The sequence below is a fragment of the Streptomyces sp. GS7 genome, assembly GCF_009834125.1.
In the GTDB taxonomy this organism is placed as follows: domain Bacteria; phylum Actinomycetota; class Actinomycetes; order Streptomycetales; family Streptomycetaceae; genus Streptomyces.
The window spans coordinates 4181914-4237735 of sequence record NZ_CP047146.1 but is presented as its reverse complement, the minus strand read 5'-3'; the positions used below and the strand labels follow the sequence as shown (position 1 = coordinate 4237735).

Sequence of the window (55822 nt, the reverse complement as noted above, 5' to 3'; positions counted from 1 at the left end):
GGATAATCAAATTGAAGAGCCTCCCGCTCTTCAGCGCACGAAACGTGTCTGGCGGGCGGCGTCCCCCTTACGTGGACGGCCTGTTCGCCCGCCAATCAGGCGCGAGCACCGCCCAGATCTCCATGTCGTGCAGCTTGCGCCGGTACCGGAAGCTCTCCCGCAGCACGCCTTCCCTCGTCATCCCGAGCCGTCGGGCCACGGCGATGCTGGGCGCGTTCGCCGCCGAGGCCCACCACTCCACACGGTGGATGCCCCGCTCCTCGACGGCCCAGTCGATGACGACCCGCGCGGCGCGGGTCACCAGGCCCCTGCCCACCGCCGACGGTTCCAGCCAGCAGCCCGCCTCGGCGGTGCCCTGTGCGACGTCCATCGTCCGGAGGATGACCGCGCCCACCAGCTCACCGTCGCACCGGATGCCGCAGATCCGCCCGGTGTCGGCCGCGGCCTTGTCCGCGTACCCCTGGAGGTACGCCCGGCTCGACGCCGGATCGGTGACGACGTCGGGGAGCCCGACGTACTGCCCGATGAACTCCCGTCCACGGTCCATATGGGCCAGGAACTCCTCGGCCTGCCACGGCTCCAGCGGGCACAGCTGCGCGCCGTCGTCCCCCAGGGATATCGCGTACATCGTCACCTTCCACGGTCGGAACGGTCCCGTAATGCGGTGGGGTGCCCATCCCCGTTTCCCGGATGGGCACCCCGACTTCGGTTCTGCCGACGGCCGTTCGCCTAGCGGGGCGCACCGGCGGCAGGGTGATGGAGCGTCAGCGTACGTGGACCGTACGGACGTCCGTGGTGATGTCCGCGTACGGGTGACCGCCATGCGGGCCGTCGACGCCGTAGAGAACGCCGCGCACCTGGAGCACGCCGCGGTGGGTGGTCTTGATCTTCGCGTCGACCTTGGCCTCGGCGGCGCCGATCTCCACGATGGAACCGCACTTGACGGTGTGCCATGCACCGTGCGTCCCGACGCGGTCCTGGGCGCAGAACTTCCCGTAGAGCACCGCGTCGCTGTCGCCCTGCCCCTTGACGTGCACGCTCTGGCCGAGCTTCACGGTGCTCGGCGACGCGCTGATCGTCGCGCTCCCCTTGGCGAACGCCGGCGTGACCGCCAGCACGGCCGCGGCCACGCCCATGGCGCCCACCGCGGCGAACCGCGCACCCTGGCGCCCGATTCTGCGGCTTCCGACTCGTCCCGTTACGCGATGCGTCATCGCTGTCCTCCCGTTTGGTCGATGATGCGGTCTGCACGACTCCCGGACCCGAAGCGCCCCTTCGCGGGTTGCGCCGGGGCGGATCCCGGTCGTGTCACAGGAGAAGAGTGTGAAAACGCGAGGTGCGTTCCCTCCCGGGGTGCCGGACTTCGACCGGTACGGGCCCGCCGCTCGGCCCGGCGCCGACGAGGAGGACGGACTGACCGCCGTATGGGACCTCCTCCGGACGGCCCGGCAGGTGCGGCAGGACCGGAGCACCTGCGTGGCGGCCGCCGCGCCACGGCGGGGGACAACCCGACCCCCGGCCCTCCGGCTGGCAGCATGGCCCAACCGGCCCGCCCCTTCCTACGGTTGTGCCATGCCGACAGCCAAGCCGACATTCTCCGCCGTGGGCCGGCCGCTCACCCGGTGGCGCATCGCCCGCCGCACGTCCGTGGTCCTCGTCACCGCCGCGCTGCTGTCGGCGCTCTTCCCCGCACGGCCGGAGGCGGCAACGCCGGCCCTTCGGCCCGCCGGGCTCCAGCGGGACGCCGACGCGCTGCACCGCGCCGGGGTCACCGGCGTCTCCGTCCGGCTGGAAACCCCCCGCGGGGTACGCACCGCCCGCAGCGGAACCGGCGATCTCGGCACCGGGCGCCCGGTGCCCCGGAACGGCTATGTCCGGATCGGCAGCACCACCAAGACCTTCGTGGCGACCGTGCTGCTCCAACTCGCGGGCGAGGGACGGCTGTCGCTCGACGACACGGTGGACAGGTGGCTGCCGGGCGTGGTCCGCGGGCACGGCAACGACGGGCGCCGCATCACCCTGCGCCGGCTCCTCCAGCACACCAGCGGACTGCCCGACTACATCGGCGAGGTCGCACCGCACCCCACTGCCGCCGAGTACCGCCGGAACCGCTGGACGGCCCACACCTCCGCACAGCGCGTCGCGCTCGCCATGAAGCATCCGCCGGCCTTCGAGCCCGGTGCGCGCTGGCAGTACTCCAACACCAACTACGTCCTCGCCGGCATGGTGATCAAGGCGGTCACCGGTCGCTCCTGGGAGGACGAGGTCCGCGGCAGAATCCTGCGCCCGCTCCGGCTCACCCACACCCGCGCGCCCGGCGACCGGCCGTTCCTGCCGGGCCCGCACGCCTCCGACTACCAGCAGTTCGCGCCGCACGGCCCGCTGACCGACACCACGATCGCCTACCTCCCCTTCGACGGCGACGCCGACGGGTCGCTGATCAGCACGACGGCGGACACCAACACGTTCTTCCGGGCGCTGCTGCACGGCGAGTTGCTGGCGCCCGCCCAACTCGCCGACATGCAGCACACCGTCGAGGAACCGGACGGCCACGGCACTCCCCCGGGCACCCGCTACGGGCTCGGCCTCGAATGGACACCGCTGTCCTGCGGCGGCGGATACTGGGGCCACAGCGGAGACGGATACGGCTACCTGGTGTGGCCCGCCACCACACCCGACGGGCGCGCCACCGTCACCGTCTCGGTGCACAGCCGCCCCGGGGACCCGGGCACCGCCACCCGCCAGATCCGGGGCATCACCGGCCTTGTCGACCACGCCCTGTGCACCGTACGCACCGAAGGGAGGCCCTGACACCGCCCGTACGACCGCACCGGGTCGGCGACACGGCGGTCGCGCGGCCGCGGCAGACCGCGACACGGCGGCGGCACGGCGGCGACACTGAGGGGGATATACGGATATCCGTGCCGACACGTGCTGGGCTGCGAGTGGGGCTGGGTGCGCGGCTGCCCGGGTGTGCGGCGGATGTCCGGACCTCGCTGAAGGGAGCGGTTGTGACGGAGCGGACCACATGCTGTGTGGTGGGCGGCGGGCCCGCCGGAATGGTGCTCGCGCTGCTGCTGGCGCGGGCGGGTGTGGCGGTGACGGTGCTGGAGAAGCACGGGGACTTCCTGCGCGACTTCCGCGGTGACACCGTGCACCCCTCCACCCTGGCGCTGCTGGACGAGCTGGGGCTGAGCGAGCGGTTCGGCCGGCTGCCGCAGCGGCGGGTGACGACCGTTCAGCTGCCGCTCGGCACGGACGGCTCGCTGGTCACGGTCGGGGACATGTCGGTGCTGCCGGGCAGGTTCCGGTACATCGCGATGGTGCCGCAGTGGGACCTGCTCGATCTGCTGGTGGACGAGGCGCGGCGGGAGCCGTCCTTCTCCGTGCGGATGAGCACCGAGGCGACGTCGTTCCTGACCGAGCGCGGGCGGGTGGCCGGGGTGCGCTACCGCACGTCCGACGGTCGGACGGGCGAGCTGCGGGCCACTCTCACGGTGGCCTGCGACGGCCGGGGCTCGCTCGCCCGGTCGCTGCCGGAACTCGGACTGCGCAGCTTCGCCTGCCCGATGGACGCCTGGTGGTTCCGGCTGCCGCGGCGCGACGGCGACCCGCACGGGCTGGTGGGCGGCGTCGGCGACCGCCTTCTCGCCGCCATGATCGATCGCGGTGACTACTGGCAGTGCGCCGCGCTGATCCCCAAGGGAACGGACGCCGAGCGCCGCGCGGCCGGCCTGGAGCCGTTCATGGTCAACTACGCGGTCGCCGCCCCCTGGCTCGCGGACCGGGTACGCGCACTGGCCTCCTGGGACGAGGTGAAACTGCTCGACGTACGGCTCGACCGCCTGCGGCGCTGGCACCGCCCGGGGCTGCTGTGCATCGGCGACGCGGCACACGCCATGTCGCCGGTCTTCGGTATCGGCATCAATCTCGCGGTCGAGGACGCGGTGGCCGCCGCCCGGCATCTCGTCGGGCCGCTGCGCGCGGGCACGGTCGGCCTGCGCGACGTACGCGGCGTCCAGTGCCGCCGGTGGCCGACCGCGGTCCTGACGCAGGGGTTGCAGCGGTTCGCCCATGCCCGGGTCATCGAACCCGTGTTGGCGGGGGATCCGCCTTTCGGCAACCCCCGGCGGGCGAAGCGGGCGGCCGAACTGCTCACCACCTCACGGTGGTTGAACCGCCTGCCGGCCTACTTCCTCGCCTATGGCGCGGTGCGCGAACGCCCCCCGGCGGCGTCCGTCCGGTGAGTTGTCCGGCGAACCGCACGCCGAAGCGTACGGCGCGGCGCGCGGTGCGGGATCCTATGGGCCCGCTCTCCCCGTCCTCCCCGGTCTCCCGACCCGCCCGGCCGCCGCTCACCAGCGCACCGCGGTGAAGTCGACCGGCCGGGGCTTCATCTCGCGCACCCGGGCCGTCAACCGGCGCATGCGCTCGGCCATTTGGGAGGCAGGCAGGTGCTTGCGGCCGCCGTGCCCGGCGAGCAGCCACTCGAAGCGCAGCCGGTCGACGGTACGGGCCAGCGACGCGGCCAGCTCGGTGATCGAGTACCAGGTGACGCTCTCCGCCACCTCGATGTCCTCGGTCGCCCGCGACCAGTAGAAGCTGTCCCCGCTGAAGCAGTAGCGGTCATCCGCGACGTACAGCACGCTGCCCCTGGTGTGGCCGGGGAGCGGATGGGCGAGCACCCCGTCGGCGATCTCCACGGGCTCGGTGCCGCGCAGCACACGGTCGGCGTCGGGTGCCGCCGCCAGGTCGCCCTCGTGGACCCACAGCCGGGCGCCGAAGCGGTCGGCGTAGCGGCGGCCGTGCGCCGCGTGGTCCTGGTGGGTGAGGAGGACGTCGGTGACCGGCCCGAGCCGTTCGTAGCGGGTGGCCAGTTCCTCGCTCCAGCGAGGCGTGTCGACCATCATCTGGGTTCCGGAGGGCCGGCGCAGGAGGTAGGAGTTGGCCGCCGCGGTGTGCGGGGAGTTGTGCCCGCAGAGATGGACCGCGGTGGCGGAGGCGCCTGGGTCCGGGGTGCCGGTTCCGTCCGCGCCTTCGAGGGGCATGGGGAAGGGATCCCGGTCCGCGTCGAGTCGACGGGACGGGCGGCGGATCGACCGCGAATGGCAGGCGAACGCCGCCGCGTGCAGCTGCCGTTCCTCCGCCTCCCCCACCGGCTGGCGCAGGACCTCGGACCGCCCGCCGACCTCTCCGATCAGCCCCGGGGCGAGTTGTCGGGCCACATCGCAGTTGTTGCAGCGGTCGTCCACGTACCAGTCGGCGGCTGCGGGGTCGGTGCGGTGTGTGTCGTCCACGGAGTGCCCCCTCCTCATGGCGTTCTTGGCTTCCTCGGTCACGAGAACGAGATTCCCCCGGTACCGGCCGGAAGCGGAAGGGGCGTCAGATCTTGTTTCTTGCGGCGCATGCGCCTCTCACGGAGTCGGGAGACCGAGAGAAATGACGCGGCCATGCCAATAGCCGCCCTGTCGGAGCGCAGCCGCTCACCCGCCCACGGCATGGGCGCGCCCGGCTCCGGCGTCCCGGCGAGCCCCCGCTTCGGTCGTCCGGCTCAGTCCTCCGGCACCTCCGCCAGCCGGAAGGGCCCCGCGGACCCCGGAGCGAACATCACCGGCAGATTGCGGCCCAGCGGCACCACGACGACCGGCTCGTCGCGGTACTCCCTGAGGAAGGCTTCCAGCGGCTCCCAGATGAGGCCCCAGTACCCGGACTCGGTCCGCTGGTGCTCGAAGGAGAGGGTCAGCGCGGACTCCTCCACGGTGACGCTCACGGCGCTCACTTCCAGCCACTCTCCGCCGACCCAGGCTTCGAGTCTTACGTACGACATGACGCAAGGGTGCCCGCACCGCACGCCGCCCGCAATCAGCGACCGTCGTACGGCGACAACGGCTCGCCCGGGCCGCCGCCCGCCGCCTGTTCCGCGGCTGCCCCGCCGCCCCCGCTCCCCCGTCAGTGGGGGGACTGGCCTCCCCCGCCATCGGCGCCCTGGCCGACGCCACCTCGCTGCGGACGGCGCTGACGCCGCTGATCGCACCGTGCGCGGTCGCCTGGTGCATCGCGGGCACGCTTGTCGAGCCGCGAGGGGACGGCCGACACCCTGCCCGCACCGATCGCCCGTCGCCGGCATCTGCCCGGCGCGGCCTGCCGGTCGGCGAGCGGTCCACCGGGGAGCGCTCCGAGAAATCCCTGCGGGTTGTCCGGAATTCCTTGGTGTTCCGTTCCTCCGGACAGGACCTCACCACGGTGGAACCATGTGGAGATGGTCTCCCGCCTCACCGAAGCCGTGTTGCCGGGCTTTGCCTCATCGACGGTTCGGGGCGTGTGGAGCTCGGCAGTTGAGGGTGCGTGCTGCGGTTGCGCCCGCCGAGCCGGTGGTGTGCGCCATAACGGCGGCGCCGGGCCCGTGGGGAGCGAATTCCCTACGGGCCCGGCGCCGTCACGGATCAGCTGACGCGGGCGTCAGCGCGCGGGCCGTTGCGAGCCCACACGACGGTCCTCGGAGGCACGTGTGCCGCCGTCGGCGAGGTGGTTGCCGGTGGCACGGCTCGTGGGGGACGCGCATTCGGACGCGTCTTGGCTCTTGGAGTTGCGGCGCATTTCCTGCAGGCCCTTTTGGATGCCGTTGCGCAGCCACCTGCCGAGGGGACGTTCCACCAGTCGGTGAACCCCCCAGGAGAGCAGCAGCATGAAGGCGATAAGGCCGAGCAGCAGCACGGGGGCGGGGACGTGGTTGCGCAGGATGTCGATGAGGGTGAAGCCGATGTACATGTGCAGCAGGTACAGCGGATAGGTCAGCGAACCGGCGGTCACGAGCCAGCGCCACTGCACCTTGTCGAATACCCCGAGGGCGATGGCGGCCATGATGGCGAAGGCCAGTATCACGCCGAGGCGCGCCGGCCAGCCGTGCGCCATGCTCGCCTTGGCGCCGACGTTCATGATGAGCCGGCCGCGTACATAGTGCTGGGCCAGCAGGAATTCGACCGCGACGATGGCCCACAGCAGCAGGGTGGGCTTGTAGCGGTACATCAGATAGAAGGCGATGCCGGAGATGAAGTACGGCGAGTACGGGGCGATGGCCCAGACGGAGAGGAAGTTGCTGTTGGCCTTGAGGGCGACGACTCCGGCGACCGTCCACAGGCCGCAGAACAGCACACACCGGCGGTAGGTGACACCGCGGTATACGACGATCGCGAAGAGCAGGTAGAACTTCAGCTCAAGGAAGAGCGACCAGTAGACGTCGTCGATGTCGGAAACTCCCACGCCCTGCTGGAGCATGCTGAGGTTCGTCAGGACCGTTTCCAGGTTGTCCGCGCGGCGGACGTGCGGCCAGATCATGAGGACGGCCGCGGTCAGCAGAACTCCGACCCAATAGGCGGGGTAGAGGCGGGAGACCCGGGATTTCACGAAGTCGCCGAGGGAACGGCCCCAGGCGCTCATGCAGATGACGAATCCGCTGATGAGGAAGAAGACTTCCACACCCAGCCACCCGAACTCCGCGGCGTGGTACAGAGTCGGCGAGAACGCATGCGGATCATTACCCCAACCATCACGCAGGGTGATGTAGTGATAACCCAGGACCATGAGTGCCGCCACAAGGCGCAGTCCGTCAAGGACATAGAGTCTTGGTTGTCGCTGTCCCTTCTCTGGTGGGGCCAAAGATCCAGGCACAGCGAAGGGCATCCCGCGGTTCCTCACAGTTGGTAGGTGCGTCGACTAGGCCCATCCCATCTCATTCATGAAACAGGGAAGGCAAGTTTGATTGAAATGATCGCAAAGCTTTGATGCATGGCCAGTGCAAGGTGTCCCGTAAATCACCTTTCACCCGATGGGGGATAGCGCGGGTCAATTCCGGTCAATACGGATACGAGTGACCCGACTTCCGTCCCGTCGCACGCCGTCGGAACTTTACTTGCACTTCCGTCCACCGCAACCTTCCCGCACTCTCGGAATTCTATGCTGCGCCATCCGGACCACGAGCCGGCAGCGGACGGCCCAAGAGCCCTGGAGCTGCGGTGACTTCACGCGCCATACGCGAGGGATGAACGGGAGATGAGCCACGGATATACGCGGGGACGAACGAGGGATTCCACGGGACGGGTGATCCACGTCACGAGAACTCATCGCGTTTTCAAGGAGTTTGACCGAGAGCGCGGGGGTCGATGCGCCGACTTCGCAGCACCCGCGTCGGCGAACGAGACACGGAGGGGAACCGGCGTCGCACCGCGCCCACCGTCCGCCGACCCTACACGCCGTAAGGTGAGCGCCATGAGTGGCAGCAACTCCCCCCACGACCCCCCTGACGGCCACCTGCGCCACGGCGGGTTCCGCGGTGACGGCAGGCGCCGCAGCCCCGGTGAGCTGGAGAGCGAGGTCCTCGCCTCGCTGTGGGCGACCGAGCGGGCGCTGACCCCCACCGAGATCCATGCGACGATCGGCGGGCTGGCCTACAACACGGTGCACACCATCCTCAAGCGGCTCTACGACAAGGGGCTGGTCGTCCGCGATGCCGACGGGCGGCGCGGCGCGTACCGCCCCGCCAAGGACGCGGCGCAGCTGACGGCCGAGGTGATGCACCAGGCCCTGGACCGCGGCCCCGACCGCGTCGCCGCACTGCAGCACTTCGTCACCGGGCTCGGCCCGGACGAGGAGCGGGCGCTGCGGGATCTGCTCGGCGAAGGCTCGGACGCATGAGGGTCGACGTCTATGTCCCGCTGGTGCTCGCCGCGCTGCTGATGGTGGCCGGCCCGGCGGTGAGCCGGCTGCTCGCCCCCGCGTACGCGGCGCGGGCGCTGGTCGTCACCGTGGGCGTGACGGCGGTGACCTCGGCGTGGGCGCTGCTCCTGCTGGGCGGCACGCTGCTGGACGACGCCCCGCCGGTGGTGGCCGAGGCCCAGGAGCGCCGGCTGCACATCCCCGATCCGGTGCCGGCGGTCATCGCGGTGCTGGCGCTGGCGGCGATCGCGGTCGGCGCCTGGCGGGTCGCGGGCGTCGTCCGCAGGCACCGTGCCACGGGGCGGATGCTGCGGAGGCTGCGGGCGGGGCATGCCACGGACGGCGAACTGATCGTGGTGGCGTCCGCGGTGCCGCAGGCGTTCGCACTGCCCGGTACGACGGGTGCGCCCGGCCGGATCGTGGTGACGTCGGCGATGCTGGCGGGGCTGGACGCGACGGAGCGGCGGGTGCTGCTCGCACACGAGCGGGCCCATCTCCGGTACCGGCACGCACGGTTCCAGGTGGTGGCGGACCTCGCCGCGGCGGTCAATCCGCTGCTGGTGCCGCTGCGCGAGACGGTCGCGTTCCTGTTGGAGCGGTGGGCGGACGAGGAGGCGGCCGCGGAGGGCGCGGGGCGCGCGAGCACGGCGCGCGCGGTGGCCCGGGCGGCGCTGCTCGCGCACCGTGCTCCCGCGCCGTACGGGTCGTTCCACCTCTCCCAGTTGGCGGTCACCCAGCGCATCGCGGCGCTCCAGGCCGAGCCGCTGCCGCAGGCCCGGCTGCTGGCCGTAGCGGTGCTCGCCTCGGCGCTGCTCCCGGCCATCGGGGCCGCGGATGCCACCACCGATTTCCTGCACTCGCTGAGGCAAGCGCTCATGCTGTAAGGGGACGGAGCGGCGCGTTCCACCTGCCGCTCCCCAAGTTCTACATCATGTAGTAGCTTCTGGCGGGCGAGGCCGACGCGACGAGCGTGTCCCGCCCTGCCCTCAAGGAGCTGAGCCGCTGTGCCCTACCGTGACCACTCTGCGGGCGAGTGCGCTGGTGCCTGGGAGCGCGACCGGCGCCGTGCCGCCCGGCGCGTCCTGATCATCTCGGCGAGCGTGGGCGCCGGTCACGACGGCGCCGCCGACGAGCTGTCCCGGCGGCTCGAGGCGGACGGGTTCCGCGTCGACCGGGTCGACTTCCTCGATCTGCTCCCGGCCCGCCTGGGCAGGCTGCTGTCCGGCTCCTACCGCCGACTGCTGGCCTGCGCCCCGTCCGGCTACCAGCGCCTCTACGCGGCCACCGAGCACAACAAGCGCCCGGGCGGCGCGATCCGGGCACTCCTGCGCAGCGCCGAGCGGCGCACCCTGCGCGCGGTCGCCGCCGACACCTGCGCGGTGGTCTCCACCTATCCGGGCGCCAGCCAGGTGCTGGGCGCGCTGCGGCTGCGCGGCCGGTTGTCCGTGCCCGTCGTCACGTATCTCACCGACTTCTCGGTCCATGCGCTGTGGGTGGCGCGGGGCGTCGACGCCCACCTCGCCGTCCACCCGATCCCGGCCGGGCAGGCCCGGGCCCTCGGTGCCGCGGGCGTGACGGTCGGCGGACCGGTGGCCGCCCGCCGCTTCACCCCGGCCACCGAGGAGGGCAGGCGGGCAGCTCGCGCGCGCTTCGGGCTGCCCGCGGAGGTGCCGCTGGCGCTGCTGGTCGCGGGGTCGTGGGGCGTGGGCCCGGTGGAGCAGGTGGTCGGCGAGATCGCCGCGAGCGGTGCGGCGGTGCCGGTGGTGGTGTGCGGGCACAACGAGGCGCTGGCCGACCGGCTGCGCGCGGCCGGCGTTGCCCATGTGTTCGGCTGGGTGGCGGACATGCCGGGGCTGATGTCCGCCGCGGACGTCCTCGTGCAGAACGCGGGCGGGCTCAGCTCGCTGGAGGCGTTCGCCGCCGGGCTGCCGGTCGCGAGCTATCGCTGCATCCCCGGCCACGGCCAGACCAACGCGTCGGCGCTGGACGCGGCCGGACTGGCGGTGTGGATCAAGGACGCGGACCGGCTGGAGCCGGTGCTGACCGAACTGCTGGACGGCCGACTCGGGCGTCGGCAGCGGGAGCGGGGACTGGCGCTGTTCGGGTCCGCGCGCGGCCCGGTGCAGGTGATCGCCGAGGTCGCGGACCGGGCCGCCACCGGGCGCGTACGGGGGCGTGTGCCGGTACGGCGCAGGGGTCTGCGGCTCGGCCGGCGCAGTGTCGCGGCCATGGCGGCGGCGGTCGCCACCATCACCCTGGGCATCGGCGCCCCGCTCGCCGAGGCGTACCGCGACTCCCCCACCCGCTTCGCCGCACTGACCCACTTCCTGGAGGAGGACCGGATATGACGGCCGCCCGCACCCTGCTGCGCGCCGGGGCCGCGGTGCCCGTGCTCGCCGCGCTGCACGGCGCCCCGGTGATCTCCACCTTCGGACCGCTGCGGAAGCGGTTGATGCCCCGGCTGTCGGGGCAGGGCCGGCCCGGGCACGTGGCGCTGACCTTCGACGACGGCCCGGACCGGCTGTCCACCCCGCACTTCCTGCGGCTGCTGGACGTCCGGGACATCCGGGCGACCTTCTTCCTGACCGGCTCGATGGCCGTCCGCTCACCGGGACTGGTCCAGGAGATGGCCGCCGCCGGGCATGAGATCGCCGTGCACGGCTGGTCCCACCGGATGCTGCTCCTGCGGGGGCCGGGCTCCACGTACGACGATCTCGCGCGCGCCCATGACGCGGTGGCCGACATCACCGGCAGCCGGCCCCGGCTGTTCCGGCCCCCGTACGGGGTGATGACGAGCGGTACGTATCTGGCCTGCCGGCGACTCGGTCTGCGCCCGGTGCTGTGGACCGCCTGGGGCGAGGACTGGCGGGCGCGGGCGACACCGCGCAGCGTCCACGACACCGTCGTACGGGACCTCGGCAGCGGGGGCACGATCCTGCTGCACGACAGCGACGCCACCTCCGCCACCGGGTCCTGGCGCAACACCCTGGGCGCGCTCCCCCGCCTGCTGGACACCTGCCGCGAGCGCGGTCTGGAGGTCGGTCCGCTGCGGGACCACCAGGTCCGCTGCTACGCGCCGTAGTAGTTTGGGGCGTCCGGCGCGGTGTGCGGCGGCGCCGCGACATCGGCGAACCGAAGGTGGAGGGCTGCGGAGCGTGAGCGGGCAAGGGGACCCGGCGGGGAGCCGTCGCGCGCGGGGCGAGCTGGAGAGCGAGGTACTGGCGGCGCTGTGGGCGCTCGGCGAGCCGGCGGGCGCCGGGACGGTGCGCGAGCAGGTCTCCGGGGAGCCTGCCTACACCACCGTGCTGACGATCCTCTCCCGGCTCCACGACAAGGGGCTGGTGACCCGCGACCGCTCCGGGCGCGGCTACGTGTATGCGCCGGTGCGCGATGAGGCGGGCCATGCCGCGGCCGGCATGCGCGATCTGATGGAACAGGTCGACGACCGGGCGGCGGTGCTGGCCCGGTTCGTCTCCGGGCTGCGGGCCGAGGACGAGAAGCTGCTGGAGGAGCTGCTACGCGGGCAGCCGCGCTCCTAGGGCCTGTCCGACGGGTCGGGGCCTGGGGCCTGTCCGACAGGTCAGGGTCGGAAGGACCCTGGCCGTCCGGGGGCCCGCCGCCCGGGCCGCGCCCGTCACTCCGCGTGCACACCCCTCCGGCCCACCACCGCCCGCGCCGTCCGCCGATGGCTAGTAGGACGGAGTCGACGGAACGCGCGGAGGATGGGTGCGGGATGCAGATCGTGGTCGACCTCAATCGATGCCAGGGCTATGCGCAGTGCGTCTTCCTCGCGCCGGAGGTGTTCGAGCTGCACGGCGAGGAGGCGCTGATGTACATGCCGGCACCTCCTGAAGGCCAGCGGAACCGGGTCCGCCTGGCGGCGGCGGCCTGCCCGGTCCAGGCCATTCTCGTGGGCGAGCAGGCGGGCGCCGAGACGCCGGTGGACGCCGATGTCCGGTGACCTCCTGAACGGGCGGATCGTCATCGTCGGCGCCTCGCTGGCCGGGCTGCGGGCCGCCGAGACGCTGCGTGCCGAGGGCTTCGCCGGTTCGCTGACCATGGTCGGGGAGGAACCGCATCCGCCGTACGACCGGCCGCCGCTGTCCAAGCAGGTGCTGCTGGGGCGGGTGCCGGCGGCCGACGTCGGGCTGCCGCGCCGCCGGGAGGTGGACGCGACCTGGAAGCTCGGGGTGCGCGCCAGCGGGCTGGACCCGAACGAGAAGGAGGTGCTGCTGAGCAACGGCGAGCGGCTCCCCTTCGACCGGCTGCTGATCACCACCGGCACCCGGGCTCGGCCCTGGCCGCAGCCCGAAGAGGCCGCGCTGGACGGGGTGTTGACGCTGCGGACGAGCGATGACGCGGGCCGGCTGGCCGGGTTGCTGGACGCGGGGCCGCGCCGGGTGCTGGTGATCGGCGCCGGGTTCACCGGCTCGGAGATCGCGTCCGCATGCCGGGAGCGCGGTCTGGAGGTGACGGTCGCCGAGCGGGGGCCGGCGCCGCTCGTCGGGGCGCTCGGCGGGACGCTGGGCGCCTTCGCGGCGCGGTTGCAGCGGGCGCGCGGGGTCGATCTGCGCTGCGGGGTGACGGTCACCTCGCTCACCGGCGCCAACGGGCGGCTGACGGGCGCCGAACTGTCCGACGGCAGCCGGATCGACGCCGATGTCGCAGTGGTCGCGCTGGGCGCCGTCCGCAACACCGAGTGGCTGGACGGCACCGGGCTCGCCGCGGGGCCCCGAGGCGTGGCCTGTGATGCCGGGTGCCGAGCCTTCACCATGTACGGGATCGTCACCGACGACGTGTTCGTGGCCGGTGATGTGGCCCGCTTCCCGCATCCGCTCTACGAGTACCAGATGCTGTCCCTGGAGCACTGGGGGAACGCGGTCGCGCAGGCGGAGGTGGCGGCCCACAACATGGTCAGCCCCGGACCGCGGCGGCGCCCGCATCTGACGGTGCCGGCCTTCTGGTCCAGCCAGTTCGGCCTCAACATCAAGTCCGTCGGCGTCCCGACCTTCTCCGACCAAGTGGTCATCGCCCAGGGGTCGGTGGACGAGGGGCGGCTGGTCGCGGTCTACGGGTACCGCGGACGGATCACCGCGGCGGTCACCGTCAACCGCGCCAAGTGGCTGGAGCACTACCAGCATCTGATCGAGACCGCGGCGCCGTTCCCCCCGGGGCCGGGCGCCGCCGACCGGCCCGAGTCCCTGGTACCGGTTCCCTCCGACGTACCGGACCCGCGGGCGCTCTCCCACGGTCCGACCGTCGTCCTCACCGGTCATCTGCCGGACCGGCGGCTGACCCTGGCGTGGCGGGACTGACCCCGCCGCAGCCCGCTTCCGATGACCCCACGAGGAGCCCTGCGCATGTCCACGGAGACCCTGCTGGAGCGGATCAACGACTACGCGAACCGCGCCGACCCCTATCCGCTCTACGCCGAGCTCCGCGAGAACGGGGTGTCGCGGCAGAACGACGGCAGCTACCTGGTGGGCACCTACCACGAGATCGCCGCGCTGCTCCACGACCCGCGGATCAGCTCGGACCTCCGCAACCGCGCCGAACCGGACGAGGCACTGGCCCGCCCGGACGATCTGCCGCCGGCCTTCATCGGCGTGGACGACCCCGAGCACGACCGGTTGCGGCGCCTGACGATGCGTCCGTTCGGTCCGCCGCACTCCCCCGGCCGGATCGACGCGCTGCACGGCGACATCGAGGAGATCGCCCGGGAGCTGATCGACGGGTTCCGCGGCAAGGAACGCGTCGACCTCGTCGACGACTTCGCCTACCCGCTGCCGGTCACGGTCATCTGCCGGCTGCTGGGCGTGCCCCAGGAGGACATGCCCCAGCTGCGCGCATGGACGAACACCGTCATCGAGCCCCTCGACCGCTCCCCCGGCGACGCGGCCCGGCGGCGGCGCGTGGGCATGGAGGCCCGGTCGGCGATGGGCCGCTACCTGGGGGAGCTGGCCGCCCGGCGCGATGAGCACCCGTCGGACGACATGATCTCCGAGCTGGTTCACGACGACGGCCCCGAAGGGCGGCTCACCAGGCCGGAGTTGACGACGACGCTGGTGCTGCTGATGATCGCCGGCCACGAGACCACCATCAACCTGATCACCAACGGGATGCTCACCCTGCTGCGCCATCCGGACGCGCTGGAGCGGCTGCGCCGGGAACCGGAGCTGATGCCGTCGGCGGTGGAGGAACTCCTGCGGTTCGAGCCGCCCGTCCAAATGCTGCCGCAGCGCACCCCGCTGACGGACATCGAGGTCGGCGGCATCCACATCCCCAAGGGCGCACCGCTGTTGCTGGTGCTGGCCTCCGGCAACCGGGACCCGCTGCGGTTCGAGAACCCCGACCACTTCGACCCGGCCCGTGCGGACAACCAGCACTTCGGCTTCGGCAGCGGCATCCACAGCTGCTTCGGCGCACCGCTCGCCCGCATCGAGACCCAGGTTGCGCTGACCGCACTGATCGACCGCCTCGGCGATCCCCGGCTGGCCGAGGACCCTCCCCCCTACCGGCACAGCCCCGTCCTCCGCGGGCCGCAGCACCTGCCGATCATGCTGAACGCCGGGGCCGCGCAACGGGTTTGAGCCTGTCGGCGGGAGGGCCGGGCGACGGTGCTACGAGCCGCCGACGGCCGCCGCGCCCGCTTCGCCTGACGCGGCCTTGCGCGAGCTGCCTTCCCCGTCCGGCCGGGCCTCCAGGGTCAGTTCGAGTTGACGGTCGCCGATGTCGGCGACGACGGTGTCACCGGGGTTGAGCGAGCCGTCCAGCAACATGTTCGACAGGCGGTTGTCCAGCTCGTTCTGGATGGTCCGGCGCAACGGCCGGGCACCGAACTCCGGCTGGTAACCGCGGTTGGCCAGCCACTCCTTGGCCGCGTCGGTGACCCGGAGCTGGATCTGCTGGGCGTGCAGCCGGCGCCGGCTGCGCTCCAGCAGGAGGTCGACGATCTGCACCAGGTCCTTACGGGTCAGCGCGTGGAAGACGATGACCTCGTCGATGCGGTTGAGGAACTCGGGGCGGAAGTGCGCACGGAGTTCGGCCATCAGGTCGTCCCTGATCTCGTCGACCTCCCCCTTGTGGGCGAGGATGCGCTGGGAGGCGATGTTGCTCGTCATGATGACCACGGTGTTGCGGAAGTCGACGGTGCGCCCCTGGGCGTCGGTGAGCCGCCCGTCGTCCAGGACCTGGAGCAGCAGGTTGAAGACGTCCGGGTGGGCCTTCTCCACCTCGTCGAGGAGCACGACGCTGTACGGCTTGCGGCGGACGGCCTCCGTCAGCTGTCCGGCCTCCTCATAGCCGATGTAGCCCGGAGGTGAGCCGATGAGGCGAGAGACGGTGTGCCTCTCCTGGAACTCGCTCATGTCGAAGCGGACCATCCGGTCGGGGTCGCCGAAGAGCCGTTCCGCGAGCGCCTTGGCCAGTTCCGTCTTGCCGACACCGGTGGGCCCCAGGAAGAGGAAGCTCCCGCTGGGCCGGTCGGGGTCGCCCATGCCCGCCCGGCCGCGACGCACGGCCTGGGCGACGGCGGTGACCGCCTCCTCCTGGCCCACCACGCGCTCGTGCAGGGCCTCTTCGAGCTTCAGCAGCCGGTCGCGTTCGGTCTCGGTGAGCTGGGACAGCGGGATGCCGGTGCGCGCGGAGAGCACCTCGGCGATGTCCTCGGCGGTGACGGCGGCGGCCTGCTCCCGCTCCTCGGCGATGCCGGCCAGCTCTTCCTCCGCCTCCCGGATGCGCTCCTTGAGTGCGGCGGCGCGTTCGTAGTCCTCGGTGCTGACGGCCTCGTCCTTCTCCCTGCGGAGTTTGGTGAGGCGTTCCTCCACTTCGGCGGCCGCGCTCGGGCCTCGCACTCCGCGCAGGCCCACCCGGGCTCCGGCCTGGTCCATGAGGTCGATGGCCTTGTCGGGCAGGAAGCGGTCGCTGATGTAGCGGTCGGAGAGGTTCGCCGCGGCGTCCAGGGCCTCGTCGGTGAAGCGCACCTGGTGGTGCGCCTCGTAGGAGTCGCGGAGTCCGCGCAGGATCTCGATGGTCTCCTCGACGGTGGGTTCCGGCACCATGACCGGTTGGAAGCGGCGTTCGAGGGCGGCGTCCTTCTCGACGTACTTGCGGTACTCGTCGATGGTGGTCGCGCCGACGACGCTCAGGTCGCCGCGCGCGAGGGCGGGCTTGAGGATGTTGCCGGCGTCCAGGGAACCTTCGCCGCCCCCGCCCGCGCCGACGACCGTGTGCAGTTCGTCGATGAACAGAACGATCTTCTTCTCGGCCCCGGCGACCTCGTCGATGACCTTCTTCAGCCGCTCCTCGAACTCGCCCCGGTACTTGGACCCGGCGACCAACCCGGCGAGGTCCAGACCCACCACCCGGCGGTCGCACAGCGCCTTGGGCACCTCCCCGGCGACGATCCGCTGCGCCAGCCCTTCGACGATCGCGGTCTTGCCGACTCCGGGGTCGCCGATGAGTACCGGGTTGTTCTTCGTACGGCGGGAGAGCACCTCGACGGTCTGCTGGATCTCGGCCGCGCGGCCGACCACCGGGTCGAGTTTCCCGCTGCGCGCCTCGTCGGTGAGGTCCCGCCCGTATTCGTCCAGGGTCGGGGTCTCGCCATGGCCGCCCGCCGCATGCTGCCGGCCGCCGCCGTCCAGCGTCCCAGCCGGTGCGCCCTCGGCGCCCAGCGTCTGGGCCAGGCCGGAGCGGGGGTCTTCCAGTAGCGCGGCGAGGATGTGCTCGGGGCCGATGTACGAGGCGCCGGCCGCCTGGGAGCGCGCATGGGCGGCGAGCAGGGCGCGTTTGGCCGCCGGCGTGAGCGCGGGTTCCCCTTCGGCGGTGCCGACGGGCAGGCTGTTGCCCAGGTCCTCGGCGAGCGCGTCCGGATCGGCGTGCGCCTGCTCCAGGATCTGCCGGGCGGCGGGCACCTGCGTGGCGGCCCAGAGGAGGTGCACGGTGTCCAGGTCGGATCCGTCCTGAGCCGCCCGGTTCCCGGCGGCGGCCAGCAGTTCGTGCGAGGAATCGCTGAGCAGCCGGCCGATGGGGACACGCTGCACGGCCGGCGGGGAGGCCGCCGGACTCATGCCGAAGAAGCGGCTGAAGAGATCGGCGAACGGGTCGCCGGACCCGAAAGGGGAAGTCGTCACGGTGGCCACCTGTCCAGCGGGCGGCGCCACGGTGGTGAGCTGCCTGCCGTAGTCGATTTGCCCGTACCCGGCCATTGTTCGACGGCTGCGGCCGGCGGGCGACCTGGGAGGGGCACCCGGGGCGCGCCCCGGCACCGGCGCGCTCGGCTGCCGATTTCCTCCAAGAGCTGTGGCTGGACGGCCAGGTCCGGCATGGTGCGGCCACTGCCACGGACGGGGTTCCGGAGGCCATCTCGATAAATGGGGTGCCGCACCCGACCCCGTCACGTAATGTCCACTCCCGGCAAGTGCCACTTACTCGGGGAGGATGCCGATGGACGCGGAACTCGTCAGGGCCTGGGGAGTCGGCTGGGCCGTCTCGCGCCGGAAGCCGCGGCCCGACGAGCACCCTTGGGGGCTCTACATCGAGGTCGGCAGGCCCGACCAGGTGGGGCGCCATGTGGTGGTCGACGCCGACGAGCCCGCCGTGCGCCGGGCCGCCGCCTCGGTGCGCGTGCCGTACACCTGGCTGAAGGTGCCCAGGGAACCGCAGGAGGTGGCGCCCTGGCTTCCCCGGGGGTGGGTGGTGGATGCGGCGGAGTCGGGCCACCTGATGGCCGTGCGGCTGCGGACCAGCAACCCCCGGGCACCGGAGGGCTATCGGGCGCTGGTGGAGACCGCCGACGGCGTCACGTACGTGCGGGTCTTCGACGCGGCGGGCCGGTTCGCCGCCAAGGGCCAGCTGGCCGCCCTCGGGGAGGCCGGCGTCGTCGACCGCGTGGTGACCGAGGAGGCACACCGGCGGCGCGGCCTGGGCGCATTCGTGATGCGCACGCTTGCCGACCGGGCAGTGGCGGACGGTGTGACGCTCGGCGTCCTGGGCGCGACCGACGAGGGGCGCGCCCTGTACGAGACGCTCGGCTGGAAGCGGCACGCGGCGCTGGCGGCCTGCATCTACCGGCCGTGACCGGCGTCCGCCGGGCCGGCGTCCGCTGTGACCCGGCTCTCCTCTCACCGGCTTGACCCTCACATCAGTGTGAAGGTTCGAGCATGCAGTGCACGCAAGCAGCAACGCACGACGGACATGAGGTGAGAGTTGATGGACAACCAGCTCTACGACTACAGCCCGATCACGGAGCGGGCGCCGATCCACTGGCCCGGCGGCGCCCGGATCGCCTTCTACGTGGGACTCAACGTCGAGCACTACCAGGTCGACCGCCCCTCGACGAGCATCTTCCCCGGCACTGCGGACCTCGCGCCGGACCCGCTCAACTACGGCTGGCGCGACTACGGCCCGCGGGTGGGCATCTGGCGGCTCGTCGACAGCCTCGACCGGCACCGCATCCGGGCGAGCGTGATGCTCAACTCCGACGTCGGCGAACGCTATCCGCAGATCATCCGGGCGGGACGGGAGCGCGACTGGGCCTGGATCGCCCACGGGAAGAACAACTCGGTCTTCCAGGCCGGGATGACTCCCGACGAGGAGCGCGCCTATCTGTCCGAGGTGGTCGGCACGATCGAGCGGACCACCGGCCGCCGGCCGCGCGGCTGGCTGGGCCCGGCGCTCACCGAGACCTTCCGGACCCCGGAGCTGCTCGCCGAGCTGGGTCTGGACTACGTGCTGGACTGGTCGAACGACGACCAGCCGTACCGGTTGAACGTGCCGGGGATGCTGAGCGTCCCTTACTCCATCGAGGTCAACGACATCAGCCTGTTCGTCGGCAGGAGTCTCAGCGGGCCGGACTTCGTACAGATCGTCAGGGACCAGCTGGAGCAGCTGTATGACGATGCGGCGGACAGCGGCCGGGTGATGTCGCTCGTGCTGCACCCCTTCGTGATCAACCAGCCTTTCCGGCACCGGTACTTGGACCAGGCGCTGGAGCACATCGCCGGCCACCCGGGGGTGTGGCTGACGACCAGCGACGAGATCGCCGCGCACTACGCGCGGACATCCGTGGGGTAGCCGGCCTGACGAGGGCGGCCGGGGCGGGACGCCCTCATGAGCCGTCCGGGCACCCCAATGCCACGCGCCCCGGCCCCTCCACCACCTCCCTTATGTCCTATCTATTACATTTACCCCATGTATCAGTCGGAGGACAGGTCGAAGACCCCAGCGGCAGCCACCACCGCGGTACTGACCGGGCTCGGGGCCTGGCTGCCGCCCCACGAGGTGACCAACGACGAGCTCTGCTCCCATCTGGACACCTCCGACACCTGGATCCGCGAGCGCATCGGCATCGCGGTACGCCGCCGGGCCGACCCGAAGACGGCCACCGGCGACCTGGCATGTGAGGCCGGCTCCCGCGCCCTGCGGTCCGCCGGCATCTCCTCGGTCGACGCTGTCGTACTGGCCACCACGACACCGGACCACCCGTGTCCGGCCACCGCTCCGGACGTGGCCGCCCGGTTGGGGCTCGGCAACGTGGCGGCCTTCGACATCTCCGCGGGATGCTCGGGGTTCGTCTACGCCTCGACGGTGGCGGCCGGGCTGATCCGCTCCGGTACGGCCGGGCGGGTGCTCGTCGTGGGGGCCGAGACCATGTCGGCGATCATCGACCCCGAGGACCGGTCGACCGCGCCCATCTTCGGGGACGGTGCCGGCGCCGTCGTCCTGGAGGCCGGACGCCCGGGCCAGGCCGGTGCCCTGGGGGAGGTGGTGTGGGGCAGCGACGGCGAGCGCGGCGACGCCATCGTGATCCCGGTCGGCGGATCGCGGAACCGGGACAGCCGGCACTCGGCGCCGAAGGCCGACTTCTCCGTACGGATGCACGGCAACGAGGTCCTGCGGCATGCCATCCGCCGGATGGTCGCCGCCGCCACCCGGGCGGCCTCGGCCGCGGGATGGGAGCCGGCGGACGTCGACCGGTTGATCGTCCATCAGGCCAACGCCAGGATCAGCGCGGGCGTCGCCGCGGCGCTGGGCATTCCTCCGGAGCGGGTGCCGTCCAACATCGCCGAGGTGGGGAACACCGCCGCCGCCTCGATCCCCTTGCTGCTGGCGCACGCCGCGGCCAGGGGATCGCTGCAGCCCGGCCATCGGGTGCTGGTGGTCGCCTTCGGCAGCGGACTCGCCTGGGCCGCCACCACGCTCGTGTGGCCCGCGGGGGTTTGTGCCGAGCTATGACCGCCGCGCCGTCGCCCCGCGCCTCAGTCAGGGATCCGTCCGTCGTCTCCCCCACGGATCCGCCGCCGTCTCCGTAAGGGAAGTGACCATGTTCGTCCAGCTGAAGAAGATCCTCACCGGGCACGCCGCGTTGCCGGCAGAACCCATCGTTCCGGATGCGACGCTGGCGCAGGCCGGTGTCGACTCCATGGCCGTCACGGTGCTGTCCATGGTGCTCGAAGACAACATGGGCCTGGTCATCGACGAGGACGAGCTGTCCAAAGCGGCGACCGTCGCCGAACTCGCCGACCTCATCGCGCGGCGCGCGTCCGCCGTCGCCGTCCGGGACTGACCCGTGGACACCGACGAACGCCTCCTTGCGCTGACCCTGCGGGACATGGCGTACGCCTGCCGCATCGTCCCGGCCCGGCGCCCGTGCGGCACCGAACCACTGGTGCTGATCGGCGGCGCGCTCCAGGACATGTACTCCTGGCCTCGGCTGGAACGGCGGCTCACGGAGCACACCACGCTGATGCTGATGGACCTGCCCGGCACCGGCAGCGCCGGCGACCTGGCCTCGACCGCCGGCTTCGACGTGCTGGCGGACGCGGCGCTGCACGCCATCGACCAGCTCGCCGTGCCCCGGGTCAATCTGCTCGGCGCCTCCTACGGCGCCCCCATCGCCTACCGCCTGGCCCAGGCCCACCCGGATCGCGTGGCGCGCCTGATCCTCGCCGGCGCCACACCCCGCGTCGGACCGCGCCTGACTGCCGTCGTCCGCCAGGGACTTGAGCTCATCGGCGCCGACGCCGGCACCGGCACCGGCGCGCCCGCCGACGACTCCGCCCGGCAGGACTACGCCCGCAAGGTCGTCGACATGCTGGTCAACAGCGCCACCCGGCACGAGGTCGCACAGGGGCCGGCGGTCGCCCGGATGCTGGAGCGGCAGCTCATGCGGACCTCCTACAGCGCCGCCCTGCGGCACGCCGCCTGCCACGAACGCCTGCTGGACGTCGATCTCTACCCGCCGGGCGGCATCGACACCGTCCGCACGCTCGTCTTCACCGGTGAGCACGACTGCACCAGCTCGCCGGAGGAGAACCGCGCCGTCGCGGCCACCATCGCCGACGCGGCCTTCCTCCTGATCCGCGACGCGGACCATATGGCCCATCTCGAACGGGACGCCGAGTACGCCGACTTGGTCACCCGCTTCCTGCGGGATCGGCCGCTGCGGGACCTCCCGTACTGCCGGTATCCGGATGCCCCGGGTCGCCCCGATCCGCAGGGCGCGGTCAGCGGTGCCCCGCAGCATCCGACGCACCCGCACTCTCAGGCTGCGGGGCCAAAAGGCCCTCAAGTGCCTTGCGGATGACCCGATCGAACCGATCGCCGGCGTCCTGCGCCGGGCAGCCGCGGTGAGATACGCCGCCTGGGCCGTCCGGTGGGCGCCGGGCGAGCGGTGGCTCTCCGGCTCGGTTCGGACGAGCATGGCGATCAGGGCGGTCAGTACGGCGACCGCCTCCAGCTCGGCGGGGCCGGTCACCCCGTGCACCGGAGCCAGCGCGCGGAGGGCGAATGCGAGGTGGTCCAGCCCGCGCGGGCCCGTCCGCATCGGCTCCGGCGCCCCTCCAGTAGCCAGGGGTACCGGAGTTGGACCCGCCGCGTACGGGTGGCCGGCGCGACCGGGTCCGCCACCGGGCCCCGGTCGGTTCCGCGGTGAGGCCGATCTCGCCGGTCGCGGCGTCCACCATGAGGTCCACCAGGTCGTCCCGGCCCACCACCTGGCGGTAGAGCGACGCGGGTCCGGTGCCCGGTTCCCCAGCCGACTGCCGTACGGAGGCCGCTGACAGCCCGCCGGCGTCGGCCAGCCGGATCGCTGCCGCGGTGAACTGCCCGTGGCTGCCACCGGCGGCGTACATTTCGGTGGCCTCACGGCCGGTGACCCAGCGGACGATGTCGAAGTCGCGCACGCCGCAGTCGCGGAAGGTGCCGCCCAGACGGTCACCCTCTCCACCGGCGGCAGCGCGGGTCCGGGGTGGTGGACCGGAAGGTGTGGCAGCGGCCCCGTGTTCGCCGCTGAGGACGGCCTTGCGCACGGCCGAACAGCCCGCGTGGAAGCAGCGGTTGCAGCCGATCCGCACCCCGACGCCTCGGGCGGGGAATGCGTCGATCCGACCAAGGCCCGGAATTCCCACAGCCACCGCACCACAGCGTCGCGACGCTACGGGCCACCGGCGTCACCATGCTCCTCGGCACCGGCGGGTTCGTCCCGCACGCGCCGAAGCAAGGCGACCCGGACGCGCACCGCACCCGTGGCGCGGCGCTCGACGCCCTGCCCGCCTGAACAGGCGTACGGAAGCCGTCTGCACCTTCCCGGCACCACTGGGCGGGCATTCTCAGACAGGCGTGCTCTACTGCCGCAACATCGAGTCTTTCCACTACACGGAGGAGGAATTCCAGATGAAGCAGAGCCGGACATCTGCGCCTGTGCCGTCACCCTCACCGACCGCCGTCGACCAACCGGCGGTCAGCCGGCGATGGGTGCTGGCCGGCCTGGCGGCAGCCGCGCCGGTGGTGCTCGCCGGCTGCGGCGGCCACAAGGGAGGTGGCAAGAAGACGGCGACCGAGCCCTCCGGCGCACCTGCCGCCGGAATCGCCGCGTCCGACGGCACCGTCATCATGATCATCAGGCATGGCGAGAAGCCGGACTCCCAGCACCCCGGTATCGACGAGCACGGCCACAAGGACCACAAGTCCCTCACCCAGCGCGGCTGGGACCGGGCCAACGCGCTGCCCAAGCTCTTCGACCCGCCGCAAGGTCACCCCCTGCCGGCCGGCATCGTGCACCCGCGGACGATCTACGCCGCCACCGACCAGGGCCCCAACGCGGGCGCCCATCGCATGCGGCAGACGGTCACGCCGCTGGCCCACAAGATGGGCATCAAGCTGGATCTGACGTATGCCGAGTCCCAGGAAGCCGCCCTGGCCAAGGCGGCCGTGGCCGCCACCCAGCCGGTACTGATCTGCTGGGAGCACAGCCGCATCCCCGGTATCGTCAAGGCTCTCGGCGCATCCGGCTCCGGCGTCCCCGCCAAATGGCCGGACCGCTTCGACCTCGTCTGGGTCTTCACCCATACCAAGGGCGCCTGGCACTTCCGCCAGGTCAACCAGCACCTGCTGCCAGGGGACGCATAGCGGCGACGTACGACGACGCGGACTGCGCGGAGCGCCGGGTGCCCGCCGCGCACCCGGCAGCCGGACCACCGGGGAATCCCCCGTTCCTTCACCCCAGGGGTTGAGCAGGCATGCCGACCCGAGGGCCGATGCGGGCGCGCCCCGCCGGATGATGCACTGTTCTCCGGAATCGGTACTCGATCCGGACCGGGAACGGCAGGCATGAGGGGAGCCGGCATGAGGGGATTCACGGAGTACGCGTCAGCGGGATGTCAGCCGCGGGTCGCGGCGAGGAGATCGATGACCTCCGCAGTCGTCCCGCTCTCGCCGAGACGGGGGAAGATGCGCTCGATGCTGTTGCGGTGAGCCTCGGGATCCACGTCGCTCATGGCGTCGGTGGCCAGCGTGACGTGGTAGCCGTGCTCGTGAGCGGCACGGGCGGTGGATTCCACTCCGATGCTGGTGGCGACACCGCCGAGGACGATCTGGGTGATGCCACGGCGGCGCAGCTGAAGGTCGAGGTCGGTGCCGTGGAAGGCACCCCAGTTGCGCTTGGTGACGAGGATGTCCTCGGGGTGGCCGGACAGTTCGTCGACGATGGTGTCCCAGCCCGGGGGCGGGGTGGCGTTCCGCTGCCGGGTCTCCGTGCGCCCCGGAACGCGGTCCGCTCCGTCGGCCGCGGCGGTGACCCGTACGAGGACGACCGGAGCGCCGTGGGAGCGGAAGGCGTCGGCGAGTCGGGCCGCGCGGGAGACGACTTCTTCACCGCTGTGCGGGACGGCCGGGAGGCCGACGATGCCGCGTTGCAGGTCTATCAGGACGAGTGCGGTACGTGCGTCAAGAGTGGTGAGGGACATGCGATGTGTGGGTCTTTCTGAGAGGTGATGAACGTGACCTGATGGGGGATGTGCGGTGATGGGACGTGATGAGAAGTGCCCCTGGGCGGGGTGTGCCCGTGGTCGGGCATCTTCCATGGCGGGGGTGCCCTGGTGGGAATCGCCTGCCACGGAAGGGAGTTGGCGGCGCGGCCCTTAATCGGCTCTTCCTTTCCCGTCGGCCGGACCACCGGCTCCGTCCGTGCCCGCCACGCCTTCCACCTCCGCCGGGCCGCGCGTATCCACCGCTCCGTCCGTGCAGTCCGCGCTCTCGGTGCCGTCCGGCGCGGTCGCATCCGGGCGATTCAGGCGGTTCGGGCGGCGCAGTGAGCTGTCCACGGCGGTGGCTATCAGGAGCAGCACGGCGCCGCCGAGCATGAAGAGGGCGAGGTGGTGCAGGCCGGTGGTCTGGGCACGGCGGGGGAAGAAGGCGGCGTTGGCGGCGGAGGCGATCATCGCGCCGAGGTAGGTGAAGGTGCGCAGCAGGCCGGAGGCGGAGCCCATCCGTTCGGGGTCGGCCTGGTGGTAGAGGGCGCTCTGGTTGGCGAGGCCGATGAGGCCCTGAGGGATGCCCATGAGGGTGCTGACAGCGATGAGCAACCAGGCCGCGCCGGTGGGATGGACGAGCAGGAGCGTGCCGCAGGCGGCGATCTGGACGGTACTGCCGATGAGGAGTTTGGCGCGCAGTGCCTGGTGGCGTCCGGTGATGCCGCTGACGACCAATGCGCTCAAGGAGAGCGGCAGCAGGACCAGTCCGGCCTGGGACGCGTGCAGGCCGCGGGCTTGTTCGAGCCATTGGGTGAAGCCGTAGAGGAACGCATAGGAGGCGGTGTAACTGAGGACTTGACGCGCGAAGGTGGCCTGCAGCGGGGCGCTGCAGGCAAGGAGTCTCAGGTCGACAAAGGGTTCCGCGACGCGGAGTTCGCGTGCCACGAAGGCGGTTGCCGCCGCCCCGGCGAGCACCAGCAGGTAGCCGTCGGCTGCCTGAGGGCGCATCAGGAAGAGCATGAGGAAGGTGAGCAGTGCGGCGAACAGCGCCATTCCCAAGACGTCCACGCGACGGCCCAGGCGTGCGGTCCGGGCACCGTCCGCCGGATCGGGAGCGGGAGACCTCGGCAGGCGCCGGGCACCCAGGAAGAGGCAGGCCAGGGCGAGCGGGACGTTGACGGTGAAGACGGTGCGCCAGCCGCCGACGCCGATCAGCACTCCACCGAGGGTGGGGCCGATGACCGCGATGGTCTGGGTGGCGACGGCAAGCGCGGTCAGCACTCCTGCGGGGCCGTCGTGGCCCGTGCGCTTGGCCTCGCTGCGGGTGAGGTACATGGAGGCGGGATAGGCGGCCGAGGTGCCGAGACCGAGGAGGACCCGGGCGGTGATCAGCGCGTCGAGGGAGGGGGCGAGGGCGCCGAGAAGTCCGGCGATGCCCACCAGTGCCGTACCGGTGAGGTAGAGGCGGCGCGGCCCGTACGTGTCGACCAGTCGCCCCATGACGGGCTGGCCGACGGCGGTGGCCAGATAGAGCGCGGAGACCAGCCATGCCGTCTGCGACGGGGGTGCCCCGAAGGCGGTCCCGATCGGCACCAGGGCGACCGCGATCATCGAGGAGTTGACCGGGTTCAGCACCGACCCCAGGATCATCGGGCTGATCAGCTTGCGGTCGAAGTCCTGCGGCGAGCCACCGGAAGGGCGGCGCGGGGCGCGGGCGCGGCGTATGAGCCTGCCGCTCACGGCTGAGTGAGGCGTTCCAGCAGGGTCATCGCCTCGATGACCCTGCGGCGCTCGCCCTCCGTGAAGCGGTCCTGGAGGGCGCGGGCCAGCCACTCCTCGCGAGCCTGCCGGTTGTCCGCGACGCGCTCGCGGCCGGCGGCGGTCAGCGTGACCAGCTGCCGGCGGCCGTCCGCGGGGTCCGGGTGGCGCTCGATCAGCCCGTGCTGGGCGAGCGCCGCGAGGGTGGCCGCCATCGACTGGGGGCGGACCCCCTCCGCTGCGGCCAGGGCGCTGGCGGAGGAGTCCTCACTCTTGCCGAGCACGGTGAGTGCGGAGGTCTGGGAGGGGGTGAGGTCCTGGGTGTCGGCGATCTCCCTGAGTCGGCGGCGCAGGCGGCTGAACACCACGCGCAGATCACGGGCCGCACGCACGGCCGACTCGGAGATCCCCTCGGGGCTTGTTGCCATGCCTCGACGATAATTCCTTCAGTCCAGACTGTCCAGTTCAATCTACACAGTTCCACCTGTCCAGTTTGGCCTGTGCAGATTGGTCTGCGCAGGCTGAGCGGTCATGGGCTGCGCAGAATGGGCCGTGCATCGAGGCCATGCGTCGGGGCCATGCGTCAGGACCGTGTGCCGGGACGGTGTGTCGGGACTACGGAAGCCGCGCGCTCGGCCGATACCGTCCGAACCGATCGCCTCACGCAGCACCCCCCCGTACCCCATTCCCCGTCCCGCGCCCCCGTCGTGCGGGCAACCGCTCCCGTGCGCCCGTGACCGGTGACCCGTGCGGCCTGAGAAGGCGTGCCCCATGACTCCAGCGCGTGATCACCCGAGGGCCCGGTCGAGGTTGAATGCCGCGCTGATCAGTGCCAGGTGCGTGAACGCCTGGGGGAAATTGCCGATCTGTTCGCCGGTGCGGCCGATTTCCTCGGCGTAGAGGCCGAGGTGGTTGGCGTACGTGAGCATCTTTTCGAAGGCCAGGCGGGCCTCGTCGATGCGGCCGGCGCGGGACAGCGCCTCGACGTACCAGAACGAGCAGATCGAGAAGGTGCCCTCTTCGCCGCGCAGTCCGTCCGGGCTGCTCCTGGGGTCGTAGCGGTAGACCAGCGAGTCGGACACCAGCTCCTCGCCCAACACGTCCAGTGTGGAGAGCCATTTCGGATCGGTCGGGGAGATGAACTTGGCCAGCGGCATCATCAGTACGGCGGCGTCGAGGACATCGTCGCCCTCGTGCTGGACGAACGCCCTGCGCTCGACGGACCATCCGCGCTGCATGATGCGCCGGTAGATCGCATCGCGGGCTCGGGCCCAGCGGAGCGTGTCCGCGGGCAGTCCGCGGTGCCTGGCGATCCGCATGGCCCGTTCGATGGCCACCCAGCACATCAGCTGCGAGTACAGGAAGTTCTGGATTTTGCCACGGGTCTCCCAGATCCCCTCGTCGGGCTGATCCCAGTTGTCGCAGACCCAGTTGACCAGTTCGCTGACGGTGTCCCAGTGTTCGCTGGAGAGCGGTTGCCCCCATTTGTCGTAGAGGTAGAGGGAGTCGATGAGGGCACCGTAGATATCGAGCTGGAGCTGGTCGACGGCGTTGTTGCCGATCCGTACGGGGGCGGATCCCAAGTGGCCTTCCAGGTGGAGGAGTTCTTCCTCGGGGAGTTCGCGGCGGCCGTCGATGCCGTACATGATCTGGAGCGGTCCTTGGGCGCAGTCCTTGAGGCAGATCTTGTGCGAAAGGAAGTGCACGAAGGACTCCGCTTCGTCGGTGAAGCCGAGCCGGAGCAACGCGTAGATGCAGAATGCGGCGTCGCGGACCCAGGCATAGCGGTAGTCCCAGTTGCGCTCGCCGCCGATCTGTTCGGGCAGGCTGGTCGTGGGCGCGGCCACGATGGCGCCGGTCGGCGCGTACGTGAGGAGCTTGAGGGTGAGCGCGGAGCGGTGCACCATCTCCCGCCAGCGCCCTCGGTAGCGGGAGTGCGAGAGCCAGGCACGCCAGTACCGGACAGTGGCGCCGAACAGCTGCTCGGCCTCCAGCACCGCACAGGACCGCGGTTCGACACCGTTGCCGATCCGGTCCAGTGCGAAGACCGCGACCTCGCCCTCGGCCAGGGTGAACGAGGAGCGGGCGTCCGGGCCGTTGATCTCGACCGGGACGCTGGACGTCAGCGCGAGGGAGAGATCCTCGGAGTCGAACACGGTCAGGCCGCTCTCGACGCGCACCCGGTGCGGTCGCCGACCGTAGTCGAACCGGGGCGCCACCCGTACGCTGAACGGCAGCGAGCCGCGCACGCACAGCACCCGCCGGATCAGCCGGTGCCGGTCCGCCTCGCGCGAGTCGTCCACGATCGGCATGAAGTCCTGGACCTCGCCGACGCCGTGGTCCGCGAAGAACCGGGTGATCAGGATGTTGGTGTCGGGGAAGTAGAACTGCTTGGTCCGGGCCGGCACATCGGGCGAGAGCTCGAACGCGCCGCCCCGGTCGGCGTCCAGGATCGCCGCGAAGACGCTGGGCGCGTCGAAACGGGTGCAGCAGTACCAGTCGATGGTGCCGTTCGTACCGACGAGGGCGGCGGTACGCATGTCGCCGATCAGGCCGTGCTCGGCGATGGGGACGTAGCGGGGCGCGTCCGCCTTGCTGGGGCGGAGGCTCGCAGTGGGCGTCATGGGGCCTCCCCTGCGCTGGGTCCACGAGCAGGAGCAGTGGATTCAGGCTACCTCCGGGGGGTGCGGCGGGCGAGCGGCGTCAAGATCGCGTAAGGGCCGCCCGGCCCTCCCCCGCCCCGTTGCTGCACAGCGCGGCGCCCCGCCTGCCGGGCCCGTAAGGGAGCCGCAAATTCGGTACGCGACAGGGCCCGTTGCACTCCGCGACGGCCTAAGTTCAACCGCGACCAAGGCTGCCGCCGAGCGCTCGCGGCCGACGGGCCTACCCGGCGCCGGCAGACCACCAGGCACCGTGCCCAGCCCTACCCGCCCCCGGGTCCGCAGCCCGGACTCCGGACCCGGATCGCGCCACCCCCCACCGTCCTCCCAGAAAGTCCCCGCATGGCTCCCGCCCCACCCCACGCCCCCGCCTCGCCGACCGATTCGGCGGACGGCACGGTCGGCATCCCCTCCCAGGGCGCTCCGAGCCCCAGAGGCCGACGACACAGACGACGGGCGCCGGCCGGGCTCTTCGATGCGAGGGTGCTGCTCACGTCCCTCCCGGAGGCGCTGCGCAAACTGCATCCGCGGGCGCTGGCGGCCAACCCGGTGCTGTTCGTCGTGGCCTGCGGCTCGCTCCTGACCACCCTCTCCGCGCTGCTCAACCCGTCCGTCTTCACCTGGGTGATCAGCGGCTGGCTCTGGCTGACGGTGATCTTCGCCAATCTCGCCGAGGCGGTCGCCGAGGGCCGCGGCAAGGCGCAGGCCGCCTCGCTGCGCCGGGCCCGTACGGACATCACGGCGCGGCGGCTGCGCAACAACTGGCGGGTCGGCATCGACGTCGGCCACGCCGAGACCGAGACCGTGCCGGCCTTCGAGCTGCAGCCCTTCGACTTCGTGCTGGTCGAGGCCGGCGAGACGGTCCCGGCGGACGGGGAGGTGGTCGAGGGGGTCGCCGCGGTCGACGAGTCGGCGGTCACCGGGGAATCCGCGCCGGTCATCCGGGAGTCGGGCGGCGACCGTTCCGGCGTGACCGGCGGCACCACCGTGCTGTCGGACCGGATCGTCGTCCGGATCACCTCGCGTGCCGGGCACTCCTTCCTCGACCGGATGATCGCGCTGGTCGAGGGCGCGGCCCGGAAGCGGACCCCGAACGAGATCGCGCTGCACATCCTGCTCGCCTCGCTCACCATCGTCTTCATCCTGGTCGTCGTCACCCTCCAGCCGATGGCCTCCTACGCCGGTGCGGAACAGGAGACGGCGGTGCTGGTCGCCCTGCTCGTCACACTGATCCCGACCACGATCGGAGCGCTGCTCTCGGCGATCGGCATCGCCGGGATGGACCGCCTCGTCCAGCGCAATGTGGTGGCGATGTCGGGCCGCGCGGTCGAGGCCGCAGGCGACATCAACACCCTGCTCCTCGACAAGACCGGAACCATCACCCTCGGCAATCGCGAGGCGGTCGCGTTCGTACCGCTGCCCGGCCTGGACGAACTCCCGCTCGCGGACGCCGCGCAGCTGTCCTCACTGGCCGACGAGACGCCCGAGGGCCGTTCCGTCGTCGTCCTCGCCAAGAACAAGTACGGGCTGCAGGAACCGGCCGAAGGGGAGCTGGAGTTCGCCGAGTACGTCCCGTTCAGTGCGCAGACGCGGATGAGCGGTGTCGATCTGCGCTGGGCGGACGGGACACGCTGTGTCATCCGCAAGGGCGCGGCCGGGCAGGTCATCGAGTGGGTCAGCCGGCGGGGTGGCGAAGTGCCCACCGAGGCGCGGATGTTCAGCGACGCGATCAGCTCGTCCGGGGGTACCCCGCTGCTGGTGGCGGTGCACGACTTGTACGGGCCGCGGGTGCTGGGGGTGATCCACCTCAAGGACGTCGTCAAGGAGGGCATCCGCGAACGCTTCGCGGAGCTGCGCCGGATGGGCATCCGCACGGTGATGATCACCGGTGACAATCCGCTGACGGCGCGCGCCATCGCGCAGGAGGCGGGGGTCGACGACTACCTGGCCGAGGCCACCCCGGAGGACAAGCTCGCGCTGATCACCCAGGAGCAGGAGGGCGGCAAGCTGGTCGCGATGACCGGCGACGGGACGAACGACGCCCCGGCGCTCGCGCAGGCGGACGTCGGCGTGGCGATGAACACCGGCACCTCGGCCGCCAAGGAGGCCGGGAACATGGTGGACCTGGACTCCAACCCGACCAAGCTCATCGAGATCGTCGAGATCGGCAAGCAACTCCTCATCACCCGGGGCGCACTGACGACCTTCTCGATCACCAACGACGTCGCCAAGTACTTCGCGATCATCCCGGCGATGTTCGCCGGCGCCTACCCCGGGCTGGCCGACCTGAACGTGATGGGCCTGCACAGCCCGACCTCGGCGATCACCTCCGCGATCATCTTCAACGCGCTCATCATCGTGGCGCTGATCCCCCTCGCGCTGCGCGGGGTGCGCTACACGCCCTCGTCCGCCCATGACCTGCTGCGCCGCAATCTCGCCTTCTACGGGCTCGGCGGCCTGATCGCTCCGTTCATCGGCATCAAGCTCATCGATCTGGTGATCTCCGAGATCCCGGGCCTGGGCTGACCGCGGCGGGCGCCCGTGGGGACACGTCAGCCGACGTGCACCCGCGGGCGCCGGTTGCGGTCCGGTTCGGCCTCGCGCAGCACCTCGCGGGTGACCGGCGCGACCTCGCCCTGGCCGAAGAGGAAGAACCGCAGGAACTGGGCGAACGGATTGCCCTCCGTCCACTCGAAGTAGATGTGCGGTCGCCGCCCCGTGGTGTCGCGTACGTAGAGCAGCAGCGCGGCCAGCGCGTTGGAGATGGTGGAGCTCTCCAGGCACAGGACGCGGTAGCGGCCGTGCATCACTTCGCCGCGGACCCGCAACTCGCTCTCGAACTCGGACGGATCGCCGACGGTGACCTCGACGAAGACCAGGTCGTCCTCGGCCGGGATGTCGTTGTCCGCGCGGATCTGCTGGGCCTTGTCGCGGTACTCGGCCAGGCTGCGCTGCTCCGCTCCCTTGGCGATGAACCGGATCCGGCGCTGGGCGATGTCGCGGACGAACCGCGCGGCCGTGTCGTCGAGGATCACGTTGGTCACCCGCAGCTCGAAGGCGCGGGCGAGCCGGGAGAGGAACGACAGCAGGATGATGCCGGCGATGAAGCAGGCACCGATCTTGACGCCGTCGGGGCGCTCGATCACGTTGGTGACGGTGGTGTAGAGGAACACCACGGAGATCACGGCGAAGCCGATCGTCCAGCCGCGCTGCTGGGCGCGCCGCGCGGCGATGGTCACCGCGATCGCGGCGGAGCTGATCAGCACCAGGACACCGGTGGCGTACGCGCCGCCCTGGGCGTCCACGTCGGCGTCGAAGAGCCAGGTCACCAGGAACGCGACCGCGGTGAAGACCAGCACCATGGGTCGTACGGCGCGGGCCCAGTGGGGCGCCATGCCGTAGCGCGGCAGGTACTGGGGCATCAGGTTCAGCAGCCCGGCCATCGCCGAGGCGCCGGCGAACCACAGGATGGCGATGGTGGAGATGTCGTAGACGGTGCCGAAGGCGGAGCCCAGGTACTCGTGGGCCAGGTAGGCCAGTGCGCGCCCGTTGGCCGCCCCGCCGGGTTTGAACTCGGACGCGGGGATCAGCAGCGTGGTGATGAAGCTCGTGATGATGAGGAAGACGCTCATGATGACGGCGGCGGTGGTCAGCAACTTCTTCGCACCGCGGATGCGGCCCACCGGACGCTCTTCGGTGTCCCCCGCCTCCCCTTCGATGTGCGGCATGACCGCCACACCGGTCTCGAACCCGGACAGGCCCAGCGCCAGTTTGGGGAAGACGAGCAGTGACACCCCGATCATCGCCGCGACGTTGCCGTGCTGGACGGTCAGCGCCTGCGACCAGTCGGTGATGACATGCTGCGCGGAGATCAGGTGCATCAGCCCCACGACGACCACGACCGCGTTGAGCGCGAGGTAGAGCCCCACGAGCGCGACCGCGACCCCGATCGCCTCCAGGAACCCCTTGAGGAACACCGCGCCCAGCAGGGCGACCAGGATCAGCGTGATGACCATCTGCTGGCCGTGCAGCGCGTTGGTGAGGTGCGGGTTCTCCACCAGGTGGGTCGCTGCGTCGGCCGCCGACAGGGTGATGGTGATCAGGAAGTCGGTGGCGGCGAAGCCCAGCAGCGTCAGGACGAACAGCTTGCCCTTCCAGAAGGACAGCAGCCGCTCCAGCATCGCGATCGAGCCCTGGCCGTGCGGGCTCTCCTTCGCCACCCGGTGGTAGACCGGCAGCGCCCCGGCGAGTGTCACGGCCACCAGGACGAGGGTGGCGATCGGCGACAGCAGACCCGCGGCCAGGGCGGCGATGCCCGGTTGGTACCCCAGTGTCGAGAAATAGTCCACGCCGGTCAGGCACATCACCCGCCACCAGCGCTGTCCCTCATGGGCCGGTTCCGGCGCGGCGGCCTGCGGCTCCTCGTGGTGCTTGGCCATGTCGGCCAGGCCCTCCAGCATCCACGCGCGCAACCGATGTCGTGCTGAGGCCCCGGAGGAAGGTCCGGCAGGGGCAGAGGCGGCCATCTTGTGCTCCTGTCGTACGCCGAACGGATCCAGCCATCTTTGCGGCGGTCAGGTTAGCGTACGCACATCCGGAGTCCTCGACGTGACGTTCGACACCTCCCGGGGCTCGTGTCTCCAGATGGGACGGATGATGCGGCGTCCTGCTCTCCGTCAGGTCCGCCCGGCTCGCCCCGTCACGTAGTGCACATACTCCTGCGCCAGACGGAAGCCGGCCGTCCAGGCGAGGAGCCTGCTGGGTCGGTTGTCACGGGAGCAGGTCCAGGTCGGGGTGCGCCCGCGCGCGGCGATGTCCCGGCAGAGCGCGGTGACGCAGGCGAGGGCGAGACGCTGACGGCGCGCGTCGGGGACGGTGACGCAGGCGATGTCCTCGTGGGCGGTGCCCTGGAAGTAGGTGCAGGCGACGGCGAGGAGCCGTTCCGGCTGCCCGAGGTGCCCCTTGCGGAACGCCGCCCAGCCGGCTCCGGACGCGGCGAGTCCGGCTGGTCCTCCCCAACTGGCGTGGATCCACGCGGTGTCCGGATCCAGCGCGGCCAGCCCCGGGGCGTCCCCGGGCACCAGCCGGCGGACCGTCACCCCGCGCGGTGTCCGCTGCGCCGCAACGGGGACACGGTGCACGTACACCATCCGCTCCCACGGCACGACCAGCTCGAAGGCACGGCCGAGCACCGGCAGGAAGCGGGCGGGGGCCTGTACGTACCGGGCGGCGAGGCCGTCGAGGACGGCGGGCTCCAGGGCCTGCGGGTCACCGCGCAGCACGAGGTGGTCGGCGCAGGCCACGGCCAGTGCGCGGGGGCCGGTGGCACGGTCCGTCCACCACTGGCCGATCCCGGAGGTCCGCACATGCTCGGCCAGCGCCAGCGCACCGGGCGGACCGCCGGCGAACCACCCCTCCAAAGAGGGCGTGTGTTCCGGCAGCACACCGGTTCCGCCCACGAGTTCCCGCACCATGTGTCTCCTCCGCTCGTTCCGTGTCACGGTGGCGGGGCGGCTCACCGGGAGCCGCCCCGGCCGGGGCTGCTCAGCCCTGGCCGGCCTTACCACCGTGGTTGGCCCTCTTCTTGCGGCGGGCCCGCTTCTTACGGGCGCGCTTGGACATGGGTGAGCGGTCCTTTCGTTATGGGACGTCCCGTTGCCGGGACGTCGTGGCGTCGTGCTTCAGGCGCCGTAGCCGACGAGTTGGCCTGCGAGCTTGTTGAGGCGCTTGAGGGTGCGGGCGTCGGTGGCGGCGGGAGCCGGGTCGACGCACTGATCACAGTCGTAGTAGGCGCCGTTGACGACCTCCACAGCCGGGTCGCAGAGCCGTACGACATGACGCGCGCCCTCTTCCGCGGACGCGCCCGCGGTGGCGTACAGCGGCAGCAGGTCCGTCTCGCAGATGCCCGGGTGGACGGACACCGCGGTCACCCGCGGGTCGGCGGCGAAGACGGTGAGCGCCAGCTGCGACTGGGCGTAGGCCGCGAGCCGCGAGTAGCGCCGGGCCCGCTGGGGGTCGCTCCACTGGATGGAGGCGGTGCGGTGCAGCGAGGACGACACGTTGACGACCCGGCCGCCCCGCTCGCCGGCGAGCGCCGGCTCCAGGAGGCAGGTCAGCAGGTAGTGGGCGAGGAAGTTGACCTGGAAGGCGACCTCGTTCCCGTCGGCCGTGACGGTGTGGCGCTCCGGCGCGGCCATCCCGGCGTTGTTGACCAGCACGTCCAGCTCGGGATGCTCGGCGACCACGCGCCGCGCCATCGCCTCGACCTCCTCCAGACACGTGAAGTCCGCGGCGAACCCGCACAGCCGGGCGCCGTCGATGCCTTCGGTGGCGATCAGCCGGTCCGTGGCCGCCTGGGCCTCGCCGGCGGTGCGGCCGTGGACGAGGACGGTGGCACCGCGTTCGGCGAGCTGCCGTGCGGTGGCGAAGCCGATGCCGGAGGTGGCGCCGGTCACCAGGACCGTGCGGGAGGACAGGGAGGCGGAAGCAGAGTCGGTCATGTTCCATTCCGGGAAGGCGGAGGAGCGGCACGCCGGCCGGCCCCGCGGGGCGCCGGCGTGCAGACGCACGGATACGAAGAGGCGGCACCGGGACCGGTGTTCGGTCACGGCACCTTCGGCCACTCACGGGAGGGCGAGGGCGATGGAGGACGTCTCAGCGCGTGGCGGACGTCTCCGGGCAGCGCGGCGCTCGACGCGGGTCCGCCGGCCGTGACATGGCACGGCTTCGCCATGACGGCGGACGGTCGAGAAGGAGCCGGGCGGTGTTCACGTCACTCATCCAACGCGCTCGTCACCTGCCGGTTCAAGGGACGCGCGCCGCTCTTGACGGCCTTCTGATGACCTCCTGACGACGTGACGGCTCCACAAACACCGCGGGCCGGAATACCACCAATTCGATGGAAAGAGCGGGCACTTCGCCCCGGGGCCCCCGCCCCGTCCTTGAGGATCACCGCACGAGCAGGGGTCCTGGCCGATCGGGATTCGGGAGGCGGAATGGCACGGTCATGGCTGCGACGGGGGGCGGCAGCGGTCGCGGTGTGCGGTGCGGTGCTCACCTCGGTGCCGCCGGCCACGGCGGCACCGGTCAGGGGAATGCTGGACCTGCGCATCGTGGGCGGCAGGAAGGCGGATGTGAAGGACGCCCCGTGGCAGGTGTCGCTCCGCAACCACGGGAGCCATGTCTGCGGCGCCTCGATCGTCCGGCCCACCGAGGTGGTCACCGCCGCGCACTGCACCACCGGGGCGCTCCCCGCCTCCCTCACCGTCCGGGCCGGCAGCAGCAACCGCGGCTCGGGCGGCCAGGTCGTCCACGTCTCCCGTATCGCCCGGCACCCGAAGTACAACCCCGCCACGATCGACTACGACGTCGCGGTGCTGGTCCTGGACGCACCGCTGGTCCTCGGCTCCGCGGTCCGGCCGATCCCCCTCCAGGAAACGGGGGCGGAGCCCGCCTCGGGCACTCCGGCGACCGTCACCGGCTGGGGCTCGACGCGGGACGGCGGCCCCCTCCCCCAGCTGCTGCGCCGTGTCGACGTCCCCAAGCTCAGCGACTCCTCCTGCAAGAGCGCGTACGGGGCCGGCTCCATCACCCCCCGGATGACCTGCTACGGATACGAGGCGGGCCGCAGGGACGCCTGCCAGGGCGACAGCGGCGGCCCCCTCGTCGTCGGCGGCCGTCTGGTCGGCATCGCCTCCTGGGGCTCGGGCTGCGCCGCCCCCGGCCGCCCCGGCGTCTACACGAAGGTCAGCGACCCCGACATCCACCGGCACATCACCAACTCCTAGGACAGGAGCGGGCCTATGCTGGGCGCGATGTTCGCACCCCAGGGCCCCACGATCCGGGAACTCGCCGTGCAGGCGCTGTCCTCCGTCGAGCGCGGCTACGACCTGCTCGCGCCGAAGTTCGACCACACGCCGTTCCGGACGCCGGATGCGGTGCTGCAGCCTGTGGCGCGGGCGCTGCGCGAGCTGGGCCCGTTCGCCAGCGGACTCGACCTGTGCTGCGGGACGGGCGCGGGGATGGGCGTACTGCGGCAGGTGTGCGCGGAGCGGGTCACCGGTGTGGACATCAGCGCCGGGATGCTCGCGGTGGGCCGGTCCCGCTCCTGGGGGACGGAGGCCGCCACCGGGCCGCGCATCGGGTGGGTGCGGGCGGATGCGCGGTCGCTGCCGTTCGGGCCGGCCTTCGACCTGGTCGTCAGCTTCGGCGCGTTCGGGCACTTCCTGCCGGGGGAGCGCCCGGAACTGTTCGCGCAGGTGCACTCCGCGCTGCGCCCCGGTGGCCGGTTCGTTTTCCCGATCGTGGCGCCGGCCCGGCCCGGGTCGCCCCTCTACTGGATGCTGCTCGGCTTCGACGCGGCGATGCGGGTCCGCAACGCGCTGTGGCGGCCGAGTTTCGTCATGTACTACCGGGCGTTCCGGCTGGCCGACGTTCGTGCCGAGCTGGCAGGGGCCGGGTTCGGGGTGGAGCTGACGGCGCTGCCGGAGCTCGGGCGGCGGGCGGACGGCAGTCCGCGGTGCCGGCTGGTGGTGGCGACCCGGCGCGGGTGAGGGTGCGGGCGTGTCCGCCGGTCCGCCGACCGGCCCGGGAGATCCCGGAGTCCCGGTTCCCACCGGCGGCCCCGGCGGCCACGCCCCTCCTCCCCACACAAGGAAGGTCTACAGGCCCTCAAGGGCGCTGCGTCACGGGAGTTGTGCGGGTCAGCCGATGCCGACCTTGGACAGCGCGGTCGTCCAGTCGGTGGCGATGGCGCTGCGGGCGTCGTCGAGCTGGACCTGGCCGTTGCAGACGGCGACCTTCAGCTTGTTCTCAACGGAGTCCTTGCTGGCGGCCGGCTGGTCGCCGTAACGGGGCTCGGGCCACAGGTTCTTCGGGTCGCGCGGCGCGCCGCCGAGTTCGAGGGGGACGAGGTGGTCCTCTTCGTAGTCGGCGGTGTTGGTGTCGCTGTAGCCGTATTCGCCGATCTGCTTGATCTTCAGCTGGTTGGTGTACGAGGCCGGCGGGCGGACGGTCTTGGTCCAGCCGGGCACACAGATGGTCGAGTTGATCGTGGACTGGGTGACGTCGGGGTTGTAGGCGCCCGGCGTGCAGCCGGCGTCGGGCAGCGGGAGGCGGGACTGGGAGCAGGTGGCGGCGGCGTGGGCGCTGCCGGTGGTGAGGAGGAGTCCGGCGGAAGCGAGGGCAAGGGCGGTGGTCGCGGAGGCGAATCGGTGTATCGATCGCATGGGGGGCTCCGGTGTTCAGGCCCGGCCGGGTGCCGGGCACGTGACGCCATGCCACCACCACGGAGTCTATGCGAGTAGAGGCCAGAGATGAACAAGATGTGTACATGCCCATTTCTGACTGTTGCATGAACAACCATTGGCCAACTCCTGGTCCGAGTAAGGTTTTTCACGCGCCGTCGGCCGCGTATCGGCAGGCCCTCCGGCGTGGCCGGAACAGACCCCCGCACCCCTGGCAGCGCCGGCGCCACTCACCTCGTCGCGGGAGAGGCACATATGACGCATCGGCAGACCTTTCGGCCGACAGCGGACGGTGACGTTTTGGTAGCGACCTGGTCACGTTTGCGTCGTTGAGCCCTTCGTGACCTCATTTCGCCACCGTTTAACAGCCAACGCAGCCGATTGCGACCTGTGCCACCGGCGACGTCCCACCGCCGGGCCGCCCGCGGTGAGCGGACAGCCGCTGCTGTGCGCGCCGTGCCAGGAGGACCGCCCCGGCCGACGGCGCGCCCAGCTGATCGACGAGGACTTCGCCTGGCAGACGATGTCCTGTCAGGCCCACGACCTCGCCGACGCCTACACCGCCGGCCGCTGGCTGCCCTACGAGGACGAACACCGCTGGGCACGCGGCCTCGCCCGCGCGTACTGGACGCGGACCGCGCTGGAGGCGGCGCTGCGCGATCCCAACCCCTACCTGCGGGCCGGCCGCCTGGTCCGGGTGGTCGAACCACTGCCCGGGATCCTCGCGATCGTCCCGCACGGCGATCGGTCGCTGCGACCCGTCCAGGCCCTGCTCGACACCCTCGCGACGCGGTCGACCCGGTCCTGAGCAGCGGCCGTGGCGCACCACCGGCCACTCCCCCCGCGCGGCGGAGCGGACCGCGGTCCCGGTTGCGGCGAACGGGCGGTCGCCCGGCCCTGCGTGGGCGCATCCCGTGCCCCTGCTTGCGACCATGGGCGGGCCCGTCGCGGCACCGCGACCCACCCCGAAGGAGCCCGTATGTCCGCCGGCACGGATCTGCTCGTCGATGCCTTCGGCCGCGTCCGGGAAGCTGTCGTGGAGGTGGTCGACGGCCTCGGTGCCGACGAGCTGAGCACCCGTCCCGACGGTCGGGCCAATTCCATCGGCTGGCTGGTCTGGCACCTCACCAGGATCCAGGACGACCATGTCGCCGGTGCGGCCGGGACCGAGCAGATCTGGACCGCGGACGGCTGGTGCGAGGGCTTCGGGCTGCCGTTCGCGCCGGAGGACACCGGCTACGGCCACAGGCGCAAGGACGTGGCCGCCGTACGGGGCCTGAGCGCCCAGCTGCTGACGGAGTATCACGAAGCGGTGCACGACCACACGGTGCGCTATGTCTCCGGGCTCACCGCCAAGGACTTCGACCGCGTCGTCGACCGCGGTTGGACACCGCCGGTCACCCTGGGGATCCGTCTGGTCAGCGTCATCGCGGACGACCTCCAGCACGCCGGCCAGGCCGCGTACGTACGGGGGCTGCTCGGCCGCTGATCCCGCGGCGCACGGCCCCGGACGACCTCACTCCCGGCGGGGCAGCCGGTGCAGCCGCACGTCCGTGAGCCGGCCGTCCGCGATCTCCGCCGTCATGTACGTGCAGTACGGCTGACGCCGGCGGTCGGTCGGCGAACCGGGGTTCAGCAGGCGCAGCCCCCCGCCGGAGGTGGTGTCCCACGGAATATGGCTGTGCCCGAAGACCAGCACGTCGAGCCCCGGGAACCGCTCGGCGCAGCGCCGCTCGCGCCCCTGCGCGGGTCCGGTCTCGTGCACCACGCCGAGCCGCAGCCCGTCCAGCTCGGCGTATGCCACCTCAGGCAGCCTGGCACGCAGTTCCGGGCCGTCGTTGTTGCCGTGGACCCCGATCAGCCGCCGGGCGCGGGACTCCAGGAGGTCCAGGGTGGCGGTGTCGACCCAGTCCCCGGCGTGCACCACGACGTCGGCGCGCGCCACCGCGTCGAGCAGCTGGGGCGGCAGCGCCCTGGCGCGCCGGGGCAGGTGGGTGTCGGAGGTCAGCAGCAGTCGCAGCGGCACGGGGTGACGGTAGCCGTCCGCGGGGCCGGACACCACGACCTGGGCCGCCGTCGCGGTCTTCGCGGTGTGCTCGGTCTCTCCGGTGGCCATGACGCTCCCGTAGTCCTCGTCCGTCGCGGTCCAGTCCCCAGAATCCGCTCGGCCGTTGCCTCGTATCCCGGGGAGTTTCCCCGCACGTTTTCAAGGTCTTCTCCCAGGGCCTGTCCCGGCATTTCCGCTGGATGGGGACCGGGCATTCCCGGCCCGGTGACTTTCACCCCGCCAGATGACTGGTTCACCTCCTTTCCCTCAGGTCACCCGGAAGTCCCGCCGCAACCGCAATTCCCGTCCGGCAGCCGCCACTCCCCCGGTGCGGACGCCCGAACTGCGGGTATCACCCCTGGGAATCCGCATTCACTTTCCCGGGAGTTGCTCATGAAGCACACCCATCCTCAGCCCGGCGATATCGGACTCACCCAAATATCCGGCGCCACCGGCCGGTTGATCCGCTTTGGTGAGTGGATCAACGGAGACGGCTTCGCCAACTACGAACACGCCTTCCTGGTACTGCCCGACGGCCGATTGCTGGAAGCCGAGCCGGGCGGCGCCCGCATCAGACCGCTCAGTGGGTACGACGGCGCCCAGGTCCTCTACGTCTGCCCGGAACGGCTCACCGACCAGCAGCGCACCCACATCTGCACGGCGGCCACCCGCTACGTGGGCGTGCCGTACAGCTTCCTCGACTACGCGGCGATCGCCACACACCGCTTCCATCTGCCCGTTCCGGGGCTGCGCCGCTATGTCGCCAGCACCCGGCACATGATCTGCTCCCAGCTCGTCGACCAGTGCTACCAGGACGCCGGGGTGCATCTGTTCGTCGACGGCCGCTGGCCCGGCTATGTGACGCCGATGGCGCTGTACGACCTGCTGGGCCACTGAACCGCGGCCGGGTACGCCCCGGCGGGGCACCGACGGGCGCCGGGCCCCGCCAGGGCGTACCACCTCAGCCCGCGGTCCCCGGCGTCACCGGGACCACCTCGGCGATCTCCTGGAGGAGCCTGTGCTTGGAGCGCGCTCCCACCACCGCCTTCACCGGCTCCCCGCCCCGGAAGACCATCAGGGTGGGCACGGACAGGACGGCGTAGGCGGACTGGGTCGCAGGGTTGGTGTCCACATCGAGCGCCACGATCTTCAGCGCTCCCGCCGTCTCCTCGGCGATCCCGGCCAGCACGGGCGCCAGCATCCGGCAGGGCCCGCACCAGTCAGCACCGAACTCGACCAGGACGGGGAGAGCGGACGCCAACACCTCCCGCTCGAACGTCTCGTCCGTCACCGTCGTCGGTCCCGGTGCTGCTCCTGTGATGCCTGCCATGACGCTTCTCCCTCTCCTCACGGTCCCGTTCACGAGCCGGCGGCTGGCCGGCGGTCAGTTCGCAGCGCGGCGGCGGGCCGGCCGGGGTGGCCGCGGAGGCCGCGACCTCGGCGCGGGCCAGCTGGGCGCCGACCTGCTCGCGGATCTCCCGCAACCGGTCGATGACCTCATCGAGTTCGGCGAGCTTGCTGCGGTACACCTCCAGGGAGGCGGGGCAGCTGTCGCCCTCGGGGTGGCCGGCGCGCAGGCAGTCGACGAACGGGCGGGTCTGCTCCAGCGTGAAGCCGAACTCCTGGAGCGTGCGGATCTGCCGCAGTTGCGCCAGGTCGTCCTCGCCGTAGTCGCGGTAGCCGTTCCCGGTGCGTCGCGCGGACAGCAGCCCGAGCGACTCGTAATACCGCAGGGCCCGTGTGCTCATGCCGGCGCGTTCCGCCAGTTCCCCGATCCGCATCGATGTCCCTTCCGCCTGGTGCGTGCTTGCGACCGTAGACGTTGACGCGGGCGTCAAGGCCAGCCGGCGGTGGCGGGCCACGGTGGCCGGAGGCGAGGGGTTCGCGGGCGTGCCGGCGGGGGTCGGCACGCCCGCGGTCGGATCAGGTGCCGGACTTGCGGCCGTAGACGTAGACGTCGTCGCCGTTGCGGAGCAGGGACCAGTACTTCTTGGCGTCGTTGGGACGCATGTTGACGCAGCCGTGCGAGCCGGGCGCCGACCAGACGCTGCCGCTGATGGCGTGGAACGCCTCACCGCCGTCGAAGAACTGGCTGTAGGGCATGGGCGTGTGGTAGATCGTCGACACGTGGTGCAGATGCCGCCAGTAGATCCGCTTGAGGCCGGTGCGGGTCGCACCGCCCTTGCGCCCGGTGCGGACCGGCACCGGGCCGAAGACCAGCCGCGATCCGTCCTGGATCCAGCTGAGCTGGCGGGTCAGGTCGACGCAGGCGATCCGCCCTTTGTTAGTGGGGCAATTGTGGGCGCGGTTCGGCTGGTGGCCGGCCGTCCGCTGCTGCGCGACGAGCTGCATCACGCCCCAGGTGACGGGGCCCGCGTATCCGTAGTCGGGGGTGATGCCGTGGCTGGTCTGGAAGGCGCGAATCGCTCGGCAGTCCGACGTCGACTGCCGGCCGTCGACGCGCAGCCCGAGGAACTTCTCGGCCTGCCGCTGGTAGGGGCCGCGGTAGGCGTTGCACGCGGACGCGGTGGCGGCCTCGGCGGTGGAGCTGAAGGCCACCGTCAGCGGCAGGGTCAGTGACGTGAGGGCCAGCGCCGCGCCCGCTCTCCGGCCGGCGGCGGATCTGGGTATGCGAAGTTTCCGTAGTCGCTTCATGCCCGGTAGGACTACCGGCCCCGGGCGTCGGTTGCGGGAGCGATCGGTCCGCAGGACCTAATTCGCCAAAAACGGGGTGGGGTTGGGGCGCCCAATGACGATCATGGAACGACCGATCACGGAGTGACCGTTCCCCCTGGACAAGGAGTCGATTCCCATGCCGACGAACCCCGCGGGCCGCGCCGTCCCCGCCGACCCGACCGTACTGCACCCGATGCCCGGCCAGTCACGGGTGGTACTGCTGAAACCCCTGGTCACCTCGCCTCTCATCGACGTCGGGGAGTTCACCTACTACGACGATCCGGACGACCCGACGGCCTTCGAGACCCGCAATGTGCTCTACCACTACGGCCCGGAACGGCTGGTCATCGGCAAGTACTGCGCACTGGGCGAGGGCGTGCGGTTCCTCATGAACGGCGCCAACCACCGGATGGACGGCCCGTCGACGTTCCCCTTCCCCATCATGGGCGGCTCCTGGAGCGACCACTTCGACCTGATCAGCGGGCTGCCCGGGCGGGGCGACACGGTGGTCGGCAACGATGTCTGGTTCGGGTACCGCGCGATGGTGATGCCGGGCGTCCGGATCGGGCACGGCGCGATCATCGCGTCCGGCGCCGTGGTCGTCGACGACGTCCCCGATTACGGGATCGTCGGGGGCAATCCGGCCAAGCTGCTGCGCCGTCGCTTTGCTGACGCGGACGTCGCGCGCCTGCTGGCACTGGCGTGGTGGGACTGGCCCGCCGAGCACATCACCCGGCACGTGCGGACGATCATGTCCGGCAGCATCGGGGAACTGGAGGCGGCGGCCCCCGACAGGGCGTGAGAAACCGTCCGGTGCGGCTGCCCACAGGTGTTCCGGGGCGGCCCCACCGGACCCGGGCCACTCCGAAGCCCGCACGGCGGAGCGCCCCCTTACCCTTCCCCACAGGCCCGCGCAAGGCTTTCGGCCCCAGCCTCAACCCTCGTCCGCCCCGGCCGCCGGAGACCACGATGCGCCCATGTCGTCTCCTTCGCTTCCTCGCCCCGTCGCCGCGGCGGACCGCCGCACCGTCCTGACATCGGCCCTGGCGGCAGCCGGGCTGCTCCTCATCGGCAGCGGCACCGCACGCGCCCAGGCACCGGCCCGGGCGCGGTCCGCGGACGGTGTCACCCTACGACTGCCGGCCCCGACCGGTCCCCACCGCATCGGGACCACGAGCCTCTATCTGGTCGACCGCTCCCGGCGTGACCCATGGGACCCGGCGATCCCCGTACGGGAGGTCATGGCCACGGTGTTCTACCCGGCCCGCACCGTCCGCGACGCCCCCCTCGCGCCTCATATGACCCCGGGCGCGGCGGAGTTGTTCCCCTCGTTCGCCGCCCCCTTCCACGGCCTTCCCGCCACGGGTGTGCGGTGGGCGGCCACCATGACCCATGCGCACACGGGCGCGCCCGCGCGGGCCGTACGGCGTCCCGTGCTGCTCTACAGTCCGGGCGGCGGCGACCCGCGCAGCCTGGGCACCGGGCTCGCCGAGGAGTTGGCGAGCCATGGCTACGTCGTGGTGGGCGTCGACCATCCCGGTGACGCCTGCGTGGTCGAGTTCCCCGGGACGACTTCCTACCGCCGCTCTCCTTTTCGTACCACCGTCTTCCGGGACGATCCCCGCAAGGATCCGCGGCTGGCCCGCACCATGATCGACGCCCGGATCGCGGATCTCCGCTTCGTGCTTGGCCAACTGACGGCCCTGGCAGCCGGGTTCAACCCGGACGCCCTGGGGCGCGCCCAGCCCGCGCACCTCGGGCGGGCCCTGGACCTGCGACGGGTGGGCTACTACGGCCACTCGGCGGGCGGCACCGCGGTGGCCGAGGCGCTGTACGAGGGCCACCGGGTCGCCGCAGCGGTCAACCTGGAAGGCTACCTGGACCGTGCGCCGGCCCGCCCGGGCCAGGAGGGAGAGCCCTACCCGGTCGCCCGCCACGGGGTGGATCGCCCCCTCCTTCTCCTGGGGACCGGGGACTTCATCGGCAGGGCGCAGGCGAAGAGGGAGTTGACGCGGTCCTGGTCGACCCTGCTCGCCCACCCCGGCGGGCGCGTCCGCCGGCACGAGATCTGCCACGCGGCCCACTGGGTCTTCACTGATTACGCCGCCCTGGCGCCGCAGTTGCAGGCCGCCGGCCTGATGACGGCGGCGGCACGGCGAGCGCTGGTCGGCACCATCGCCCCCGCCAGGTCGGTGCCCATGGTGCGCCATCACCTGCGGTCCTTCTTCGCCCGGCATCTGCACCGGCCCGAGGGGTAGGGACCGTTCGGGGGGACGGTCGGGATCGATGGCGGAGCCGCAGATCGTGGCTCCGCCATGCCCGGGACCGTTGCGTTCCGCTCGGTCAGCCCGGCCTCGTGGTGCACACATAGGCGATCCAACGGCCGCCTCCCGCACGGGAGATGGCGTCCTGCTCGGCTTCGGCCTGTGTGGCGCCCCGACCGCCCCAGTAGACACGGGTGTTGGGGTTGTAGGCGACGGCGCCGCAGCTGTTGACGAAGCCCACGAGAACCTTGCAGCCGGCGCGGTTGCAGTTGTTCATGGCCGCTTGCTGGGCGGCGCTCGCGGAGGGGTAGTCCCACGACCTGCCATTGGTGCCGTCGTTCGCCACGGCTATGGCGCCGTAGTAGTACTTCGGTGGCGGTGGTGGAGGCGGTGGAGCGGGTTGGTAGGTGGTCGGAACGGGGGGTGGGCTGTAGGTCGTCGGGAAGGGGTTGGGGCTGTACGTCGTGGGAGCGGGAGCGACGCTGTACGTCGTCGGGAAGGGGTTGGGGGAAGAGGAGTAGGGCCTCGTATACGGGTCGGTCGGATAGCCCCCGGCGGAACTCGAGTACGAGGAAGAGGAGTTGGTGTTGGTGTCGGACGAGTCGTGGTCGTTGACGAGCGCCAGCACGATGAGGGCCACTGCCGCGACGGCCACGGCGGCGATGCCGGCGGCCTTGCCGGGCGGCTTGGCGCCCGGTCTCGATCCGCCTGTCGGGGCGGGGTTGCCTGGTGGGCGCACCGTACGGGGACCGGGAGACGCCGCGGGGGTCCGTACGGCCTTGAGCCGGCGGGTCGGCGCGGTGGCGGGGGTGGTCGAGGCCGTGGCGCTGGAGGCGGTGAGCTGTTCGGCCCACAGGGCCGGCGTCGGCCGCCGGGAGGGGTCCGGGTCGAGGCCGGCGCGGGCCAGGTCGCCCAGTGGCGGGCTCAGCGCGGTCAGCGCGCTGGGATCGGTCACGGTCTGGTCGCGGGCGAAGAGCCGGACGGCGAGCAGGGAGAGCTTGTAGACGTCGCTGGCGCGGGTCGCCTTCTCCTCGCCCGCGGGTATCTGCCAGTCGGGCGTCTCGGCCTGAGGAAGCACGCTGGTGCCCCGGAGGCGCATCGCGTCGCTGTCGATGAGGAAGCACTCGGGCTTCGGGTCGGTGGTGAACAGCAGGTTCTTCGGGGAGAGGTCGCCGACCGTGATGCCGATGCGGTGGAGCCGGGCGAGCGTGGCCGCCAGGTCGGCCAGGATCAGGAGCCGGTCGCGTTCGCTGATGGCCAGGCCGACGCCGGCGACGTAGGAGTCGTCGTTGAGCAGGTACTCCAGGTTCGCGAGGCGCGGTGTGCCGGTGGTCGTGCCGGTCAGGCTCCGGAAGGTGAAGCGGAAGCGGTCAGGTACGGTGCGCATGAGGAACCCGCAGGCGTGGCCACCCCGTTCGACCACGGCCGCGGGCCAGGCGGTCTTGTCGCACAGCCATCGGCCCTCGTCGGCGCTCAGCTCGCCGAGCAGGGCGACGTGCGCCGCGAGCGCGGCGGCGTCGAGGGTCGGCAGTACGGCGGCGCCGTACTCCTTGTAGACCACGTCCCAGCCGCCGCCGTCGGCCTCGTTGATCTTCTTGTGGGGCACCTCGTACACGGTGCCCTGGCCGCCTTGGCCGAGTTGGCGTCCCAGGGTGAGCGTGCCGTGCTGGACGGGAGGTGTGCGCGGCGGCGTCATCGTGGCACTGCCGTGGCGTGTGGCCAGACGACCAGCAGGGACCGGTCGTCGTCGAAGGTCTCCCGGGAGAAGTCCAGCAGGTGTGCCAGCCACGGCGGAGCGGGCGGTACGGCGAGTTGGCGGGCGAACAGGGCGCCGACCTGTCCGTCGCCGTCGCCGAGCGGGTCCGCGAAGCCGTCGGTGCCGACCAGCAGTGCCTGATGGTCGGTCAGCCGGACGCTGGTGCGGTCGAGCGGATCGGGCACGTGGGGCAGCGGTGTCACCTCGTTCGACACCAGCAGGGCGTCCGAGCCGGTCTTCGTGCCGAACAGCGGCCGGTACCGCCCGTTGGACAGGTCCAGCACCCAGGCGCCGGAGTCCCCGATGCGGCAGACTTCCACGACGGGCCCCGCGGGGTCGGGGCGCACCGTGCCGGCCACGAGCGTGGTCGCGTACAGGCCGGCCACCTCGCCCGCCTCGGGCTCCTTCCCGCTCAGGCGCCACTGGGTCAGCTGCCGCAGCCGTTCGGCGGCGTGGTGGGCCACGTCAGGGAAGTCCATCCGCCCCTGGCTCTGGGGCATCAGGTGGAGCATCCGTTCCAGGGCGGCCCGGCACGCCTCGACCGATCCGAACTCGGACTCCGTGGCGCTGGAGACGCCGTCGGCGACGGCGAAGGCGATGGAGCCGGTGGGCTCGTGGGCCGCGGCGCGTACGGCGTCCTGGCGCGGCTGCCGGTAGTAGCGGTGCTTGGCGCCACGTACGGTGGCACATCTCAGCGTGAGAGCGGGAGTCGACCACCCGTCGCATTCGGTGTCGGGGAAGTCGAAGGCGTACTGGTCCGGCGGTCGGGCCTCGAACTCGGGGCCGGGGGTCCCCACCGCGATCCGACGCCAGGGCACGGGGTCCGGTGCGGCCGGCGCGAGCGGAACCGGGGCGGAGCCGTCGCGGTGCGGAAAGTTCACTGACCGACCTCGTCGATCGCCATACTGAACTGGTCCGGCCGGTTCACCACCAGTTGCGGGCTGCCCGAGTTCAGTGCCTGCCCCGAGGCGACCAGGCTCGCGGTGAGCGCGTGGAAGAACTCGGCGACCGCCTGGCCGATGTCGGTGCCGGGCTTGGCGACGAAGGCGAACTCTGGGCGTGTCGCCACCTCCACCATGGTGGCGGCCTGGGCGTCACCGATTCCGCAGGCGACGATGTTCGGGGCGGTCGGTGTCTGGGCCCGGTTGGTCAGCACGGCGTGCGGCTGGCGCCAGCTCCCGCCGTCGGTGGGCGCTCCGTCGCTGAGGAAGAACACCACCGGGCGGTGGACCTTGTACCCCTCGCCCCGCAGCCACTGGACGTCGGCCGGGATCCGGTACAGCAGGTCGTCGAACACCGCCTGATAGTTCGTCAGGCCCCGGATGGCCACCTGTGGCAGGCTGGTCTCGGTACGCATGTCGGACACCGCGAGACGCACCTGCACGTCGTCGGAGAAGCCCAGCACGGCCAGCCGCAGCTTGGCCGCGATCATCGGCTCGGCCCGCAGCCCCTCGCACAGCGAGATCAGCCCGTTGGACAGGTCTTGCCGGTACGGCCCCATCGATCCGGACTCGTCGGCCAGCACATAGGCCGGCAGTAGTACACCCCTGGTCTCCGCCATACGGACTCGTCTCCCCCGTTTCCGTTCCGCTCACCAACTAGCCTGTACGTTACGGGGTTTGCCCCCTAGGAGCGCCCCCGCTGATGCCGTATCTTCCCAAAGGGCGGGGACGTACGGAAGCGACTCGGGGGAGTCACCGTGGGGGACCAACACCGGAAGACCGGATCGAAGCGGCCGAATCTGCCGATCTGGCGGCAGACGCCCCGCGCCGTGCCGCCCCCGCTGCGCGAACCGCCCCCCCGGACGACACAGCCGTCCTCCGTGCCCTCTGGGCCCTCTGGGCCCTCTGGGCCCTCCGCGCAGTCCGGTCCGCCCGGACCGGCCGGACCGGCCGTACCGGCCGCGTCGACGTGGACCGGCGGACGGCCGCCCCGTCCCGCAGGCCCGCCTCCGCCACCCCCCGTCGGCCCGCCTCCACCGCCCTCCGCGGGCCGGCGGCCGCCCGTGGGCCGAACCAGCCGGCCCACGGCGGCACGCGCTGCCGCGCCCACCCGCTCCGGAGTGCGGCGTACCGCTGCGCTCGTGGCCCTCTGCACGGTCATCGCCGTCGTCGCGGGGCTGCTGATCACACGCGGTGGATCAGGGCCCGCGCACGAGGCGGGCGCGCAGCGGGCGCGGAATCAGGCGCCGTTCGACCAGGCCCTGGCGGGCCTGGCGACCGCCCGGGTACTGCGCTACCAGGACACGGCCGCCGCCGGCATCACCCGGCGAGACGTCACCGTCACCCCGTCCGGCACCCTCTTCGGATCCACCGGCGACGGTGGCCAGGACCCGGGCCAGGACGTCCTCCGCATCGGCGGCACCACCTACACCCGCTGGAAGAAGGCCGGCCCCGACGAGAAGCCGGACGGAGAGCAGGATCCCCGTGCTCCTGGCACGTGGACCACCGCCGACCCCGGGAGTTCGCACACGCTCGCCCCGGTGCTGTCCCGGTTCCTGCCTCCGGCCGAGCTGGCGGTCGAACTCTGGGACGCGGTGGACAAGTTGACGACGCTGCCCGATCCGAACGACCCGCATGTGCCGACGGAGAAGGTGCACGGGGTCCCGGCGCTGCGCGCCGACACATCGGCGGGGAGCCTGCTCGTCACCAAGAGCAAGCCCTACCGCGTGCTGCGCCTGGAACCCTACGGCCCCTCGGGGCGGCTCACGGGCCGGCTCACAGCGCTGCGCAGCGGCGCGGAAGCCTCCGCGATGCGCCGGGTGACCACCGGCCCCCTGGAGGCGGGCGACTCCCAGGGGATGGACCTGTCGCCGGTGTCCGGCAGCCGGGCCGACGCCGCGTACAACGCCCTGGAGGCCGATACCCGGCAGCTCGCCGATGCGGTGGACCACGGCATCGACTTCACGCTGAACACCACGGAGGGGAACGTCAGTTGCGGCTCCGGTGGCTGCACGGTCGACCAGAGTTTCACCGGTGAGCTGACCTCGGACGCCAGGACCCGACTCACCGGCGGCACGGTCACCGCCACCATGCGGGCGACCGTCACCATCGACGGCCGGGACGCCGGCGGATGCACCAGCCCGCAGGGCACCTTCCCCCTCACCGGTGACACGGTGTCGGGTTCGCTGTCCTGCTCCGATCCCGGCGCCGGCGCGGTCTTCGCCGCCGTCCGCGAGAAATACAAGGCCCAGGCCGAAGCCGAATCCCGGGCCTCCGGCGGGCGGCCCGTCCCCTACCGTTTTCCCTACGTGGCCAGCCCCGTGGTCGACGCCGCGGCCCTGGCCACCGGCGAGGTGGCGAAGCTCGTCAAACAGGTGCAGCGGGAGCGCCGGCCAGGGCCGTGCTCGACCAGGGGGAACGCCACCACTCCCGCCTCCGCGCAGGGCGTCGCAGGCGGCCCGGTGGAACGGGTGCACGTCGGCTCTCCGTCGGGGACGTGGGCCGATGCCACCAGCCGCTCCACCACAGGCGATCAAGGCGGCCGGACCAGCCGGACGTACGCCATACCGTCGGCCAGGCTTTCCGACCCCGTCCCCGTCCCCGTTCGCGTCGACAACGGCGATGACGACCCGCGTTCCTTCCCGAACCTGATCCCCGGCGACAAGCCCGACTGGTTCAAGCCGATTCCGCCCGCAACCGCGCTGGCCCGGTCGGGCAATTACCTCTACGCGGTACTGGAAGACGGCGAACTCGTCATCGGCAAGCGGACGTCGGGCCATGTCAATCTCGCCCGCGGCGGTCCGGTACTGGCCGCCGGCGAATTCAAGACCAAGGGGGGTGAGGTAGTGTCCCTCGACAACAAGTCCGGCCACTACCGGCCCTACGGGTCCCATGCCGAGCGGGCAGCCGTCTCGGCGTTCAACAGGAATGGGCTCAAAGCCGATGGAAAGTACGTCGCCGCATGGGGAAGGCCCGACTGCTGATCCCGTCGCGGACTTTCGGGGCGCCGTCCAGGACGTCCTGGACACCGCCGACGCCTGGTGCGGGGTCGAGGTCCTTGAGCCCGGTCTGGAGCGCGCTCTTGCCGTACTGCGACAACACCCCGGTCTGAGAGGGCGATTCGAGGACGAGATCGTCTCCCTGCTCGACTCACCCGTGGAAGGCGTCGTCGAACTGGTCTCCTTCGTCATGCACGAGCTGCGGTGGCCGGCGGTTGAACAGGCGATCAGGAACAGGCTCTCCACCCCCGGACGCAACGTCAGTCATTTCCGGCTCCATGAAGCGATGCTGGACGCCTTTTCCGATTCCTGGGGCGAGCGCGATCTCTACGCGCGGTTCCGGTCCTAGCCGGTACACCAACAGGCGCCCGCCCTTCCTCGGCCCCCCGCCTCACATGGTGATCCCGCCTCACATATTGATCATGTGGCCCGCCAGGCCGTGCACCGATTCCTGGATCGCCTCGCCCAGCGTCGGGTGCCCGTGGACGTTGCGGGCCACCTCGTGGACCGTCAGGTCCCATTTCTGGGCCAGTGTCAATTCCGGTAGCAGTTCGGTGGCTTCGGGCCCGATGAGGTGGGCGCCGATGATCTCGCCGTGGCGGGCATCGCTGATGATCTTGGCGAAGCCGGAGGTGTCGCCGATGCCGTGGGCCTTGGCGTTGGCGGTGAACGGGAACTTGGCCACCCGCACGTCGAAGCCCTGCTCGCGGGCCTGCGCCTCGGTCCAGCCGAAGCTGGCGATCTGCGGCTGGCAGAAGGTCACCCGCGGGATCATGAGGTAGTCCAGCTCCATGGTCTCCGCACCGGCGATGGTCTCCGCCGCGACGATTCCCATCGCCTCGGCCGCATGGGCGAGCATCAGTTTCGCCGTGACATCGCCGATGGCGAAGATGTGCGGGACGCTCGTACGGCCCCGGCCGTCGATGTCGATGGCGCCGCGGTCGGTCAGCCGTACGCCGGTGTTCTCCAGGCCGAAGCCGGTGATCCGCGGCTGGAAGCCGATGGCCTGGAGCACCTTGTCGGTCTCCAGGGTCTGCCGCTGGCCGCCGGTGGTGACCGTGACCCGCACCGTTTCGCCCGAGTCGTCGATGCCCTCGACGCGGGTGGAGGGCAGCACGTTGATGCCCAACTTGCGGTAGCGGCGGGAGAGTTCGGCGGAAACCTCCTCGTCCTCCAGGGGCACGATGCGGTCGAGGAACTCCACGAGGGTGACCTCGACGCCGTAGTTGTGGAGGACATAGGCGAATTCGACGCCGATGGCGCCCGCACCGGCGATCACCATGCTCCGCGGCAGCTCGTCGGAGAGGATCTGCTCCTCGTACGTGACCACCCGGCTGCTCAGCGACGTGCCGGGGAGCAGCCGGGTGACCGAGCCGGTCGCGATGACGGCGTGGTCGAAGGAGATCACCTCCGTGCGGCCGTCGCCGAGGGTGACGTGCAGGGTGTGCGGGTCGATGAAGGCGCCGATCCCTTCGTACTGCTGGATCCCGTTCTTCTTCATCAGGAAGTGCACGCCCTTGGCGCGCCCTTCGGCCACCTTGCGGCTGCGCAGGAACGCCTCCCGGTAGTCGAAGCTGACCCGGCCGTCCACCCGCATCCCGAAGGTCTTCGCCTCGCGGTTGACGATATGGGCGATCTCGGCGTTGCGGAGCAGCGCCTTCGACGGGACGCAGCCGATGTTGAGGCAGACGCCGCCCCAGTACCGCGCCTCGACGATCGCCGTGCGCAGGCCGAGCTGGGCCGCCCGGATGGCGGCGACATACCCTCCGGGGCCCGCGCCCAGGACCACCACGTCACAGTGCGCGCTCATGCCGAGAGCTCACTTCGCTCGCCCTCGCCCTCGCGAGACGCGCACCTTGCCCTGACCCTCTCGCTGCGCTCACTCATGCTCGGCAGCCTAGGTCGGGGCGGTCGGCGGCGCAGCGCGCGGCGGTCCAGGTGGGGGGCGCCGGCTGTCCTCGTGCGCCCGCGGCCCCGCGAAATTCGGTGGACGCGCGGCGCCGCGCCCGATGGGATCGGTCGGCGTCCCCCTCGCCGCGTCCGCCGGTTCGCGGTCCCCCCACGGTTCAAGGAGCCTCGCGTTGTCCGCTGGTGACACCCCGCCCGACGATGTCGCGATCAGTACGGCCCTGGTGCGCCGGCTGATCGCGTCGCAGTTTCCGCAGTGGTCCGGCCTGCCCGTCACACCGGTCGCCACGCAGGGGGTGGACAACGCGACCTACCGACTGGGCCATGCCATGTCCGTCCGGCTGCCCCGCCACTCCCGCTGGGTGGGCCAGGTGGCCAGGGAGCAGCACTGGCTGCCCCTCCTCGCGCCGCATCTGCCGCTCAGCGTCCCCGTACCGCTCGCGGAGGGCACGCCGACCGGCGAGTACCCCTTCCCGTGGTCGGTCCACCGGTGGCTGGACGGCGAGCGCGCGCTCCCGGAGCGGCTGGCCGACCCGCGTCAGGCGGCGGCCGATCTGGCCCAGTTCCTCGCCGCGCTGCGGCGGGTCGACACGGCCGGCGGCCCGCCTCCGGAGTGGAGCAACGGCTTCCGCGGGGTGGCGATGGACGACGCACGCGACTCGGCGGTCGCGGCCCGGCGGCTGCGGTCCCGGATCGCGGCGCTGGAGGGGCTGGTCGACACCGGTGCGCTGACCGCGGTGTGGCAGGCCGCGGTGTCGGCGCCGGCCTGGGAGGGGCCGCCGGTCTGGATCCACGGCGACCCCTCCCCCGGCAACGTCCTCGCCGTCGACGGTCAGCTCGGCGCGGTCATCGACTTCGGCACGCTGGCGGTCGGCGATCCGGCCTGCGACCTGATCGGGCCGTGGACCCTGCTCCCGGCCGACGCACGGGCGGTGTTCCGTGCCGTCCTGCCGGTCGACGAGGCGACCTGGGCGCGCGGGCGCGGCTGGGCGCTGTCCGCGCTGCTGCCCTCGCCCGGCACGCTCACGGACGGCGATCCGGTACGGGCGGCCCGCGCCCGGCAGCGACTCGACGAGCTGATCGCCGACTTCCGGGGGCACGGCTAGGGCCCGGCGATCCGCGCACGTACGGCGTGGCCGGGCCGGCGGGCGTACCCGCCCGGCCGGGCGGTCGCCGGCCGCCCGGCCTCACCTCCCCGTCCGGCAGCCTCGGTTGGGCCCTGCCGGATCGGGACGGCTGCGGTCGTGCGTCCCCTCCCCTCAGGTCGTCGGCGTACCGCGGAAGACCGACGCGTGGTCGTTGAGGAAATCGTCCAGCGAGCGGGCCGGGCGGCCCAGCAGACGCGGCACCGTGTCCGCCACGGTCGCCGCCTCACCGTTTCCGTACAGGCCGTAGAGCTCGATGAGGCCGTCGGCCTGCCAGGCGCCCATGCCGATGGCGAGCAGCGCCTCGCGGGCCTGAGCGGCGGTCAGTGCGCGGTAGGCGACCTCCCGACCGAGCAGGGCGCCGGTCCGCGCGGCGATCTCGGCATGGGTCAGCGTCTCCGGCCCGGTCACGTCCAGGATGGTGCGCTCGTGCCCGCCGGTGGTGAGGACCGCGGCCGCGACCTCGGCGACGTCACGGGCGTCCACATAGGAGACCGGAGCCTCGCCCGCCGGCAGGGCGAGCATGCCCGAGCGCAGGGTTTCGGCCATGCCGAGGAAGTTCTGCCAGAAGCCGTTCGGGGCCAGCGCGGTCCAGTCGAGGCCGCTGGCGGTGAGCTGGTCGAGGCCGGCGCGGTGCGCGGCGAAGAAGCGCACCGGGGAGACGTCACTGCGGCCCAGGCCGATCGCCGCGTGCAGCACGACCCTGGGCCGGCCTTCCTTCGCGGCGGCCTCGATCACATGGCGCTGCTGCCGGTCGGCCTCCGGATGGACCGGGGTCAGCAGGTAGACCGCGTCGACGCCGGCCACCGCCGGGGCCAGTGAGTCGGGGTCGCCGAGGTCGGCGACCACCGCTTCCACGCCCTCGTCCCATTCGGCAGGCAGCCGGCCCGCGTCACGCACCAGTGCCCGGACCGGCACCCCACGGTCCCGCAGTGCACGCACCAGCGGTCGGCCCACGGTGCCGGTCGCACGCGTCACGAGAATCATCAAGTCCCCTGATTGTGTTGTGGTGTTCGTGCCGCGCACCGGTCGCCGTCCGACCGGAGTCCGGCCCGGTCAACGCTACGAGCGGCGGAGTCGATCAACAAGCGCGATGCGTTGTCGCCCCACAAGCGGCGCTTGTCGCCGCCGGGTACGACCATGCCGCCCTAGGATCCCGTCGCATGGAACCCGAGCTGCGCCATCTGCGCTCCTTCGTCGCGGTGGCCGAGCGCCGCAGCTTCACCCGCGCCGCCGAGGACATGTACGTCGCGCAGCAGGCACTCAGCCAGCAGATCAAGGCCCTGGAGGAGATCCTCGGCGTCCGGCTCCTGGACCGGTCCTCCCGGCGCGTCGACCTCACCGCGGCCGGGGCGGCGTATCTGGCCGACTGCAAGCGGCTGTTGGCCGCCTCGGCCCGCGCCACCGAGCATGTGCGGGCGGTGGCGGCCGGGGCGGCGGGCCGGCTGCGCCTGGCGT

The 55822-nt window shown here is 71.7% G+C and carries 51 protein-coding genes and 1 pseudogene (1 of these 52 cut by a window edge); 29 read left to right on the top strand and 23 right to left on the bottom strand.

What is annotated here, in order from left to right:
- Positions 1-67 precede the first annotated feature (67 nt).
- Together GR130_RS18675 and GR130_RS18670 are read right to left on the bottom strand one after the other, a co-directional pair.
- Positions 68-628 carry a GNAT family N-acetyltransferase gene (locus GR130_RS18675; protein WP_159505784.1) on the bottom strand — a complete coding sequence of 187 codons (561 nt, stop codon included), beginning with the start codon at positions 626-628 and terminating at the stop codon, positions 68-70.
- A gap of 136 nt (positions 629-764) precedes the next feature.
- The gene (locus GR130_RS18670; protein ID WP_159505783.1) at positions 765-1214 is read right to left on the bottom strand and encodes a hypothetical protein; all 450 of its coding nucleotides are present in this window, start codon (positions 1212-1214) and stop codon (positions 765-767) included.
- Positions 1215-1572: 358 nt separating this feature from the next.
- Here GR130_RS18670 and GR130_RS18665 point away from each other — a divergent pair, with 358 nt between their 5' ends.
- Positions 1573-2811 carry a serine hydrolase domain-containing protein gene (locus tag GR130_RS18665; RefSeq protein ID WP_159505782.1) on the top strand — a complete coding sequence of 413 codons (1239 nt, stop codon included), beginning with the start codon at positions 1573-1575 and terminating at the stop codon, positions 2809-2811.
- Positions 2812-3011: 200 nt separating this feature from the next.
- Complete coding sequence (locus GR130_RS18660; protein WP_268977928.1) at positions 3012-4247, top strand: FAD-dependent oxidoreductase; 1236 nt, start codon at positions 3012-3014, stop codon at positions 4245-4247.
- A 108-nt stretch (positions 4248-4355) separates the two neighbouring features.
- On the opposite strand, the gene GR130_RS18655 is transcribed toward GR130_RS18660, so the two are convergent.
- The 3 genes from GR130_RS18655 to GR130_RS18645 form a co-directional block, all read right to left on the bottom strand.
- Positions 4356-5297, bottom strand: a complete 942-nt coding sequence (locus GR130_RS18655; protein WP_236573182.1) for an MBL fold metallo-hydrolase — start codon at positions 5295-5297, stop codon at positions 4356-4358.
- Between the two features lie 254 nt (positions 5298-5551).
- Entirely contained in the window at positions 5552-5827 is a 276-nt protein-coding gene (locus GR130_RS18650; protein ID WP_159505781.1) for a hypothetical protein, read from the bottom strand.
- Positions 5828-6459: 632 nt separating this feature from the next.
- Positions 6460-7581, bottom strand: a complete 1122-nt coding sequence (locus GR130_RS18645) for an acyltransferase family protein (protein ID WP_236573172.1) — start codon at positions 7579-7581, stop codon at positions 6460-6462.
- 684 nt (positions 7582-8265) lie between these two features.
- Between GR130_RS18645 and GR130_RS18640 the strand changes: the two genes are divergently transcribed.
- From GR130_RS18640 to GR130_RS18605, 8 genes are all read left to right on the top strand, one after another.
- Positions 8266-8691 carry a BlaI/MecI/CopY family transcriptional regulator gene (locus GR130_RS18640; protein ID WP_159505780.1) on the top strand — a complete coding sequence of 142 codons (426 nt, stop codon included), beginning with the start codon at positions 8266-8268 and terminating at the stop codon, positions 8689-8691.
- The gene (locus GR130_RS18635; protein ID WP_159505779.1) at positions 8688-9596 is read left to right on the top strand and encodes a M48 family metalloprotease; all 909 of its coding nucleotides are present in this window, start codon (positions 8688-8690) and stop codon (positions 9594-9596) included. Before GR130_RS18640 ends, GR130_RS18635 begins: the two co-directional genes overlap by 4 nt.
- Before the next feature lie 120 nt (positions 9597-9716).
- A complete protein-coding gene (locus tag GR130_RS18630) occupies positions 9717-11060 on the top strand; it encodes a glycosyltransferase (RefSeq protein ID WP_159505778.1) in 1344 nt (447 codons plus the stop codon).
- The gene (locus GR130_RS18625; protein WP_159505777.1) at positions 11057-11794 is read left to right on the top strand and encodes a polysaccharide deacetylase family protein; all 738 of its coding nucleotides are present in this window, start codon (positions 11057-11059) and stop codon (positions 11792-11794) included. Before GR130_RS18630 ends, GR130_RS18625 begins: the two co-directional genes overlap by 4 nt.
- A gap of 73 nt (positions 11795-11867) precedes the next feature.
- Entirely contained in the window at positions 11868-12251 is a 384-nt protein-coding gene (locus tag GR130_RS18620; protein WP_236573171.1) for a BlaI/MecI/CopY family transcriptional regulator, read from the top strand.
- 194 nt (positions 12252-12445) lie between these two features.
- Complete coding sequence (locus GR130_RS18615; RefSeq protein WP_159505776.1) at positions 12446-12673, top strand: ferredoxin; 228 nt, start codon at positions 12446-12448, stop codon at positions 12671-12673.
- Positions 12663-14027 (top strand): NAD(P)/FAD-dependent oxidoreductase, encoded by a 1365-nt coding sequence (locus GR130_RS18610; protein ID WP_159505775.1) that lies wholly within the window; start codon positions 12663-12665, stop codon positions 14025-14027. The genes GR130_RS18615 and GR130_RS18610 overlap by 11 nt, the downstream gene beginning before the upstream one ends.
- 45 nt (positions 14028-14072) lie before the next feature.
- Positions 14073-15302 carry a cytochrome P450 gene (locus tag GR130_RS18605; RefSeq protein WP_159505774.1) on the top strand — a complete coding sequence of 410 codons (1230 nt, stop codon included), beginning with the start codon at positions 14073-14075 and terminating at the stop codon, positions 15300-15302.
- Positions 15303-15332: 30 nt separating this feature from the next.
- Here GR130_RS18605 and GR130_RS18600 read toward each other — a convergent pair whose 3' ends face one another.
- Complete coding sequence (locus GR130_RS18600) at positions 15333-17846, bottom strand: ATP-dependent Clp protease ATP-binding subunit (RefSeq protein WP_328707561.1); 2514 nt, start codon at positions 17844-17846, stop codon at positions 15333-15335.
- 313 nt (positions 17847-18159) lie between these two features.
- Between GR130_RS18600 and GR130_RS18595 the strand changes: the two genes are divergently transcribed.
- From GR130_RS18595 to GR130_RS18565, 7 genes are all read left to right on the top strand, one after another.
- Positions 18160-18792: a GNAT family N-acetyltransferase gene (locus tag GR130_RS18595; RefSeq protein WP_159505772.1), complete on the top strand. Its 633-nt coding sequence runs from the start codon at positions 18160-18162 to the stop codon at positions 18790-18792.
- 132 nt (positions 18793-18924) lie between these two features.
- Positions 18925-19788, top strand: a complete 864-nt coding sequence (locus GR130_RS18590) for a polysaccharide deacetylase family protein (protein ID WP_159505771.1) — start codon at positions 18925-18927, stop codon at positions 19786-19788.
- A 117-nt stretch (positions 19789-19905) separates the two neighbouring features.
- Entirely contained in the window at positions 19906-20949 is a 1044-nt protein-coding gene (locus GR130_RS18585; RefSeq protein ID WP_159505770.1) for a beta-ketoacyl-ACP synthase III, read from the top strand.
- An 88-nt stretch (positions 20950-21037) separates the two neighbouring features.
- Complete coding sequence (locus tag GR130_RS18580; protein ID WP_159505769.1) at positions 21038-21280, top strand: acyl carrier protein; 243 nt, start codon at positions 21038-21040, stop codon at positions 21278-21280.
- A 3-nt stretch (positions 21281-21283) separates the two neighbouring features.
- Positions 21284-22300 carry an alpha/beta fold hydrolase gene (locus tag GR130_RS18575; protein WP_159505768.1) on the top strand — a complete coding sequence of 339 codons (1017 nt, stop codon included), beginning with the start codon at positions 21284-21286 and terminating at the stop codon, positions 22298-22300.
- 789 nt (positions 22301-23089) lie between these two features.
- Entirely contained in the window at positions 23090-23272 is a 183-nt protein-coding gene (locus GR130_RS18570; RefSeq protein ID WP_159505767.1) for a hypothetical protein, read from the top strand.
- 116 nt (positions 23273-23388) lie between these two features.
- Positions 23389-24123, top strand: coding sequence for a hypothetical protein (locus tag GR130_RS18565; RefSeq protein WP_159505766.1), 735 nt, complete (start codon positions 23389-23391; stop codon positions 24121-24123).
- Positions 24124-24374: 251 nt separating this feature from the next.
- Here GR130_RS18565 and GR130_RS18560 read toward each other — a convergent pair whose 3' ends face one another.
- The 4 genes from GR130_RS18560 to GR130_RS18545 all read right to left on the bottom strand — a co-directional run bounded on the left by GR130_RS18560 (position 24375) and on the right by GR130_RS18545 (position 29347).
- Positions 24375-24959, bottom strand: coding sequence for a hydrolase (locus tag GR130_RS18560; RefSeq protein WP_159505765.1), 585 nt, complete (start codon positions 24957-24959; stop codon positions 24375-24377).
- A gap of 174 nt (positions 24960-25133) precedes the next feature.
- Complete coding sequence (locus tag GR130_RS18555; RefSeq protein WP_443043623.1) at positions 25134-26705, bottom strand: MFS transporter; 1572 nt, start codon at positions 26703-26705, stop codon at positions 25134-25136.
- Positions 26702-27151, bottom strand: a complete 450-nt coding sequence (locus GR130_RS18550; RefSeq protein ID WP_159505764.1) for a MarR family winged helix-turn-helix transcriptional regulator — start codon at positions 27149-27151, stop codon at positions 26702-26704. The genes GR130_RS18555 and GR130_RS18550 overlap by 4 nt, the downstream gene beginning before the upstream one ends.
- 360 nt (positions 27152-27511) lie before the next feature.
- Positions 27512-29347, bottom strand: coding sequence for a glycoside hydrolase family 15 protein (locus GR130_RS18545; protein ID WP_159505763.1), 1836 nt, complete (start codon positions 29345-29347; stop codon positions 27512-27514).
- A gap of 378 nt (positions 29348-29725) precedes the next feature.
- On the opposite strand from GR130_RS18545, the gene kdpB reads away from it, so the two are divergent.
- Positions 29726-31909, top strand: coding sequence for a potassium-transporting ATPase subunit KdpB (gene kdpB, locus GR130_RS18540; protein WP_159505762.1), 2184 nt, complete (start codon positions 29726-29728; stop codon positions 31907-31909).
- A 26-nt stretch (positions 31910-31935) separates the two neighbouring features.
- Here kdpB and GR130_RS18535 read toward each other — a convergent pair whose 3' ends face one another.
- The 3 genes from GR130_RS18535 to GR130_RS18525 form a co-directional block, all read right to left on the bottom strand.
- Positions 31936-33909 (bottom strand): amino acid transporter, encoded by a 1974-nt coding sequence (locus GR130_RS18535; protein WP_159505761.1) that lies wholly within the window; start codon positions 33907-33909, stop codon positions 31936-31938.
- A 150-nt stretch (positions 33910-34059) separates the two neighbouring features.
- Positions 34060-34857 (bottom strand): GNAT family N-acetyltransferase, encoded by a 798-nt coding sequence (locus GR130_RS18530; protein WP_159505760.1) that lies wholly within the window; start codon positions 34855-34857, stop codon positions 34060-34062.
- A 207-nt stretch (positions 34858-35064) separates the two neighbouring features.
- Positions 35065-35883 carry an SDR family NAD(P)-dependent oxidoreductase gene (locus GR130_RS18525; RefSeq protein WP_159505759.1) on the bottom strand — a complete coding sequence of 273 codons (819 nt, stop codon included), beginning with the start codon at positions 35881-35883 and terminating at the stop codon, positions 35065-35067.
- 495 nt (positions 35884-36378) lie between these two features.
- Here GR130_RS18525 and GR130_RS18520 point away from each other — a divergent pair, with 495 nt between their 5' ends.
- Entirely contained in the window at positions 36379-37170 is a 792-nt protein-coding gene (locus tag GR130_RS18520; protein ID WP_159505758.1) for a serine protease, read from the top strand.
- Positions 37171-37197: 27 nt separating this feature from the next.
- Positions 37198-37935 (top strand): class I SAM-dependent methyltransferase, encoded by a 738-nt coding sequence (locus tag GR130_RS18515; protein ID WP_159505757.1) that lies wholly within the window; start codon positions 37198-37200, stop codon positions 37933-37935.
- A gap of 150 nt (positions 37936-38085) precedes the next feature.
- On the opposite strand, the gene GR130_RS18510 is transcribed toward GR130_RS18515, so the two are convergent.
- Positions 38086-38610 carry a hypothetical protein gene (locus GR130_RS18510; protein ID WP_159505756.1) on the bottom strand — a complete coding sequence of 175 codons (525 nt, stop codon included), beginning with the start codon at positions 38608-38610 and terminating at the stop codon, positions 38086-38088.
- A gap of 445 nt (positions 38611-39055) precedes the next feature.
- Between GR130_RS18510 and GR130_RS18505 the strand changes: the two genes are divergently transcribed.
- Positions 39056-39436, top strand: a complete 381-nt coding sequence (locus GR130_RS18505) for a hypothetical protein (RefSeq protein ID WP_236573167.1) — start codon at positions 39056-39058, stop codon at positions 39434-39436.
- A gap of 171 nt (positions 39437-39607) precedes the next feature.
- Complete coding sequence (locus GR130_RS18500) at positions 39608-40117, top strand: mycothiol transferase (RefSeq protein ID WP_159505755.1); 510 nt, start codon at positions 39608-39610, stop codon at positions 40115-40117.
- A gap of 27 nt (positions 40118-40144) precedes the next feature.
- Here the strand turns inward: GR130_RS18500 and GR130_RS18495 are convergent, their stop codons facing one another.
- A complete protein-coding gene (locus GR130_RS18495) occupies positions 40145-40648 on the bottom strand; it encodes a metallophosphoesterase family protein (RefSeq protein ID WP_159510073.1) in 504 nt (167 codons plus the stop codon).
- A 420-nt stretch (positions 40649-41068) separates the two neighbouring features.
- Here GR130_RS18495 and GR130_RS18490 point away from each other — a divergent pair, with 420 nt between their 5' ends.
- A complete protein-coding gene (locus GR130_RS18490) occupies positions 41069-41572 on the top strand; it encodes a hypothetical protein (protein WP_159505754.1) in 504 nt (167 codons plus the stop codon).
- 64 nt (positions 41573-41636) lie between these two features.
- Here GR130_RS18490 and trxA read toward each other — a convergent pair whose 3' ends face one another.
- The 3 genes and pseudogenes from trxA to GR130_RS18475 form a co-directional block, all read right to left on the bottom strand.
- Positions 41637-42005, bottom strand: a complete 369-nt coding sequence (gene trxA, locus GR130_RS18485) for a thioredoxin (protein ID WP_159505753.1) — start codon at positions 42003-42005, stop codon at positions 41637-41639.
- A gap of 55 nt (positions 42006-42060) precedes the next feature.
- Positions 42061-42456 (bottom strand): annotated as a pseudogene (locus GR130_RS18480) (MerR family transcriptional regulator); the annotation flags it as partial.
- 142 nt (positions 42457-42598) lie between these two features.
- Positions 42599-43330 (bottom strand): L,D-transpeptidase family protein, encoded by a 732-nt coding sequence (locus GR130_RS18475; protein WP_159505751.1) that lies wholly within the window; start codon positions 43328-43330, stop codon positions 42599-42601.
- Between the two features lie 157 nt (positions 43331-43487).
- Here GR130_RS18475 and GR130_RS18470 point away from each other — a divergent pair, with 157 nt between their 5' ends.
- Positions 43488-44153, top strand: a complete 666-nt coding sequence (locus GR130_RS18470) for a CatB-related O-acetyltransferase (RefSeq protein ID WP_159505750.1) — start codon at positions 43488-43490, stop codon at positions 44151-44153.
- A gap of 175 nt (positions 44154-44328) precedes the next feature.
- Positions 44329-45609 carry an alpha/beta hydrolase gene (locus GR130_RS18465; RefSeq protein WP_159505749.1) on the top strand — a complete coding sequence of 427 codons (1281 nt, stop codon included), beginning with the start codon at positions 44329-44331 and terminating at the stop codon, positions 45607-45609.
- An 85-nt stretch (positions 45610-45694) separates the two neighbouring features.
- On the opposite strand, the gene GR130_RS18460 is transcribed toward GR130_RS18465, so the two are convergent.
- Genes GR130_RS18460 through GR130_RS18450 form a run of 3 tightly spaced genes read right to left on the bottom strand, consistent with a single transcriptional unit; the run spans position 45695 to position 48932 of the window.
- Positions 45695-47311 carry a DUF4189 domain-containing protein gene (locus tag GR130_RS18460; protein ID WP_159505748.1) on the bottom strand — a complete coding sequence of 539 codons (1617 nt, stop codon included), beginning with the start codon at positions 47309-47311 and terminating at the stop codon, positions 45695-45697.
- The gene (locus GR130_RS18455) at positions 47308-48252 is read right to left on the bottom strand and encodes a protein phosphatase 2C domain-containing protein (RefSeq protein ID WP_159505747.1); all 945 of its coding nucleotides are present in this window, start codon (positions 48250-48252) and stop codon (positions 47308-47310) included. Before GR130_RS18455 ends, GR130_RS18460 begins: the two co-directional genes overlap by 4 nt.
- Positions 48249-48932 (bottom strand): vWA domain-containing protein, encoded by a 684-nt coding sequence (locus GR130_RS18450; RefSeq protein ID WP_159505746.1) that lies wholly within the window; start codon positions 48930-48932, stop codon positions 48249-48251. The genes GR130_RS18455 and GR130_RS18450 overlap by 4 nt, the downstream gene beginning before the upstream one ends.
- Positions 48933-49454: 522 nt before the next feature.
- Between GR130_RS18450 and GR130_RS39845 the strand changes: the two genes are divergently transcribed.
- Together GR130_RS39845 and GR130_RS18440 are read left to right on the top strand one after the other, a co-directional pair.
- On the top strand, positions 49455-51296 hold the full coding sequence (locus tag GR130_RS39845; RefSeq protein ID WP_201304922.1) for a hypothetical protein: 1842 nt from the start codon (positions 49455-49457) through the stop codon (positions 51294-51296).
- Entirely contained in the window at positions 51256-51660 is a 405-nt protein-coding gene (locus tag GR130_RS18440; protein ID WP_159505745.1) for a hypothetical protein, read from the top strand. Before GR130_RS39845 ends, GR130_RS18440 begins: the two co-directional genes overlap by 41 nt.
- 60 nt (positions 51661-51720) lie before the next feature.
- On the opposite strand, the gene lpdA is transcribed toward GR130_RS18440, so the two are convergent.
- Positions 51721-53121 (bottom strand): dihydrolipoyl dehydrogenase, encoded by a 1401-nt coding sequence (lpdA, locus tag GR130_RS18435; RefSeq protein WP_159505744.1) that lies wholly within the window; start codon positions 53119-53121, stop codon positions 51721-51723.
- A 271-nt stretch (positions 53122-53392) separates the two neighbouring features.
- Here lpdA and GR130_RS18430 point away from each other — a divergent pair, with 271 nt between their 5' ends.
- The gene (locus tag GR130_RS18430; protein WP_236573165.1) at positions 53393-54325 is read left to right on the top strand and encodes an aminoglycoside phosphotransferase family protein; all 933 of its coding nucleotides are present in this window, start codon (positions 53393-53395) and stop codon (positions 54323-54325) included.
- A 153-nt stretch (positions 54326-54478) separates the two neighbouring features.
- On the opposite strand, the gene GR130_RS18425 is transcribed toward GR130_RS18430, so the two are convergent.
- Positions 54479-55342, bottom strand: a complete 864-nt coding sequence (locus GR130_RS18425; protein ID WP_159505742.1) for an NAD(P)H-binding protein — start codon at positions 55340-55342, stop codon at positions 54479-54481.
- 185 nt (positions 55343-55527) lie between these two features.
- Between GR130_RS18425 and GR130_RS18420 the strand changes: the two genes are divergently transcribed.
- Positions 55528-55822, top strand: the beginning of a protein-coding gene (locus GR130_RS18420) for a LysR family transcriptional regulator (protein ID WP_159505741.1). The gene runs 599 nt beyond the window's last position; only the first 295 of its 894 coding nucleotides appear in the window; its start codon is at positions 55528-55530; the stop codon falls past the right edge of the window.

What these genes read in the sequence shown, in the direction of transcription:
- GR130_RS18675 (WP_159505784.1), bottom strand. Translation starts at nt 628, where the DNA reads ATGTACGCGATATCCCTGGGGGACGACGGCGCGCAGCTGTGCCCGCTG.
- GR130_RS18670 (WP_159505783.1), bottom strand. Translation starts at nt 1,214, where the DNA reads ATGACGCATCGCGTAACGGGACGAGTCGGAAGCCGCAGAATCGGGCGC.
- GR130_RS18665 (WP_159505782.1), top strand. Translation starts at nt 1,573, where the DNA reads ATGCCGACAGCCAAGCCGACATTCTCCGCCGTGGGCCGGCCGCTCACC.
- GR130_RS18650 (WP_159505781.1), bottom strand. Translation starts at nt 5,827, where the DNA reads ATGTCGTACGTAAGACTCGAAGCCTGGGTCGGCGGAGAGTGGCTGGAA.
- GR130_RS18645 (WP_236573172.1), bottom strand. Translation starts at nt 7,581, where the DNA reads ATGGTCCTGGGTTATCACTACATCACCCTGCGTGATGGTTGGGGTAAT.
- GR130_RS18640 (WP_159505780.1), top strand. Translation starts at nt 8,266, where the DNA reads ATGAGTGGCAGCAACTCCCCCCACGACCCCCCTGACGGCCACCTGCGC.
- GR130_RS18635 (WP_159505779.1), top strand. Translation starts at nt 8,688, where the DNA reads ATGAGGGTCGACGTCTATGTCCCGCTGGTGCTCGCCGCGCTGCTGATG.
- GR130_RS18625 (WP_159505777.1), top strand. Translation starts at nt 11,057, where the DNA reads ATGACGGCCGCCCGCACCCTGCTGCGCGCCGGGGCCGCGGTGCCCGTG.
- GR130_RS18615 (WP_159505776.1), top strand. Translation starts at nt 12,446, where the DNA reads ATGCAGATCGTGGTCGACCTCAATCGATGCCAGGGCTATGCGCAGTGC.
- GR130_RS18610 (WP_159505775.1), top strand. Translation starts at nt 12,663, where the DNA reads ATGTCCGGTGACCTCCTGAACGGGCGGATCGTCATCGTCGGCGCCTCG.
- GR130_RS18605 (WP_159505774.1), top strand. Translation starts at nt 14,073, where the DNA reads ATGTCCACGGAGACCCTGCTGGAGCGGATCAACGACTACGCGAACCGC.
- GR130_RS18595 (WP_159505772.1), top strand. Translation starts at nt 18,160, where the DNA reads ATGGACGCGGAACTCGTCAGGGCCTGGGGAGTCGGCTGGGCCGTCTCG.
- GR130_RS18590 (WP_159505771.1), top strand. Translation starts at nt 18,925, where the DNA reads ATGGACAACCAGCTCTACGACTACAGCCCGATCACGGAGCGGGCGCCG.
- GR130_RS18585 (WP_159505770.1), top strand. Translation starts at nt 19,906, where the DNA reads ATGTATCAGTCGGAGGACAGGTCGAAGACCCCAGCGGCAGCCACCACC.
- GR130_RS18580 (WP_159505769.1), top strand. Translation starts at nt 21,038, where the DNA reads ATGTTCGTCCAGCTGAAGAAGATCCTCACCGGGCACGCCGCGTTGCCG.
- GR130_RS18570 (WP_159505767.1), top strand. Translation starts at nt 23,090, where the DNA reads ATGCGTCGATCCGACCAAGGCCCGGAATTCCCACAGCCACCGCACCAC.
- GR130_RS18565 (WP_159505766.1), top strand. Translation starts at nt 23,389, where the DNA reads ATGAAGCAGAGCCGGACATCTGCGCCTGTGCCGTCACCCTCACCGACC.
- GR130_RS18560 (WP_159505765.1), bottom strand. Translation starts at nt 24,959, where the DNA reads ATGTCCCTCACCACTCTTGACGCACGTACCGCACTCGTCCTGATAGAC.
- GR130_RS18550 (WP_159505764.1), bottom strand. Translation starts at nt 27,151, where the DNA reads ATGGCAACAAGCCCCGAGGGGATCTCCGAGTCGGCCGTGCGTGCGGCC.
- GR130_RS18545 (WP_159505763.1), bottom strand. Translation starts at nt 29,347, where the DNA reads ATGACGCCCACTGCGAGCCTCCGCCCCAGCAAGGCGGACGCGCCCCGC.
- kdpB (WP_159505762.1), top strand. Translation starts at nt 29,726, where the DNA reads ATGGCTCCCGCCCCACCCCACGCCCCCGCCTCGCCGACCGATTCGGCG.
- GR130_RS18535 (WP_159505761.1), bottom strand. Translation starts at nt 33,909, where the DNA reads ATGGCCGCCTCTGCCCCTGCCGGACCTTCCTCCGGGGCCTCAGCACGA.
- GR130_RS18530 (WP_159505760.1), bottom strand. Translation starts at nt 34,857, where the DNA reads ATGGTGCGGGAACTCGTGGGCGGAACCGGTGTGCTGCCGGAACACACG.
- GR130_RS18525 (WP_159505759.1), bottom strand. Translation starts at nt 35,883, where the DNA reads ATGACCGACTCTGCTTCCGCCTCCCTGTCCTCCCGCACGGTCCTGGTG.
- GR130_RS18520 (WP_159505758.1), top strand. Translation starts at nt 36,379, where the DNA reads ATGGCACGGTCATGGCTGCGACGGGGGGCGGCAGCGGTCGCGGTGTGC.
- GR130_RS18515 (WP_159505757.1), top strand. Translation starts at nt 37,198, where the DNA reads ATGTTCGCACCCCAGGGCCCCACGATCCGGGAACTCGCCGTGCAGGCG.
- GR130_RS18510 (WP_159505756.1), bottom strand. Translation starts at nt 38,610, where the DNA reads ATGCGATCGATACACCGATTCGCCTCCGCGACCACCGCCCTTGCCCTC.
- GR130_RS18500 (WP_159505755.1), top strand. Translation starts at nt 39,608, where the DNA reads ATGTCCGCCGGCACGGATCTGCTCGTCGATGCCTTCGGCCGCGTCCGG.
- GR130_RS18490 (WP_159505754.1), top strand. Translation starts at nt 41,069, where the DNA reads ATGAAGCACACCCATCCTCAGCCCGGCGATATCGGACTCACCCAAATA.
- trxA (WP_159505753.1), bottom strand. Translation starts at nt 42,005, where the DNA reads ATGGCAGGCATCACAGGAGCAGCACCGGGACCGACGACGGTGACGGAC.
- GR130_RS18475 (WP_159505751.1), bottom strand. Translation starts at nt 43,330, where the DNA reads ATGAAGCGACTACGGAAACTTCGCATACCCAGATCCGCCGCCGGCCGG.
- GR130_RS18470 (WP_159505750.1), top strand. Translation starts at nt 43,488, where the DNA reads ATGCCGACGAACCCCGCGGGCCGCGCCGTCCCCGCCGACCCGACCGTA.
- GR130_RS18465 (WP_159505749.1), top strand. Translation starts at nt 44,329, where the DNA reads ATGTCGTCTCCTTCGCTTCCTCGCCCCGTCGCCGCGGCGGACCGCCGC.
- GR130_RS18460 (WP_159505748.1), bottom strand. Translation starts at nt 47,311, where the DNA reads ATGACGCCGCCGCGCACACCTCCCGTCCAGCACGGCACGCTCACCCTG.
- GR130_RS18450 (WP_159505746.1), bottom strand. Translation starts at nt 48,932, where the DNA reads ATGGCGGAGACCAGGGGTGTACTACTGCCGGCCTATGTGCTGGCCGAC.
- GR130_RS18440 (WP_159505745.1), top strand. Translation starts at nt 51,256, where the DNA reads ATGGAAAGTACGTCGCCGCATGGGGAAGGCCCGACTGCTGATCCCGTC.
- lpdA (WP_159505744.1), bottom strand. Translation starts at nt 53,121, where the DNA reads ATGAGCGCGCACTGTGACGTGGTGGTCCTGGGCGCGGGCCCCGGAGGG.